The sequence below is a fragment of the Micromonospora sp. NPDC049891 genome (assembly GCF_040660295.1).
Lineage (GTDB): Bacteria > Actinomycetota > Actinomycetes > Mycobacteriales > Micromonosporaceae > Micromonospora.
The window spans coordinates 1-44,405 of record NZ_JBFAML010000038.1 but is presented as its reverse complement, the minus strand read 5'-3'; the positions used below and the strand labels follow the sequence as shown (position 1 = coordinate 44,405).

The window sequence follows — 44,405 nt, the reverse complement described above, 5'->3', positions numbered from 1 at the left end:
GCACGGTCGAGCAGATCACCGACCCTGAGTACTCGACCCTGGCGTTCCTCAAGGGCCTCAAGCAGGTCGACGGCTGGCAGGACATGCCCCTCACCCAGGCCGCGCAGACCGTGCAGGTCTCGGCCTACCCCGACCACTACGCCCAGTGGGAACAGCAGGCCGCCGACCTCGTCGCCCAGCACTGGAACAGCTGAGCACCCACAACCACAGACATTCCTCCACAGGGGGAAACAAGACCGCCGGCCGGCACCCGAACCAGGGCGCCGGCCGGCGGGCCTCGGTGGGTCCGTACGCCGCAACTGTGGCGGCGGTCACGACAGGGGTAGGAAGAAGTGGAGCGGGTAACCTGTTGACTCGGGTGTCGGTGTGATCCAGTGTCCCCGGGCCTCACCTAAATTGCCTTCGCGGAATACCGTTCGGCTGGAGCCGCGTCGCGCCACTCGCCGAGAGGCGACCTGCACACCGGCACCTTCGTCGCCCCCGGCCCGATCTCGGGCCGGGGGCGATGTCGTGGAGTGTTCCGGTAGGTGGGTCGCCGATCCCGGCGCGCTGTCCTAAGGTCGAGACCGGAGGTGTCGAGCGTGGGACTGCGGGACAGGTTGCTGGGTTGGCCGGTCTACCGGCAGCTCACCGGCACCGACCCCCTGGGCCGGGGTGCGGCGGCGTGCTCGACCCGCAGCGCCGCGTTGACCGCCTGCACGCAGGAGGCCGACCGGGTCGCGCGCTCCGTCTGCCCGTACTGTGCGGTCGGCTGCGGGCAGCGGGTCTTCGTCACCGACGACCAGGTCACGCAGATCGAGGGTGACCCGGACAGCCCCATCTCCCGGGGTCGGCTCTGCCCGAAGGGCGCCGCCAGCCGGAGCCTGGTCACCAGTCCGCTGCGCCAGACCACTGTGCGCTACCGGCGGCCGTACGGCACCGAGTGGGAGGACCTGGACCTCGACACCGCGCTCGACATGATCGCCGACCGGGTGCTCGCGGCCCGCGCCGAGACGTGGGAGGACGCCGACGCCGAGGGTCGGCCGCTGAACCGTACGTTGGGGATCGCCAGTCTGGGTGGGGCCACCCTGGACAACGAGGAGAACTACCTCATCAAGAAGCTGTTCACCGCGATGGGGGCGCTTCAGATCGAGAACCAGGCCCGTATTTGACACTCCGCCACCGTCCCCGGTCTGGGGGCCAGCTTCGGTCGCGGTGGCGCGACGGACTTTCAACAGGACGTGGCCAACGCCGACGTCATCGTCATCCAGGGCTCCAACATGGCCGAGGCCCATCCGGTCGGCTTCCAGTGGGTGATGGAGGCGAAACGACGCGGGGCCAAGGTCTTCCACGTCGACCCGCGGTTCACCCGTACCAGCGCGGTCGCTGACGCGTACCTGCCGATCCGGGCGGGTACCGACATCGCGCTGCTGGGCGCGGTGGTGAACCACATCCTCAGCAACGAGCTGGATTTCCGGGAGTACGTGCTGGCGTACACGAACGCCGCGACGATCGTCAGTGACGACTTCGTCGACGCCGAGGACGCCGACGGGATCTTCTCCGGCTTCGACCCGGCGACCGCCAGCTACGTACAGGACAGTTGGCAGTACGCGGGCCACGAGCGGGACTCCGGCAGTGGCCACACGGGCGAGGAGCGGGAGACCGCGGCGGGTCTGCGCCACGAGTCGCACGGTGCGCCGGTCGCCCGCCAGGTGCGGCGGGACGAGACCCTGCAACACCCGCGCTGCGTGTACCAGATCCTCAAGCGGCACTTCGCCCGCTACACCCCGGAGATGGTGGAACGGGTCTGCGGCGTACCCCGGGAGAAGTTCCTGGAGCTGGCCCGCGCCTGGACGGAGAACTCCGGGCGGGAGCGCACCGGCTGCCTGATCTACTCGGTCGGCTGGACCCAGCACACCGTCGGGGTGCAGTACATCCGCACCGGGGCGATCATTCAACTCCTGCTGGGCAACGTGGGTCGGCCCGGAGGTGGGGTGATGGCGCTGCGCGGGCACGCCAGCATCCAGGGCTCGACCGACATTCCGACCCTGTTCAACCTGCTGCCGGGCTATCTGCCGATGCCGCACCACGCCCGGCATCCCGATTTCGACGCCTGGGTGGACAGCATCCGGCACCCCAGCCAGAAGGGATTCTGGGGTGGTGCCCGCGCCTACGCCGCCAGCCTGCTGAAGGCGTACTGGGGGGACGCGGCGACCCCGGAGAACGATTTCTGCTACGGCCGTCTGCCCCGGCTGACCGGCGATCACGGCACCTACCAGCAGGTGCTGAACATGATCGACGGAAAGGTGAAGGGGTACTTCCTGCTCGGCCAGAACCCGGCGGTCGGTTCGGCGCACGGCCGGGCCCAGCGGCTGGGCATGGCCAACCTCGACTGGCTGGTCGTCCGCGACCTGTTCATGATCGAAAGCGCCACGTTCTGGCAGCGCGGTCCCGAGGTCGCCACCGGTGAGATCGTGCCGGAGCAGTGCGCCACCGAGGTGTTCTTCCTGCCGGCGGCCTCCCATGTGGAGAAGGAGGGCACCTTCACCCAGACCCAGCGACTGCTGCAGTGGCGGGAGAAGGCCGTGGACCCGCCCGGCGACGCCCGCTCCGAGCTGTGGTTCTTCTACCACCTGGGGCGCCGGATTCGGGAGAAGCTGGCCGGCTCGACCCTGCCGCGCGACCGCGCGTTGCTCGACCTGACCTGGAACTATCCCACGCACGGCCGGCACGCCGAGCCCGATGCCGAGGCGGTGCTGCGGGAGATCAACGGATACGACACGACAAGTGGCCGTCCGTTGTCGGCCTTCACCGAGGCCCGGGACGACGGGACGACCGCGATCGGCTGCTGGATCTACACCGGGGTGTACGCCGACGGGGTGAACCAGGCGGCCCGGCGCCGGCCGGGGCACGAGCAGGACTGGGTGGCCGCCGAGTGGGGCTGGGCATGGCCGGCGAACCGGCGGCTGCTCTACAACCGGGCCTCCGCCGATCCGCAGGGCCACCCGTGGAGCGAGCGGAAGCGGTACGTGTGGTGGGACGCCGACGCCGGGCGGTGGACCGGCCGCGACGTGCCGGACTTCGAGGTGACGAAACCGCCGTCGTACCGGCCGCCGGAGGGTGCCACGGGGCCGGCGGCACTGGCCGGGGACGACCCGTTCATCATGCAGTCCGACGGCAAGGGCTGGCTGTACGCGCCGAGCGGGGTGCTGGACGGGCCGCTGCCGACGCACTACGAGCCGGCCGAGTCGCCGGTGCGCAATCCGCTCTACGGCCAACAGGCCAACCCGACTCGCAAGATGTACTCCCATCCGGTGAACTCGACGAACCCGAGCCCGCCGCAGCAGCACGACCAGGTCTTCCCGTACGTGTTCACGGTCAGCCGGCTCACCGAGCATCACACCGCGGGCGGGATGAGCCGTACCGTCGCCCCGCTCGCGGAACTGCAACCGGAGATGTTCGTGGAGGTCTCCCCGGAGTTGGCGGCGCTGGCCGGGCTGACCCATCTTGGTTGGGCGCACCTGATCAGCGCCCGCGCGGCGATCGAGGCACGGGTGCTGGTCACCGATCGGCTGGTGCCGCTGTCGGTGGACGGCCGGGTGATCCACCAGCTGTGGCTGCCGTACCACTTCGGCTTCGAGGGGCTGGTCACCGGGGACTCGGCGAACGACCTGCTCGGCATCACCCTGGACCCGAACGTGCTGATCCAGGAGAGCAAGATCGGTACCTGTGACGTGCGGCCGGGACGCCGGCCCACCGGAACGGCGTTGCGGGAACTGGTGCAGGATTACCGCAGCAGGGCCGGCATCGTGCCCGGTGTCCTGCCGCCGGCGGTCACCCCCGGTGTGCCGGTCGATCCACCCCGGTCCACCGGCGACGGAGAGGGGAACCCCTGATGGCCGATCCGCGCAGCCGGCCCGCCGCGCCCGCGTCGTCGTCGGCACCGGCCGCCGGGGCGGCCGATCCGGCGACCGCGGCCGGCTGGGTCGACGCGCCGCCGAGGATGGGCTTCTTCACCGACACCAGCGTCTGCATCGGCTGCAAGGCGTGCGAGGTGGCCTGCAAGGAGTGGAACGGGGTACCCACCTCCGGGCTGGACCTGCTGGGCATGTCATACGACAACACCGGCGCGTTGACGGCGAACTCGTGGCGGCATGTCGCCTTCGTCGAACAGCCCCGGCCCGCCGGGCACGCCACCGGGTCGTTCGCCGGAAACCCGACTGGCGACCCGGCCGGTGCGGCCTCCGCCGCCCGGTCGGCCGGCACCACGAACCCGACCGGGACCGAGCCGGGTGTGCTGCCCGGCCAACCGCCGGTCGCCGCCCGGATGACCGAGTTCCTCGGCATGCCGGCGGCCGGGCCACCCGGACGCACCGGCAGCGCCGAGGAGCGCAGCGACTTCCGCTGGCTGATGATGTCGGACGTGTGCAAGCACTGCACCCGGGCCGGTTGCCTCGACGTCTGCCCGACCGGGGCGCTGTTCCGCACCGAGTTCGGCACGGTGGTGGTGCAGGAGGACACCTGCAACGGCTGCGGCTACTGCGTGTCGGCCTGCCCGTACGGGGTGATCGACAGGCGGGCGGACGACGGCCGGGTGTGGAAGTGCACCCTCTGCTACGACCGGATCGGCGCGGGGCTGACCCCGGCCTGCGCGCAGGCCTGCCCGACCGAGTCCATCCAGTACGGCCCCCTGGACGAGCTGCGGGAACGGGCCGCCGCGCGGGTCGCCACGTTGCGGGAGCGGGGGGAGCCGCAGGCGCAGCTCTACGGCCACGACCCGCACGACGGGGTCGGCGGCGACGGCGCGTTCTTCCTGCTGCTCGATGAGCCGGAGGTGTACGGCCTGCCCCCGGATCCGCAGGTGACCACCCGGGACCTGCCGGCGATGTGGCGCCGCGCGGGGCTGGCCGCGCTGGCCATGACGGCGGCGGCAGTCGGCGCGTTCCTCGGCGGCCGGCGGTGAACCCGGACCGACCGGCCGTCGGTGACCGGTTCCGTCGCTTCCGGGCGGGCCGTCGGGCCGGTGAGGAGCTGGCCGTGCCGCCGGCCGAGTTCACCTCGTACTACGGCCGGCCGATCCTGAAGCCGCCGGTGTGGACGTGGGAGATCGCCGCCTACCTGTTCACCGGCGGGCTGGCCGCCGGTTCGTCGCTGCTCGCGGCGGGTGGGCAGCTCAGCGGGCGCGCCGGGGTACGCCGTGCCGGCCGGGTCGCCGCGCTGGCCGCGGTCACCGCCAGCGCCGGTCTGCTGGTCAAGGACCTGGGCCGGCCGGAACGGTTCCACCACATGCTGCGGGTGGCCAAGCCGACCTCGCCGATGTCGGTGGGCACCTGGATCCTCACCGCGTACGGTCCGGCTGCCGGGTTGGCCGCGGTCGCCGAGGTGGCGCCGCTGCTGCCCAGGCGGGGCCCGCTCGGGCTGGCCCGTCGGGCGTTGCCGCCGGTGGGACGGGCCGCCGGGCTGACCGCCGCGCTGGTCGCACCGGCCCTGGGCACGTACACGGCGGTGCTGCTGGCCGACACGGCGGTGCCGTCCTGGCATGAGGCGTACGCCGACCTGCCGTTCGTCTTCGCGGGCAGCGCGTTGGCCAGCGGCGCGGGAGTGGGTCTGCTCGCCGTGCCGCCGGCCCAGGCGGGCCCGGCGCGGCGGATGGCGGTGGCCGGCGCCGGACTGGAGCTGTTCGGCGCGCACCGGGTGGAGGGTCGCCTCGGTCTGCTGGGTGAGCCCTACCGGACGGGTCGGGCCGGCCGGCTGCTGCGCGCCGGGCGGGCGCTCACCGTCGCCGGGGTGGCCGGGGCGGTGCTGGGCCGGCGGAGCCGGCTGGTGTCGGCGGTCTCCGGTGTCGCGTTGCTCGCCGCTTCGGTGGCGACCCGTTTCGGGGTCTTCCACGCCGGTGTCGCCTCGGCCCGCGATCCGAAGTACACGGTGTTGCCGCAGCGGGCCCGACTCGACCGGCGGGCGGCCGAACCCGGCGGGTAGCCGGCGGTGCCGACTCGGCCGGACGCCCGCCGCCGAGCTGTGATCCAATGGCCGGTGGAGGCGTTCAGGCGGCTGGTGCCCCTCCCGGTCTTCAAAACCGGTGTGGTCCGGGATCCGGGCCAGGCGGGTTCGATTCCCGTCCGTCTCCGCCAGCCTGCGAGGAGATGAACCGATGAGCGACGGCGGCGCGGACCCGCGGCGCCGGGTGCCGCGTACCGACGCGTTGCTGGCTGAGCCGTCGCTGGTCGCAGCCGCCGTCGCGGTTGGCCGCGACCGGGTGCGCAGCGCGGTGCGGCAGGCCCAGGAGCGGGCCCGCCGGGGTGAGATCGACCCGGCAGAGGTACGCGACGCCGCGCTGGCCGCGTTGCCGCCGCCCGTGCCGCGGGTGGTGCTCAACGCCACCGGGGTGGTGCTGCACACCAACCTCGGGCGGGCCGCCCTCTCCGAGGCCGCGCTGGCCGCGGTGACCGCCGCCGCCGGGTACACCGACGTCGAGCTGGACCTGGGCACCGGGCGGCGGGCCCGCCGTGGGCGGGACGCGCTTGACGCCCTCGCCGCCGCCGTGCCGGCCGCCGAGGCGGTGCACGTGGTCAACAACGGCGCTGCCGCGCTGGTACTGGCGGCCACGGCGCTCGCCGCCGACGCCGAGATCGTGGTCAGCCGGGGCGAACTGGTGGAGATCGGCGACGGTTTCCGGCTGCCCGACCTGCTCACCAGCACCGGTGCCCGGCTGCGCGAGGTGGGCACCACCAACCGGACCACCCTCGCCGACTACGCCGCCGCCGTCGGGCCGAATACCGGCTTCGTGTTGAAGGTGCACCCGTCCAACTTCCGGGTCACCGGCTTCACCTCGGCGGTACCGGTGCGGCGGCTGGCGGCGCTCGGCGTGCCGGTGGTCGTCGACATCGGTTCCGGGCTGCTGGTACCCGACCCGCTGCTGCCGGACGAGCCGGATGCCGCGAGCACCCTGCGTGCCGGGGCGGCGCTCGTCACCGCCAGCGGCGACAAGCTGCTCGGTGGCCCGCAGGCCGGATTGCTGCTCGGCACCGCCGAGCTGGTCGAGCGGCTGCGCCGGCACCCCCTCGCGCGGGCGTTGCGGGTGGACAAACTGACCCTGGCCGCGCTCGCGGGCACGCTCGGTGACCTGGCCACCCCGACCCGCCGGGCCCTGCACGCCGACGTGGCGGCGCTGCGCGAGCGGACCGAACGGCTGCGCGACGCGCTCGCCGCCGACGGCCGCAAGGTCGAGGTGGTGCCGTCCGTGGCGGTGGTCGGCGGCGGCGGGGCACCCGGCGTCGAACTGGACTCGTGGGCCCTCAGCCTGCCCGAGCGCTACGCCGGCCCGCTGCGTACCGGTGATCCGCCGGTGCTGGGCCGGGTGGTCCGTGGCCGGTTGCTGCTCGACCTGCGCTGCGTGCCCGAGCGGGCTGACGCGTTGCTGCGCGCCGCGGTGCTGGCCGTGCCGGGAGACGACTGACCATGCTGGTGGTGGCCACCGCCGGGCACGTCGACCACGGCAAGTCCACGCTGGTGCGGGCGCTGACCGGAATGGAACCGGACCGTTGGGCTGAGGAACGCCGCCGCGGCATGACCATCGACCTCGGGTTCGCCTGGACCGCGCTGCCGTCGGGTCGTACCGTCGCGTTCGTCGACGTGCCGGGGCATGAACGGTTCGTGCCGAACATGCTGGCCGGGGTGGGCCCGGTGCCGGCCGCCGTGATGGTGGTCGCCGCCGACGCGGGCTGGATGCCGCAGTCCGCCGAGCACCTGGCCGCCCTGGACGCGCTCGGAGTCGGGTACGGCCTGCTGGTGGTGACCCGCGCGGACCTGGCCGATCCGGCGGCGGCCCTGGCCGTGGCCCGGTCGGAGCTGGCGGCGACCTCGCTCGGTGAGGTGGAGGCGGTGCCGGTCAGCGCCGTCACCGGTGCCGGCCTGTCCGAGCTGCGGGCCGCGCTGGACCGGTTGGCCGACCGGGTGCCGGTCCCGGTGGCCGACGGCCCGGTCCGGCTCTGGGTCGACCGCTGTTTCACGGTGCGGGGCAGCGGCACGGTGGTCACCGGCACCCTGGGCGGCGGGCGGCTGCGCGTCGGCGACGAACTGGAGTTGGCCGGCAGCGGCGAACCGGTGCGGATCCGGGGCCTGCACCGGCTCGGTGCCGCCTGCGACGAGGCGGTGCCGGTGGCGCGGGTGGCGGTCAATCTGCGGGGTGTGGCCCGCGACCGGGTCGGCCGCGGCGACGCCCTGCTCACCCCGGGTCGGTTTCGGGGCACCGACCTGGTCGACGTGCGGCTGGCCGGGGTTCCGGTGGCCGAGCTGCCGGCGACGCTGACGTTGCATGTCGGGTCGGCCGGGGTTCCGGTGCGGGTCCGCCCGCTGGGCACGGACACCGCCCGGCTGCGGCTGGGCCGTCCGCTGCCGCTGCTGGTGGGGGACCGGGCGTTGCTGCGTGATCCGGGTCGCCGGTACGTCGCCGGTGGGGTCACCGTGCTCGACGTGTTGCCGCCGCCGCTGGGGCGTCGGGGTGCTGCGGCGGCCCGGGCGGCTGTGCTGGCCACCCTGGACGGCCGCCCCGACATCGTCGGCGAGCTGCGCCGCCGGCGGCTGGCCCGGGTCGCTGACCTGGTCAGGGCGGGTGTGCCGGTGACGGTCGCTCCCGTGGCGGGCGACTGGCTGGCGGATCCGGAGCACTGGCTGCGGTTGGGTGATCGGCTCGCCCTGGCCGTGGCCGAGCACGCCCGCACGCATCCGCTGGCGCCGGGTGCCCCGGTCGAGGAACTGCGCCGACACCTCGACCTGCCGGACCGGACCCTGGTCGAAGCCCTGGTCCGGCCGCCGCTGCGGCTGGTCGCCGGTCGGGTGGTGGCGCCCGGCGCGGCGTCGTTGCCCGAGCCGCTGGCCCGCGCGCTGGCCCTGGTGGGTGACGACTACGCGGCGCATCCGTTCCGTGCCCCCGACGCCGACCGGCTCGCCGCCGTCGGGCTCGGTACCCGGGAGATCGGCGCGGCGGTGCGGGCCGGGGCGCTGCTCCGGCTCACCGGTAACGTGCTGCTGCTGCCCAGCGCACCGCAGCAGGCGGTTCGGGTGCTGACCGGACTGCCGCAGCCGTTCACGCTCAGCGCCGCCCGGCAGGCGCTGGACACGACCCGCCGGGTGGCGGTGCCGCTGCTGGAGTTGCTGGACCGGCAGGGACTGACCCGTCGACTACCCGACGACGCCCGGGTGGTGGTGGATTGAGCACATCGTCGGTCGGGACCGCAGCCGGGCACCTACCGTGACGGCATGGATCCCTCCGCGGTGTGGCGGGACCGGCAGCACCGGTGGCGGATCGAGGCGTACCGTGCGCCGGATCTGCGGTTCGCCGTCTACGCGACGAACGGCACGACCGAGTCCGCGCCGCTGTGGCTGTTCGGCATGTCGGCGCTGGCCCGGTGGCTGATGAGTCACAAGATCTCCCTCGACGACCTGGAGGTCGACTGAGCGTTCCCCGTTCGGGGGACAAATTCGGATAATTGCGGACGGATCCGGGTCGGTTTTCGTACCGTGCCAGCTGTGAAGGACCGAGGCATCCGGAAGTTCGTCGCGGTGCTGGCCGGCCTCGCCGTGATCTACTTCGGCACCACCGGCCGGTCCCCGGAGGAGGGTCGCGGCCTCTCCGGTGGGCTGGTGGTGCTGGCACTGCTGGCTTCGCTGCTGGTGTGGTACCTGACCAGACCCGGCGGCGACGCGGCGAAGTGACGACGCTCAGCGGGCGGCCACACCCCGGCTGATCTGCCCGGCCGACTCCTCGCCGAGAGCGACCCGCACCAGCGCCGAGGCGAGCCGGCCGAAGTCGACGTCGTCGACCAACCGGGCCAACCGGTCCGTGGTGGCGGGCAGACCGAGTCGCCGCGCGCCGGCCACCGCCCGCCGGTCGGCGTACGGGCGCAACTCCGGCCAGACCGCCTGCACCTCGCGCAGGAAGATGTCCGCGCCGGTGGGTCCGATACCGGGGAACTCGGTGAGCAGCCGGCGCAACTGTGCCGGCTCACCGGCCGCCTCCCGGTGCAGCCGCCGCAGGTCGCCGTGCCAGCGATCCAGACAGAGCCGGGCACCGGAGCCGAGCATCGTCGCGGTCCGCTCGTCGTAGCGGCGGTAGTGGCCGCGCCCCAACGCGTCGACCCGTTCCTGCCAGCTCGCGGCCTCCATCGCCTGCGGGGTGCGGTAGCCGGCCGCGAAGAGCTCCCGGGCCGCCGCCACCCCCACCTGCGCCCGGATCCGGGTGCTGAGCAGGGTGACCAGCACCAGCAGCTGGTACAGCGGCGCCGGTCGGTCGGCCAGCGCGATGCCCGCCTCCTCGGCGTACGTGCGGCGGGTCAGCAGGGCCCGCGCCAGCGCCCGTTGGTCGCCCATCCTCGGGGTGTACCCACCGCCGACCCGGATAGCCCTCGCCATGGCCGCCCGGCCGGAATGCCGCCGGCAGCGGCGGGTAAGCCGCGGGTGACGCGGCGCCGCGCCGCGCACCGGCGAAGGGAGACGACCGTGACGAACCCGCAGCAGCAGGAACTCCGGCGCAACGCCCTCGGCGAGACCAGCCAGGACAACAAGGGCCCCGACCCGGCGGGCCATCCCCGCAACCGAGGTTCCTCGCGCGGGGACGCCGGCCGCCCGGTGCCGCACGGCCAGGTGTCACCGTACGGTCCCAGCGGCCAACCGGTCGCCGAGGACGACAGCGACCACCGCTAGGTCGCGCTTCCATGCGGCCGTGCCCGCTACGCCGAACCCAGCCGGCGTCCCGGGCGACCTGCCGTAGGGCCTACTCCGACGGCCGCAGCCGGTTCCAGGTGGCTGCGGCCGTCAACCCGAAGGTGAGGTGCGGGACGAGGTCGGCGATCCAGTCGACCCGCCGCCAGGTACGCGGATCGGTGATCCCGAGCAGGGTCAGCGATCCGTCCGACAGCGTCATCAAGCCCCCGCCGAGCAGGGCGGCCGCCCGCAGCACCGGCTGCCGGCGCCCCCGGGCCAGCAGCGCGAAGCCGACAGTCGCGGCCGCGCCCAGCCCGTAGCCCAGCAGGGCACCGAGGCCGCTGCGCCGGTTACCCGCCTGCTCCGGCGAGCCGAGGGGCACATGCGCGGCGCCGGCCAGTTTCCCGGCGCTCTGCTCCGGGGTCTGACTGGCCGGCCGGGCCCGGGCCGTCATGTCCAGATACGTGACGATGTTGAGCGCGGTGGTGCCGACGGCCCCGGCGATGAGGCCGTCGGTCAGGTCGGCGGCCCTCACTTCTTCGGATCTCCGGGCTCGCGGTTGCCCTTCGGCCCGTAGGTGCGTTCGCCCCGCACGATGCCGCGCCGGCCCTGATCCTCCCGCAGGATCCGGTTGGCCGCCTCGTCGGCCTTCTGGTCCGGGGTGCGCCGACCCGAGCCGTCGATGGCGTTGCGGAGGCGGGCGCGCTGCTTGTCGTAGGCATTGCTGCCGGGTCGAGGTCCTGGCATCGCTGTCTCCTCTGGTCGTCGCCGGTTGGCGTCGGTGACCCCTCTGGTCGTCGCCGGTGGCGTACGCGGCCCGTCTACCCGCCTGGACCGCCGCCAACCGTGCCGACCGGTCACCGGGGGCCGCGTACCACCGCGACCGGACAGTGGCTGTGGTGCAGTAGCGACTGACTCACCGAACCCAGCAGCAAACCGGTCACCTCACCACGTCCCTGCCCACCCACCACCAGCAGTTGCGCCTGGCGGGAGGCGTCGGTGAGCACCCGGGCGGCGCGACCCCGCACCGACTCCCGGGTGATCCGCACCTCCGGGTACCGCTCGGTCAGCCCGGCGATGGACTCGGCCACCGCGCGGTCCTCGTCCTCCCGCAACTCGGACTCGTCGTACACCAGGGGCTGCATGTCACCCGGGCCGGTGGACACCGGGTGCCGGTAGGCGTGCAGCGCGAGCACCGAGGCACCCCGCAGGGCGGCCTCGTGGACGGCGAACTCCACGGCCAGGCGGGACGACTCGGAGCCGTCCACTCCGACCACGACGGCCCCGTCGGTCTGCGGCGCGCCGCGCGCCACCAGCACCGGACAGTCGGCGTACGCGGCCAACTTCACCGCGACCGAGCCGAGCACCAGCGCGGCGAACCCACCTCCGCCCCGGTCACCGAGCACCACCATCGCCGCGGTGGGCGCCTCGGCGAGCAGCACGGCCGTGGCCTCACCGTCGACGATCTCGCCGGTGATCCGTAGCCCCGGCGCGGCCGCCTCGGCCTCCTCGACAGCGGCGGCGACCAGCTGCTCCGCCCGGGCTCGCAGACCTCCGTCGGGGGCGCCCTCCGTGGCCGGCCGGACGGGGGAGTGCAGCGTCGGCCAGATGAAGGCGTGCACCACCCGCAGCGGCCGGTCGCGGCGGGCCGCCGCCGCGGCGGCCAGTCGTACCGCGGCGAGGGCGGGCTCGGAGCCGTCCACACCGACCACCACCGCCGAGCCGCTCGCCGAGTTCACCGTCGCCTCCCGTGCCGGGCCGTCATCGGGACCGATTTGGGTCAGTATCGCCGTCCGCGGTGGCCTGCGGGGCGATACCGGCGAGCGACGTGCTGTCGGTACGCTGGCGACCAGTGCCTGGGAGGGAGCGTCGTCGATGGTGGAGCCCGACCGGCCGAGTACCGCACGGATGATTGACTTCTGGCTCGGTGGGGCGCACCACTATCCGGTGGATGTGGCCGCCGCCCGAGCCTTCGAGCAGGCGTACGGCCCGTGTGCTCCGGTCTTCCGGGCGCTGCGCGCCTTCCTCGGCCGTGCCGTACGCGCGATCGCCGCCACCGGTGTGGATGGCTTCCTGGTGTTCGGTGCCGGGGTGCCGACGATGGGCAACGTGCACGAGGTGGCACCCGAGGCGACGGTCCTCTACACCGACGTCGATCCGGTGACCATCCGTCTCGGGCAGCGCATCCTGGCCGGCAGCGACCGGGCGGGTTACGGCTTCGGCGACGCCACCGACATCGGCACCGTCGACCCGGCGCTGCTGCACCGGTTCGTGCCGGGCTGGGGCCGACGACCGGTGGGGGTGGTGTTCCTGGGCCTGGCGGCGTTCCTCGACGACGACACCCTCGCCCGCACCCTGGACGAGCTGTACACGGCGGTGGCACCCGGCAGCCAGCTGGCGATCGACTTCGACACCGAGGAACTCGCCGCGCATCCGGAGGCGCTGGCGATGATGGGCCCGGCGTTCCGGATGCGCCCGCCGGCGGCGTTCGCCCCGTTGCTCGGTCGGTGGACGCCCACCCGGGACGGGATCGTACCGGTGACCCACTGGCGGCCGGAGGGTCAGCCGGCGCAGCTGCCGGATGCCTTCCACGGTGCGGTTGCGGTGCGGTCGGCCGGGTGACCATGGGTGGATCCGCCTCCGTATGATGCTTGCCCCAGAGCAAGTATTTTCGGAGGATGGTCATGGCGGATGCGCCCACGGGGATCTCCCGCGCCTTGCGCGAGGCCCCGCCCGACCGCGTGGTCGAGGCCGCCGACCTGGCCATCCGGTCGGCGCTCGGCGCGTCGGGCACCGCCGTGTTCATCGCCGACTACCGGATCAGCGGGCTGTGGCCGGTGTTCGACTCGCGCCGGCCCGGCGTGGACACCCCGGCGGTCCAGGGTACGGTGCAGCGCTGCTTCAGCAGTCAGCAGCCGGTCCGTGAGTCCGGTGAGGACGGGCGGTGCCGGCTGCACCTTCCCCTGTCCGTGTGGGGCGAGCGGCTGGGGGTCCTCATTGTCGAGTTGGCCGCCGAGCCGTCGGAGACGGTGGTACGCGCGGCGGTCGACATCGCCGGGGACGTGGCCATGGCGCTGCGGGCGGCCGACCGGGAGACCGACCGCTACCGGCGGGCCCGGCGGCGGGAGCGGCTGAGCATGGCCGCCGAGTTGCAGTGGGAACTGCTGCCGGGGCGCAGTGTCAGCCACGACTCCTTCCAACTGGCCGGTCAGCTGGAACCGGCGTACACGGTGGGCGGTGACCATTTCGACTGGTCCCTGGATGACGGCCGGCTCACCGTCACCGTGCTCAACGGCGACGGCATCGGGCTGGCCGCCGCGCTGTTGACGGCGGTGACCGTCAACGCGATGCGCAACGCCCGCCGCTCCGGTGGCGGTCTGGTGGAACAGGCCGAGCTGGCCTCCGACACGGTCTACTACCAGCACCGGGGGCACCGGCACGTGGCGACGTTGCTGCTCGAACTGGACTGTGCGACCGGACGGGTGCGGGCGGTGGACGCCGGCTCACCGCATCTGGTGCGGCTGCGCGGCGGTACGGTCTCCCGGGTCGCCCTCGAACAACAGCTACCGCTGGGCATGTTCGGTGAGACCCGCTATGACCTTCAGGAGTTCGATCTCGACCCGGGGGACCGGTTGTTCGTCGTCTCCGACGGGGTGTGGGCGGCCGATCCGAGTGGCCGGGAGACGTACGGCGAGCGGGCGATGGCCCGGGCGATGCGGGCCACACGGTTGCAGCCGCCGACCGAGGCGGTTGGTACGGTGATGCGCGAGTTGCAGACCTTCCACGCGGACACCGACCTGCGCGACGACGCGGTCGTCGTCTGCCTGGACTGGCGTGGCGCGGTCGGCCGGGAACAGGGTTGACCGGCCCGTCCGGCGAGTCGGTGCAGTACCAGCGGGACAATCGCAGGGGACATCGGGTGGAGCGACCGGATCTCGCCGCGGCGATCGACGCGGCCGCGGAGGCGCTGGTGGGCGTGCTCGACTCCGCTGTTTCCCGGCACCGGCTCGCGGTGTCGCCGACCCAGCTGCGGGTGCTGTCGCTGCTGAGCACCCGCCCGGAGATCAACGTCAACCGGCTGGCGGAGCTGTTGGACGTGGTGCCCTCCTCGGCCAGCCGGCTCTGTGACCGGTTGGAGGCGATCGGGCTGGTCCGCCGGACGGCTGACCCACGGGACCGCCGGGAGGTGCGCCTGGTCCCGACCGCGGCCGCCGAGGTGCTGCTGGGGGAGGTGCGCTCGCGCCGGCACGAGGCGGTGCGGGCGGTGCTTGAACGGATGCCGGTCCGGGGGCAGCAGGACCTGTTGCGGGCGCTTGTGGCGTTCGGGCAGGCAGCGTCGGTGGTGGAGACCGCGAAGGCGTCAGCGTCCGCTCGCAGCGCCTGAACCTCTCCAACTAGTATCCTAGGACGGCCTACCGGTGGTGACACCCGTCACAGTGGTACCGACTGGCACCCGCCACGGGCACGCTGGGCAGCAGAAGCACGCGGCCGGCCCGTTATAGTGGCAGCGCATTCGACCGGCCCGTGATCATCGACGATGGACGGCGGGTCAGGGGACCGATCCCACAGGGGATCACAGGGGGCGCCGGCATCAGCCGGCTGGACAACGCGTACGACGCCGCACGGCGGACCAGAGCCGCGGTGCCCGAGCGCGTCGCGGAGGAGGTTCGGTGTCGGGTCGGGCGGCTCGGGCGGAGCAACCGCAGGCCCGCGACGGCGATGGCCGGCGACCCGACGATCGGGTGCTCACCTGGCCGAACCTGATCAGCTTCGTCCGCCTGTTGGGTGTGCCCCTGTTCCTCTACCTGTTCCTGGTGGCTCGCGCCGACACCGCCGCGATCGTGGTGTTGGCCATCGGTGGCACCAGCGACTGGGTGGACGGCTGGATCGCCCGGCGGCTGGGTCAGGTGAGCCGGCTGGGCGAGCTGCTCGACCCGCTCGCCGACCGGCTCTACATCCTCGCCACCCTTGTCGCGTTCACCGCCCGCGAGGTGGTGCCCTGGCAGTTCACCGCCGCGCTGCTGGCCCGGGAGGTGCTGCTGCTGGGCTCGCTCGGGGTGCTGCGACGGCACGGCTACGGGCCGCCGCCGGTGCACTACGTCGGTAAGACGGCCACCTTCCTGTTGCTGGCTGCTTTTCCGATCCTGTTGCTGGCCGCGGTGGTGCCGGCGGCTGCGGCGGCAGCCGGTGCGATCGGCTGGGCGCTGGCGTGGTGGGGTCTGGTGCTCTACTGGGTCGCCGGCGCGCTGTACGTGGTCCAGGCCCGGCAGTTGGTGCGGGCGGTACGCGGTCGGCAAGGAGCGGCGGCATGAGCGACGATCCCGGTCAGGGCCGGCGTGGGGCGAGAGCCTTCACCCCGGACTTTCTCACCGAGTTGTTCCGTAATCCACTGGATCCGGGCTACGCCGACGCGGCGGCCCAGCGGGCGAGGACGGGCCGGCCGGCGCGGTCGGGTTGGTCGGTGGGGCCGGTCGGGCTGGTGGTGATCGTGCTGCTCGGTTTCCTGTTCGCGGTGGCCTACCGGCAGACGATGGCCGAGGAGCCGGGGCGTGCGCAGGCCCGTTCCGGGCTGGTGGCGCAGATCAAGCAGCGGCAGGGTGAGACCGACGCGTTGTCGACGCGGGCGGAGGAGCTGCGCGAGGAGGTCAACCGGCAGCGGGAGGCGGCGCTGGGTGGCTCCCACGCGGCCCGGTTGCGGGAGCTGGAGGCGAGTACCGGCCTCGGGCGGGTGCGTGGTGACGGTGTGGTGGTGGAGTTGGCGGACGGGCCGAGTGGCCAGGATTCGCTCAGCGGTGGCGGTGCCGGTCCGGCGCAGGTGATCTACCTCGATCTGCAGAGCGTGGCGAACGACCTGTGGGGTGCCGGCGCGGAGGCGATCGCGATCAACGGTCAGCGGTTGACGTCGACGTCGACGATCCGGTCCGCGGGGCAGGCGATCCTGGTGGATTTCCGACCGGTGACCGGGCCGTACGAGGTGAGCGCGATCGGGCCGGGCGGGATGCGTAAGCGGTACGAGGCGAGTTACAGCGCGTTGACGATGCGCAAGGTGGCTCAGGTGAACGGGTTGTCGTTCGCTGTGCGGGACGCCGATGACCTCACCCTGCCTGCTGCTCCGGAGCCGCGGCTACGCTACGCGGAGCCGGCGGTGAGTCCGAGTGTGTCGTCGTCGGGCGGTGACGAGTCGTCCGGCTCGGGTACGTCCCCCAGTCCCTCCGGAGGTGGTCGATGATCGCGGTGCTGGCCCTGCTGGCCGGTGTGCTGCTCGGACTGTGGCTCGATCCCACGGTGCCGGCGGCACTGCAGCCGTATCTGCCGATCGCTGTGGTGGCCGCGTTGGACGCGGTGTTCGGTGGGGTTCGGGCAAAGCTGGACCGCATCTTCGACGACAAGCAGTTCGTGGTGTCGTTCATCTCGAACGTGCTGGTTGCGGCGCTGATCGTGTACCTGGGTGACCAGCTGGGGGTGGGCGGTCAGTTGTCCACCGGTGTGGTGGTCGTGCTGGGGGTTCGTATCTTCGGCAACGTGGCGGCGATCCGTCGGCACCTGTTCCGGGCGTAGGTTTGTGGCGTGAGTGACGAGCACACGCAGACGGGTACGGGCTGGCCGCAGCCGGCGGAGCCGGCGCGGCCGGATGGCCCGGCGGGGGAGCCGGATCCGCGTCCGGAGGCGCCGGATCCGGACGAGTTGAGTCCGTTGTCGCCGCAGGGGAGCCCGCCGGGGGAGGACGAGGATTCGTCGGCCACGCCGGACGCGGATGCCCCGGCGGAGCCCGCCGAGGGTGTCGCGGCGGCGGAGCAGCCGGCCACGGCGGTGTCGCCGTGGCGGCGGCTGAGTTCGGCCGCGGTGATGATCGGTGTGTTGCTGGGGCTGCTGGGTTTCACCCTGGCGGTGCAGTTGAAGACGACGTCGACGGATTCGTCGTTGACGACGGCGCGGCAGGAGGACCTGGTCCGGATCCTGTACGACCTGGAGGCGCGGGAGATTCGGCTGCGACAGGACGTTGCCGCGTTGGAGGAGAGCCAGCGGCAGTTGCGGTCGGGTGAGCAGGGGCGTCAGGCGGCGTTGGAGGAGGCTACCCGGCGGGCTGACGAGTTGGGGATCCTGGCGGGTACGTTGCAGGCGCGGGGCCCGGGTCTGGCGGTGCGGTTCCAGGCGGGGCCGGCGAAGCCGATCTCGGCGATGCGGGTGCTGGACGCGGTGCAGGAGTTGCGGGGTGCCGGCGCGGAGGCGATGCAGATCTCCGGTGGTGACCGGGCGACGGTGCGGATCGTGGCGTCGACGTACTTCGTGGACCACGAGAGCAGGGACGGGTCGTTGGTGGTGGACGGGCGCCGGTTGACGGGGCCGTTCACGATCACGGTGGTGGGTGATCCGGCGACGATGCGTACGGCGCTCAACATTCCTGGTGGGGTGGTCGCGTCGGTGGCTGGCGACGGCGGTAACGTGATCGTTGAGGATCGTGAGGTTGCCGAGGTCTCGGCGCTGCACGTGCCCCGCCCGCTGGAACATGCCCGTCCGGTCTCCTGAAGGTCGGCGGGCCGGCACCGGTTGGTCCGGTGTCGCGATGGATGAGGACGCTGCTGGTGATTCCTGAGGATCTGCGTTACACCGCCGAGCACGAGTGGGTGGCCGCGGCGGACGGTGGGGCCGTCCGGGTGGGCATCACTCATTTCGCGCAGGATGCTCTTGGCGACATCGTGTATGTGCAGTTGCCGGAGGCGGGTGCGACGGTGGCGGCCGGTGAGTCGTTGGGTGAGATCGAGTCGACGAAGAGTGTGTCGGAGCTCTACGCCCCGGTGGCCGGGACGGTGTCGGCGCGCAACGAGGCGCTTGTCGACACCCCTGAGGTGATCAACAGTGATCCGTACGGCGCGGGTTGGTTGGTGGAGATCAGCGTGTCGGATCCGGCGGCGGTGGACGGGCTGTTGAGCGCGGATGCGTATCGCGAGTTGACCGAGAGCTGAGCGTTTTGCTGTGCGGGCGGGGCGGTGTCTGCCGCGCGTCCGGTTGCCCTGTTTTTCGGCGCTGGCTAGGCTCGCCCAGTCGACCGAGAACCCATTAGTTGAGCGTCGCGGACAGCCTTTCGGGGCACGGAGAGCCAGCCGCCGGGTGGATGAGAGCCCGGCGGCCAGACCCGCCGTCTCCCGACGCCGACCGAAACAGATTCCGTGAGGTGGTCCCCATGACTCGCCCAGGCGACGAGTTCCCCCCGCTCGACGTCACGTCGACGCTCAATCTCGGTTCGCTCGAGGAAGCACTGGAGGGGCCGGACACTGATGTGGTGCCGAGCCGGATGTCCGGTTCGCTGCCGCCGGGGATGGCGCTGCTGGTGGTCCGGCGGGGGCCGAACGCGGGTGCCCGGTTCCTGTTGGATCACGACGTGACGACAAGTGGGCGGCATCCGGACAGTGACATCTTCCTCGACGATGTGACGGTGTCGCGTCGGCACGCGGAGTTCCACCGTGACGGTGGGACGTTCACGGTGCGGGACGTGGGCAGTTTGAACGGCACGTACGTGAACCGGGAGCGGGTCGAGGCGGCGACCTTGAGCAACGGTGACGAGGTGCAGATCGGCAAGTTCCGGGTGGTGTTCATCGCCGGTCCGCGCCCGGAGGGTGAGGCCGGCCGGGGGTGAACGAGCCTGCGGCCTCCAGGCCGTCCGGGGTGGGTGGCGCCCAGCCGCTGATGAGTATCGGCGAGGTGCTGGCTCAGTTGCGGGCGGATTTTCCGGACGTGACGATTTCGAAGTTGCGGTTTCTTGAGGCTGAGGGCCTGGTGGAGCCGCAGCGTACGGCGGCGGGTTACCGGAAGTACGGCTGGGACGATGTGGCCCGGTTGCGGTTCGTGCTGACCGCGCAGCGGGATCAGTTTCTGCCGTTGCGGGTGATCCGGGAGCAGTTGGCGCGGTGGGATGCCGACGGTGAGGTGCCGGAGTGGTCGCGTCCGGCGTTGGTGGCGGTGGGGCCCGATGGTGAGGTGCCGGGTCGTGACGCGGCGTCGTCGGGTGAGTCCGCGCAGGTCCGGTTGGATCGTGCCGAGTTGGTGGCGCGGAGTGGGCTGGACGAGTCGACGCTCGGTGAGTTGGAGCGGCTCGGGTTGGTGGTGTCGGATCCGCCGGGGTGGTATGACGGCGATGCGTTGATCATCGCGCGGGCGGTGGCGGGTCTGGCCGCGTACGGATTCCAGCCGCGACATCTGCGGGGCTATCGGACGGCGGCGGATCGCGAGGTCGGTTTGTTCGCGCAGTTGGTGGCGCCGTTGGCGCGGCAGAGTGATCCGGCGGCGCGGGCGCGGGCGGCGGAGACGGAGCGGGAGTTGGTGGCGCTGTCGCAGCAGTTGCATGCGGCGTTGGTGCGGGTGGGGTTGCGCTCGACGTTGGGCCGGTGAGGTGCGTGTGCGTGCTGATCGGCCGGTTGGTGAGTGGCGTAGGCTTGCGGGGGTAACCCCTCTTCTGGCGCGGGCGTGGGTGCGTGTAGCGCATGAGACGGCCGTGTCGCGGTCCGTGTACCGTGCAGAGAAGGGCGCGGTGCGGCGTAGGTGACAACGACACGGAGGCAGCGGTGCGCGAGCTGAGCGTGGTCGGGGTTCGGGTGGAGTTGCCTAGCAACCAGCCGATCGTCCTGCTCAGGGAGGTCGAGGGGGACCGCTATCTGCCGATCTGGATCGGCGCGGTCGAGGCGACGGCGATCGCTTATGAGCAGCAGGGTGTCAAGCCGGCGCGTCCGTTGACCCATGATCTTCTGCGGGATGTGTTGGCGGCGTTGAAGGCGCCGTTGCGGGCGGTGGAGATCACCGAGTTGAAGGAGAACGTCTTCTTCGCTGACCTGTTGATCGGTGATGGGGTGCGGGTTTCGGCTCGGCCGAGTGATTCGATCGCTCTGGCGTTGCGGGTGGGTGCGCCGATTCGTTGTGCGGAGCAGGTCCTCAGTGAGGCGGGGATCGTGATTCCCGACGAGCAGGAGGATGAGGTGGAGAAGTTCCGGGAGTTCCTGGAGCAGGTGCGCCCGGAGGATTTCGCCGGCTGAGAGTTCGGCCCTGCCGGTGTCGGTGGTGGGATGTTCTGCCGCGCGGGCGGTGACTGTCGGTGATGGTGATGGTTATCGCTGTCGATGCGCGGCGTGTCGTGACGGTTTCTCCGTGGTAACTCCTGGCGGTCGCTATAGGGTTGCCGTGTCGAGGGGTGCGCGTCCCGGATACGGCGTGGCACCGCACTGACGGGGAGGTTGTCCGGATGTACGAGCCGCGGGATTCCGATCGGGGTGCGGTGTCGGGTGAGCCGGGTGGGATGCCCGGGTCGGCAACTGACGGTGACGGTGCGGTGGGGTACCGGGGTGTGACGGCCTGCCACGCGGTGGGGATCAGCTACCGCCAGTTGGATTACTGGGCGCGTACGTCGTTGGTGGTGCCGAGTGTGCGGGACGCTTCGGGTTCCGGTACGCAGCGGTTGTACTCGTTTCGCGACCTGGTGGTGTTGAAGGTGGTGAAGCGGCTGCTGGACGCCGGGGTGTCGCTGCAGAACATCCGTAAGGCGATCGAGGCGTTGCGGTCGCGTGGGGTGGAGGACCTGGCCGGCATCACGTTGATCTCTGATGGGACGACGGTGTACGAGTGTCGTTCGCCGGAGGAGGTGGTCGACCTGTTGCAGGGCGGCCAGGGGGTGTTCGGCATCGCGATCGGTGGCGCGTTCAAGGAGATCCAGGGTTCGTTGTCGCATCTTCCGGCGGAGCCGGCGGCGGTGTCGGTGGAGCAGGAGTCGCCGGAGGTCGCCGAGGGTGGCGCGGTGGGCGACGAGTTGGCTGCGCGGCGGGCCCGGCGGCGGGCGGGTTGAGTAGGTCCACTGTGGTGTTCCGGTGAGGTCGCGCGTCCACTGATGTGTTCGGTGGTCGGCCTGTTCCGGTGCCGTGTCGGTGGTGGTCAGGGTGGTGTGGGCGTCGGCTTCGCCGGGCCCGCTGTGGTCACGTTCCGTGTGGTGATGATGACCTGGGGGTGATGACCCTGGGTGAGTTTTGTGACTCTTCGTGTCTGGTTGTTGCCGGGAATCCGATGGGCCGGCGGTGACGGGTCGGACGCGGCACGCTATCGTCCGACACGGTCTGCCGGCTGTTGCTGCCGTGGGGGTGGTGTCGGTCTCGGCGGGCCGTCGTTTCGCGCGTTGACACCGCGCGTCCCCTCACGACGGAAGGACACAACCGTGACGGTTACCGAAGAGACCGCTCCGGTCTCGCATTACGAGCGCATCGGCGGGGCGGGTTCGGTGAAGGCGGCCGTTGAGCTGTTCTACGACCGGGTGCTCGCTGACGCGGAGCTTGCCGGTTACTTCGCCGACGTGGACATGGTGGGGCAGCGGCGGCATCTGGCGCTGATGTTGACGGTGGTGCTCGGTGGTCCGAACGAGTACACCGGTCGGGACCTGGCGTCGGCGCATCAGCCGTTGAACATCCCGTTGGCGCACTACGTCAAGGTGGGTGAGCATCTGACGGCGACGTTGACGCAGCTGGGTGTGCCGGGTGACATCATCGCCGACGTGCAGGCGGTGCTGGCGCAGGTGCAGGACCAGGTGGTGGCCGGCGGGGACCAGGCGGGCTCCTGAGCGTGGACGTGCCCCGGCTCAAGCAGAGCTGGTCGCTGGTGGCCGCGCACGGCGACCAGGTGCCGCTCTACTTCTATTCGACGCTGTTCCTGGCGTATCCGGAAACGCGGCAGATGTTCCCGACCAACATGGCGGGTCAGCGGGACCGGTTGGTGACTGCGCTCGGTCACATCGTGTCCCAGGTCGACCAGGTCGACCGGTTGGTGGGTTTCCTGCAGGACCTCGGCGTCGACCACCGTAAGTTCGCGGTGCGGGCGGAGCATTACCCGGCGGTGGGGGAGGCGTTGCTGGCGACGCTGCGGCATTTTCTCGCCGACCAGTGGACCGACGAGTTGGCGCAGGACTGGGCGGCGGCGTACGGGCTGGTGGCGAAGGTCATGACCGAGGCGGCGCAGGCCGCCGAGGCGGTGAGTCCACCGTGGTGGGCGGCGGAGGTGGTGGGGCACGAGCGGCGGGCGTTCGACGTGGCGGTGCTGACGTTGCGTCCGCAGTATCTGTTGCCGTTCACCGCGGGCCAGTCGATCGGGGTGTCGCATCCGGCGGTGCGGTCGTGGCGGTACTACTCGCCGGCGAACGCGCCGCGCGCGGACGGCACTGTGGAGCTGCATGTGCGGGCGGCGCCGGGCGGTGCGGTGTCGTCGCGGCTGGTGTACGGGTGCGCGGTGGGTGACCAGTTGCATCTGGCCGCTCCGGTGGGTGACGGGTTGACGTTGCGTCCGGCCGGTTCGGCGGATCTGCTGATGTTGGCCGGTGGTACCGGTTGGGCGCCGTTGAAGGCATTGGTGGAGCAGGTGGCCGCGGAGGGTTCCCGGCGTCGGGTGGACGTGTACGTGGGGGCGCGTTCGCGCAGTGAGTTCTACGACGGTGACGCGTTGGAGAAGTTGGCCGCCTCGTACCCGTGGTTGTCGGTGACGCAGGTGGTGGGGTTGGACCTGAATCGGCCGGGTGAGTTCGTGTATCCGGTGGACCGGGCGTTGGCCGACGGTGACTGGCGGTCCCGGCATGTGTACGTGTGTGGTTCCGACGACATGGTGTCGCACACGGTGGCGACCCTGACCCGGTCCGGTTTCCATGCCGGGCAGGTGCATCACGAGGGTCTGGGTAGGCACTGGTACGGCCCCTCGTGGCGGACGGCGGCGGGCGATCCCGCCATCTCTGACGATTCCGGAGGTGCCCGGTGAGTGAGCCTCGTGGCCGCGAGTGGCGGGCCGGTACGGTGAGCACGGCCCCGGTCGGCAGGTACGACGGTGGGCAGGTCGCCGGTGGTGTGCAGGTGCGGATGACCGCCGACCGGGTGCGTCGGTGGGAGTTCGGGTCGTCGTCGTTCGGGCGGCGCGGGTACGACCAGACCGACGTGGACCGGTTCCGGATGCAGGTGGCCGATGAGTTGGATCTGCTGTCGACGCAGGTGGCGAATCTGCGGGCGGAGAACGAGCGACTCAACGATCATGTGGAGTTGCACCGGCACGGGGTGATTCCGAGTTCGGAGCCGGCGGCGAAGGTGCCGGCGGCCAAGGAGGTGAATCTGCTCTCGGCGGCGCAGCGGGAGGCGGAGCAGATCATCGCCCAGGCGCACGACTACGCGCGGCGGGTCGCCGAGTACGCCCGTACCCAGTACGAGAGCTATGTGCGGGCGGCGGTGGAGGAGGCCCGTCAGGAGGCGGAGCGGGCGGTGCAGGACTACCACGCGGCGGCGGGGCCGACGTTCGACGACGGGGTGGCCGCGCGGGAGGCGCTGCGGATCTACGGCGAGATGATGATCTCGCATATGCAGGCGGCGGCGCGGCATCTCGACGACGGTAGTGAGCAGTTGGCCCGGACCATGGAGCGGATCGGTGCGCAGCCGGCGGCGGCGGGGTCGGCGGCGGCCCGGTCGTTGCCTCGGCATCAGCAGCGCTGATCCGGGGGTGCCGGCGCCCGTCCCGGTCGACGTGGCTGCCGCGTGGACCGGCGGCAGGGTGGGTGCCACCGGTGGCGGCCTGGGGTCGCCACCGGTGGCGTTCGTCGCTGACCGCGCTGCTGGGGCACGATGGGTGGGTGCAGGAGCTGATCGAGCCGCTGGCGGGCCTGGTGGCCGCCGGTGAGGTGGTGGTGCTCAGCGGCGCCGGGTTGTCCACCGAGTCGGGCATTCCCGACTACCGGGGGCCCAGTGGTGTCGCTCGCCGGCACACTCCGATGACGTATCAGACGTTTCTGGCGGATCCGGTGGCGCGCCGGCGGTACTGGGCGCGCAGCCACCTGGGGTGGCGGTTGATCGCCCGGGCGGCGCCCAACGACGGGCACCGGGCGGTGGCCCGCCTGCAGCAGGGTGGGCTGGTCAGCGGGATCATCACGCAGAACGTCGATGGGTTGCATTCGGCGGCCGGCAGTCACGCGGTGACGGAGCTGCACGGCCGGCTCGACGGGGTGGTCTGCCTGGGGTGCCGGCGCCGGACGTCCCGGGCGGAGTTGGACGGGCGGCTGCGGGCGGTCAATCCCGGGTTCGGCGGGCGGGCCGTCGCGGTCAACCCCGACGGTGACGTGGATCTCGATGACGCGCAGGTGGCGGGGTTCCGTACGGTCGACTGTGTGACCTGCGGCGGGTTGCTCAAGCCCGATGTGGTGTTCTTCGGCGAGACGGTGCCGGCCGCGCGGGTGCAGTCGTGTTTCGCGATGGTGGAGCAGGCCCGGTTGCTGCTGGTGCTGGGGTCGTCGTTGACGGTGATGTCGGGGCGTCGGTTCGTGTTGCGGGCAGTGAAGCGGGGTGTGCCGGTGGTGATCGTCAACCAGGGGCCGACCCGGGGTGACGGGTACGCGTGTCTGCGGGTGGAGGCGCCGTTGGGGCGGCTGTTGCCGGCGCTGGCCGACCGGTTGCTCGGTGACGGGCCGCCGGTGGGTCCGGTGGCGCTGCCGGCGGTGCCGAGTCCCGTCGGGGGGTGACCGGGGGCAGGTCAGGGGCTTCGGTGCGGGCCGTCGGGCACGCTGGTAGCGTTGATCGCGCCGGTAGCACCGACGCGGGAGAGACCGCCTGGCGACAGTTGGGCGGCGCCGAAGGGGCAAATCCTCCCCGGAACCTCTCAGGCAGAAGGACCGCGTCGGGTCAGGCACTGTGGAGCGCCCGCGGGGTGTGACAGAGGGGGAGGGCCGACCTGTCGACCCCCCGCCCTCGCAGGAGCGCCCATGACCGCAGAGCAGTTCGCCGACCGTCACATCGGTCCCGGCCCGGACGACGAGCGCCGGATGTTGGACGCCGTCGGGTACGCCTCGATCGATGAGCTGATGGACGCGGCGATCCCCGAGGTGATCCGCTGGCACGGCCGGTTGGATCTGCCGCCGCCGGCGAGTGAGCACGAGGCTCTGGCGGAGCTGCGGGCCCTGGCGGCCCGTAACACGGTGGCCGTTTCCATGATCGGGTTGGGTTATCACGGCACTCACACTCCGGCGGTGATCCGCCGCAACGTGTTGGAGAACCCGGCGTGGTACACGGCGTACACGCCGTATCAGCCGGAGATCAGCCAGGGTCGGTTGGAGGCGTTGCTGAACTTCCAGACCATGGTGTCGGATCTGACCGGGTTGGGTACCGCGAACGCGTCGATGCTCGACGAGGGCACCGCGGCGGCGGAGGCGATGACCCTGGCGCGGCGGGCGTCGAAGAGCGGCAGCCGGGTGTACGTGGTCGACGCGGACGCCCTGCCGCAGACCATCGCGGTGATCGCCGGGCGGGCTGAGCCGCTCGGCATCGAGGTGCGGGTGCTGGACCTGGACGTGGAGCCGTTGCCGGCGGAGTTCTTCGGTCTGCACCTTCAGTATCCGGGGGCGTCCGGGGCGGTGCGTGAGCATGCCCCGCTGGTCGAGGCCGCGCACGCGGTCGGGGCGCTGGTGACGGTGGCGGCGGACCTGTTGGCGCTGACGTTGCTGCGGCCGCCGGGGGAGATCGGTGCGGACATCGCCGCCGGCACCACCCAGCGGTTCGGGGTGCCGATGGGGTTCGGTGGGCCGCACGCCGGTTACCTGGCGGTGCGGGCGGGTCTGGAGCGGATGTTGCCGGGCCGGCTGGTCGGGGTGTCCCGGGACGCGGACGGTGTCGCGGCGTACCGGTTGGCGTTGCAGACCCGGGAGCAGCACATCCGTCGGGAGAAGGCGACGAGCAACATCTGCACGGCGCAGGTGCTGCTGGCCGTGATGGCCGGCATGTACGCCGTCTACCACGGCCCGGACGGGCTGCGGGAGATCGCGTCGCGTACCCATCGGATGGCGGCCCGGCTGGCGGCCGGGTTGCGCGCCGGTGGGGTCGATCTCGCCGATGTCGCGTTCTTCGACACGGTGACGGCGCGGGTGCCGGGTCGGGCCGCGCAGGTGGTGGCCGAGGCGCAGCGGCGCGGGGTGAACCTGCGGCTGGTGGACGCCGACCGGGTCGGTGTGTCCTGCGACGAGACGACCACGGATGCGCACCTGGCCATGGTGTGGGCGGCGTTCGGTGTCGACGGCGTCGCCGGTGAGGTGCCCGAGGCGTTGCCGGCCGGGCTGGCCCGGACCAGTGACTTCCTCACCCATCCGGTGTTCCGCACGCACCGGTCGGAGACGGCGATGCTGCGGTACCTGCGTCGGCTGGCGGATTTCGACTACGCCCTGGACCGGGGCATGATCCCGTTGGGGTCGTGCACGATGAAGCTGAACGCCACCACGGAGATGGAGCCGGTGAGCTGGGCCGAGTTCGCGCACATCCACCCGTTGGCGCCGGTGGAGCAGACCGCCGGTTACCGGGAGCTGGTCGGCCAGTTGGAGGGGTGGCTGGCGGAGGTCACCGGCTACGACGCGGTGAGTGTGCAGCCCAACGCCGGTTCGCAGGGGGAGCTGGCGGGGCTGCTGGCGATCCGGGCGTGGCATCGCAGCCGGGGTGAGCAGCACCGTGACGTGTGTCTGATCCCGTCGTCGGCGCACGGCACCAACGCGGCCAGCGCGGTGATGGCGGGCATGCGGGTGGTGGTGGTCGGCTGCGACGACGACGGCAACGTCGACCTGGTGGACCTGGACGCGAAGATCGAGGCGCACCGCGACACGCTGGCGGCGATCATGGTGACGTACCCGTCGACGCACGGGGTGTACGAGACGGGTATCGCGTCGTTGTGCGCGAAGGTCCACGACGCGGGTGGGCAGGTGTACGTCGACGGGGCGAACCTGAACGCGCTCGTCGGGTTCGCCCGGCCGGGGCGGTTCGGGGCGGACGTGTCGCACCTGAACCTGCACAAGACGTTCTGCATTCCGCACGGTGGGGGTGGACCGGGGGTGGGTCCGGTGGCGGTGCGGGCGCATCTGGCGCCGTTCCTGCCGGGTGATCCGGCCGGTGCGCCTGTCGACGGGCGGCCGGCGATCGCGGCGGCCCGGTACGGGTCGGCGGGGATCCTGCCGATCCCGTGGGCGTACCTGCGGATGATGGGCGCCGACGGCCTGGCCCGGGCGACCGGGGTGGCGGTGCTGGCGGCGAACTACGTGGCGGCGCGGCTGCGGGAGCATTTCCCGGTGCTGTACGCGGGCAACAAGGGTCTCGTCGCCCACGAGTGCATCCTGGATCTGCGGCCGGTGACGAAGGCGACCGGGGTGAGCGTCGACGATGTGGCCAAGCGGCTGATCGACTACGGGTTCCACGCGCCGACGATGTCGTTCCCGGTGGCGGGGACGTTGATGGTGGAGCCGACCGAGAGTGAGGACCTGGCCGAGCTGGACCGGTTCTGCGACGCGATGATCGCCATCCGGGCGGAGATCGACAAGGTGGGGTCGGGTGAGTGGCCGGCCGGGGACAACCCCCTCGCCAACGCGCCGCACACGGCGGCGATGGTCGGCGGTGACGACTGGCCGCACCCGTACCCGAGGTCGGTGGGTGCGTGGCCGGCCGGGGTGGACCGGATGGGGAAGTACTGGCCGCCGGTGCGTCGGGTCGACGGCGGGTACGGCGACCGGAACCTGGTCTGCTCGTGCCCGTCACCGCAGGCGTACGAGAGCTGACCGGGTCCGGTACCGCGCCGACCTGGTCGTGGCGGTCCCTGACCGGGGGACTAGCCTGGGTCGGCGCGGGAAGACGTCGTGACGGATCGTGATGTCGCCTCAGGCGGCGAGTGCGTGTCGGGCGGGGCCACGGTGCGGTGCGATGCTGCTGCCGTCGGGCAGCAGTTCGCCGGTGTCCTCGAAAACGATGACTCCGTTGCAGAGCAGGCTCCAGCCCTGTTCACGGAAGCAGGCGATGACCCTGGCGGCTTCCCGGTCGGTGGCTTCGGCGGAGGGACAGGTGGGTTGGTGCTGGCACATCGGGTTCTCCGGACTGTGGGGGCACTGTGTCATGGTTCACATGACCAGTGACGCACAGTACCAAGCGAAAGCATGCCGCATCGACCGGATGTGCGCGTGGTGTGCGGGAAATCCGCTGAACGGATGAGCATGAACCGCCCGGACGTCGTGGAAACGCTCCCACGGATGGTTGTCGATCCGCCCGGGGTTCCCGCGTCGTGCCGCGGCCGGCTCGTCGAGCGTGCCCGCTGGCAGTGGCGACCAGCCGACGGCGGCGACCCGGCCGCGTACGCCGAGGAGTTCCTCGCCGAGCACGGCCTGCACCTGCGGGACCTGGGCCGCCCGGCGGGCCGTCACCACCGGCACGGCGTCTGTGGCGCCGCCCTCTACGTCTCTGCCGCCGCCGGGGCGCTGCTCACCGGCGGCGCACCCGGCGCAGCCAACCCCGCCGACCTGCCCGAGGTGGCCGTGGTCGTCTACGGCCACACCGCCGCCGGACCCGGCCACCCCGGCCCGCCGCCGCCCTGGTGGCGCGGCCCCTGGACAGAGAGTTGGAGCCCCCGCCAGCACGCCGAGGCGGTCACCGCGGTCCGGCAGGCGATCGGGCGTGGCGAGGTCTACCAGGTCAACCTCGTCGGACACGCCAGCGCCGCCTACACCGGCGACCCACTGCCGGCCCTGGCCCGCCTCGGCCGGCTGCCCGGAGCCCGCTACGGCGGGGTGCTCACCGGGCCCGGCTGGGCCATCGGCTGCGCCAGCCCGGAAACCCTGATCGAGGTCCGCGGCGGCACCCTCACTACCCGGCCGATCAAGGGCACCCGCCCGGCCACCGCCGCCGGCCACGCCGACCTGCTCAGCTCGGCCAAGGAACGCGCCGAACACATCATGATCGTCGACCTGGAACGCAACGACCTGGCCCGCGTCGCCCGCACCGGCAGCGTCCGCGTCGACGACCTGTTCGCCGTGCGCCGCTGGTGCGACCTGTGGCAGGCCGAGTCCACCGTCCGCGCCGACGTCGCCGACGGACTCGGCCTGGCCGACCTGCTGCGCGCCGTGTGCCCCGGCGGCTCGGTCACCGGTGCGCCGAAGCTTGCCGCCCTGGACCACATCGCCGCCCTGGAACCCGTCGGCCGGGGCGCCAGCATGGGCGCCCTGGGCTGGGTCGGCCCCGACCACCTCGACCTCGGGCTGACCATCCGCACCGCCGCCGTCGACGGCAGCGCCGTGCACGTGTGGGCCGGCGGCGGTATCACCTGGGACAGCGACCCCGCCGCCGAGGTCGCCGAAGCGGCAGCCAAGACCACCCCCGTGCGGGGCGCCCTCGCCTGACGGTCAACGACCGATAGCCTTGCCGACATGACGATGCGGGACATCCGAATCATCGGCGACCCGGTGCTACGCACCCCCAGCGAAGCCGTCACCAGCTTCGACGCCGAACTGCGCACGCTGGTCACCGACCTGATGGACACCCTGCTCGGCGCGCCCGGCCGCGCTGGCGTCGCCGCCCCCCAGATCGGCGTCAACGTCCAGGTCTTCGTCTACGACGCCGACGGGCACCGCGGCCACATGATCAACCCGACGTTGGAGCTGTCCACCGAACTCCAGGACGACGACGAGGGTTGCCTGTCCATCCCCGGCCTGTACTTCCCGACCCCCCGCGCCCTGCACGCCACTGCCCGCGGCTTCGATCAGCACGGCGAACCCCTCACCATCGCCGGCAGCGGCTTCCTCGCCCGCGCCCTGCAACACGAGACCGACCACCTCGCCGGCCGCCTCTACGTCGACACCCTGCGCGGCGAAACCCGCCGCCGCGCCCTACGCGAGATCCGCGCCGGCCGTTTCGACTCCTCTCGCCGGGGCTGAACCCGCCACCCGCGGGCGCCCGAGCGTTCAGCCTGCCCGCGCCGCAAGCGTGAACTCGCCGTAGTCGGCGACCCGGCTGAACCCCAACCGCTCGTACAGCCGCACCGCAGCGCTGTTGGTGGCCGCCACGTTCAACGTCACCTGGTCGACCTCGGTGGCCAGCAGGCCGCACAGCCGGGCCGTCACCGCCGCCGCCAACCCCCGGCCCCGCCAACCCGGCCGGGTCGTCACGTTGCCCACCGCCGCCACCCGGTGCACCCGGGAGACCACGTGCACCCCCGCCACCGCCACCAGCCGGTCACCCTCACGAACCCCCACGTACCGGCCGGTGTCCACCATCCGCGGGTCGAACCAGTTACCCGGGTAGGCCGTCGCGTACAACTCGTGCAACAGTGGCAGGTCCGCCCGGCCCAGCACCTCACCGGCCGGCGCCACCGCCGCCAACCGCGTCCGATCCGTCAACGCCATCTTCAGATGCGGCCCCGTCGCGGTGACCCGGAACGCGGCGTCCAACGCCGACTCCAGACCGGGGGACAGGTGCGCCTGCAACCGCGCCGGCAGCACCGGCGCCAGCTCACCCAGCAACGCCGCCATCGCACCGAGCTCCGCCGGTCCCGCGAACGCCAGCAGCGTCGGCGGCGTCGCACCGTGGTACAGCAACACCACCGAATCCCCACGCCGATACCACGACGTGTACGGCCAGAAGAAGTCGTCCAGATCGCCCAACTGGTAGGCGTGCAACACCGGATCCCGGCTCAGCAGCCCCGCCAGGACAGCCCGGTCGTGTTCCGCGCGCACCGACATCCGCCGATGATCACACGTACCGCGTCGGCACACTCACCCGGCCACCCACTGGTCGTAACCCAGCCTCGCCACCAACGCCAGCACCACCACCAGCAGCACCACCCGCACGAACCCGGAACCGCGCCGCAACGCCATCCGCGCCCCCACCGACGCCCCCGCGATGTTGCACACCGCCATCGCCGCACCCAGCAGCCACCACACATGCCCGGTCACCGCGAACACCGCGAGCGCACCCGCGTTCGTGCCCGCGTTGACCACCTTCGCCATCGCCGAACCGTGCACGAAATCCGCACCCACGAGCGTGGTGAACGCCAGCACCAGAAACGTGCCCGTACCCGGACCGATCAACCCGTCGTAGGCGGCGATGCCCACCCCGGCCACCAGCACCGCCACCACCACCCGCACCCGGGTCCGGCGCTGCGGCACCGCCAGCACCCCCAACGCGGGACGCAGCAGCACGAACAGCGCCACCGACATCAGCACCACCAGCAGCACCGGCCGGTACGCCGAGGGCGGTACCGCCCCGGCCAACGCCGCGCCCAGGCCCGCACACACCACCGCCAGCGCCGCCGCCGGCCCCGCCACCACCCAGTCGATCTTCGTACGGCGGGCGAACGTCAGCGCCGCCGTCGACGTACCGGCGATCGCCGCCAACTTGTTCGTGCCCAACGCCGTCGCCGGTGGGATACCCGGAGCCGCCACCAGCAACGCCGGCAACAGCAGCAACCCGCCACCACCCACCACCGCGTCCACCCAGCCCGCCAGGGCAGCGGCGGTCAGCAGGATCACCACGGTCGTCGGGTCCAACTCCACGACCAGGCATTCTTCCCACCACCGACCGGTCCACGCCGCCGGCTGTGGCCAGCCTCACCGCCCCCGACGACGCCGCACCCAGATCCCCGCCGCGGCAACCGCCACAAACACCAGAGCCGAACAGAACAACACCCGCACCATCGGGCAACTCTCCCACGGCGTCGCTAAGGTGACAGCGTGCGTCTGGCCACGTTCAACCTGCTGCACGGCCGGTCCCTCACCGACGGCCTGGTCGACCCGGCCCGACTGACCGCCGCCGTCGCCACCCTCGACGCCGACGTCCTGGCCCTGCAGGAAGTCGACCGGGACCAGTCCCGCAGCGGCAACCTCGACCTCACCGCCATCGCCGCGCAGGCCCTCGGCGCACCCGAGCACCGCTTTGCCGCCGCCGTCGTCGGTACCCCCGGCGAAGCGTTCCGCCCCCTCACCCACGACGACGACGGCCACGGCGAACCCTGCTACGGCGTCGGCCTGATCTCCCGCCACCCGGTCACCAGCTGGCGGGTCACCCGGCTGCACCCCGCCCCGGTGCGCTCCCCGGTCTACGTGCCCGGCCCCGGCGGCGGCCTCATCCTGCTCCGCGACGAACCCCGCGTCGTCCTCGCCGCGGTGCTGGACACCCCACACGGCCCGCTCACCGTCGCCGCCACCCACCTGTCCTTCGTCGCCGGCTGGAACGTCCGTCAACTCCGCCAGGTCATCCGCGCCCTGCGCGCCCTGCCCGCCCCACGCATCCTGCTCGGCGACCTGAACCTGCCCGCCTGGGCCACCCGCGCCGTCTCCGGCTGGCACCTGCTGGCCCGCCGCCCCACCTACCCGGCCGCCCAACCCCGCGTCCAGCTCGACCACATCCTCGCCGACCGGCACGGCTTCGACCAGCTACCCCCGGTCGCGGCCGTGCGCACCCCGCTGTCGACCATCTCCGACCACCGGCCCCTGGTCGTCGACCTCGGCTAAGCCCTGGGTCGAAGTCCGCAGGCCGGCCAGGGACTTCGACCCAGGCCTAGAACACCTGGAGGCCGCCGGTGCGCTGCACCCGTGCCTCGCCCAGACGCAGCAGCGCCGAGGCCCCGGCGAACAGGCCGACGGTCAGCAGCGCCAGCCACCCCAGCGGGGCCGCCAGGTCACCGAGGTCCGCGCGATCCAGCAGCGCTCCACGCAGCACGACCAGGCTGCTGGTCAGCGGGAAGGCCAAACCGACTGCCTTGATCCACACCGGCAGGGCGAACAGTGGCAGCCGCACCCCGGCGACGAACCACAGCGGATCGTCCAGCAGCGTGTACAGGAACGCCGAATCCCGAGAGAAGATCAACAAGCTGTTGAGGAACGCGCCCCAGGCCACCGCCGGCACCAACAGCGCCACCGCCGCCACCGCGTACATGCCGGGGTGCGCGACGTCCAGCACGTCGGCGGCGGTCGCCGCGGCCACCGCGAAGCAGCCGAACAACCAGGCGTTCTGCGTCAGCGCCGCAGCGCCGTTACCGATCACCAGCGCCATCCGGCTGGCGGGGGAGAGGAACAACGCCTCCAGGGTGCCGCTGACCCGCTCGAACGAGAAGTGCCAGGCCGACTGGACCAGCGAGAAGAAGAACGTGTACGCCAGCGCGCCGGCCGCGAGAAACGCCAGCAACCGGCGCGGATCGGCGGCCACCGGCCACCGCTGCGGCGCCGCCGCGGACTCCATCACCGGCAGCACCGTGTAATACGTCGCGGCCAGGGTCAGCAGCGGCCACAGCAGCATGGAGAACAGCACAAGCGGCTGCCCGAACAGCCGCCGGTGCTGCTTGAGCGCCTCGGCCGCCACGACCCGCAGGGCGTGACTCACCGCGCCACCACCGCCGGGTCGGCCAGGGTGAGGATCGCGTCCTCCAGGGTCGGTGGGGTGACGGTCAGCCCGGCGATCGTCCCGCCCTGCTGAACCACCGCCGTCACCACCGCCCCCACCAGGTCCTCCGGGTGGCGCAGCGCAAACCGTGGTCGACCCTCGTCGTCCACGTCGACGGTCAGCTCCGCGTCATGCCGCGCGGCCAGCGTACGCAGCGCAACCGTGACCGCCGGATCAGCCACGGTGAGCACCAGCCGCACGGTGTGCCGGCGAACCGTCTGACCCGCCAACTGCGCCGGACTGCCCTGGGCCACAAGTGACCCCCGGGCGATCAGATACACGTGCCGGCACAGCTGTTCCACCTCGGCCAGGTAGTGAGAGGTCAGCAGCACCCCGACCCCGTCGGCGGCCAACTGTGCGATCAACGCCCGCAGCTGGTGGGCGATCGGCGCGTCCAGACCCAGCGTCGGTTCATCCAGCAGCAGGTACGCCGGATCGTTGATCAGACCCCGGGCGATGACCAGACGCTGGCGCATGCCCCGTGAGTACCGCTCCACCGGCACCTGCGCCGCATCGGTCAGCCCCACCAGGTCCAACAGCTCACCGATGCGGACCCGCAACCGGGCGCGCGGCACGTCGTACAGCTGGCCGAAATACCACAGGTTCTCCCGGGCGGTCAGCCGGTCGTACACCATCCGCTCCCCACCGGAGATCACGTTGATCCGTCGACGTACCTCACGGGCGTGCTCGACCACGTCCAACCCGTCCACCCGCACCGTGCCACCGGTGGGCCGCAGCAGGGTGGACAGGATCCGGATGGTGGTGGTCTTCCCGGCACCGTTGAGCCCCAGCAGCCCGGTGACCTGACCGGGCGGGATCCGCAACGACAGCCCGTCGACAGCCGCCACCGGCGCGGCGACCGGCCGGCGGCGCCAGCCCTGCCAGCGCCGCACCGGGAAGGTCTTGCGCAGGTCGGTGGTGACGATGCCAGTGCTCATGCGCGCGCACTCCGATGCAACGCCCGCCGCTCGGCGGGCTTGAGGATGGACAGTCCCAACAGCAGGTACACCCCGCCCAGCACGAGACAGACGGCGAAAGCGGGCCAGGGGTCGACGTCGGCGCCGGGCAGGGTGGCCGCCCGCAGCACCCGCAGCGCCCAGGTGACCGGCAGCGCCTCCCCGAGCCAGCGCGCCGCCTGCGGCAGATAGCTTGTGGGGAACGTGAAGCCGCACAGCAGCGCCATCGCGGTGAACAGGGTGTTCTGGGTGATGTGGGCTTCACCGGCGGCCAGCATGAGCGCGCTCAACGGCACCGACATGCCGACCACCGCCACGGTCGCCGCCACCGTCGCGGCCAGCAACGTCAGCGGATCGGGCACGCTCAGCCGCACCCCCAGCGCGCTGGCCACGGCGACCAGCACGGTTATCTCCACAGCTGTGGTGCTCAACGCCTGCGCGGTCACCCCCAACAGGTACGGCAGGCGCCGCGCCGGGGTGAGCAGTTGGCTCTCCAGGGTGCCCTCGCGGTACTCGGTGATCTGCGCCTTGGCCACCCAGAGCACCATCCGGGTGGCGAAGGTCAGCGCGGCGGCGCCGATGGTGACGTAGCCGAGGTAGTCGGCGCTGCCGGTGGCTGCGGTGAAGCTCGCCCCGACGCGACCGCCCCCGATGGCCCGGTACGCCAACATCGACACCCCGATGGTCAGCACACCGGTGGCCAGAGTGCCGACGAAGTACGTCCACGGGTAGGCGCGCAACGTGATCCGCCAGTTGCGCACGAAGGTGGCCCCCATGACCGACACCGCCACACCTCCCGGTGAGTTCCCAAAGGGAACTTACTATGGAGGTGTGGCCCCGTACACCCCCGCCCACCACTGAGGCAGGATCCGACCATGACCAACCGCCGCCGCGCCGACGACACCTGCGGCATCGCCCAGGCAGCCGCCGTACTCGGCGACTGGTGGAACCTGCTCGTCCTGCGCGAGATCGCCCGTGGCCACCACCGCTTCGACACCCTCGTCACCGAACTCGGCGTCTCCCGCAAGGTGCTCACCCAACGCCTGCACGATCTGGTCGACCACGACGTCCTCACCCGCCGCCCCTACCAGCAGCACCCACCCCGCCACGAATACGTACTCACCGACCGTGGTCGCGCGCTGCTACCCACCCTCGTCGCCATGCAGGACTGGGCCGACCGATGGGTGCTCGGCGACGGCAACCTCACCGCCACCACCGATCCCGACGGGGCCGAGGCCACCCGCGTCCAAACCCTCGTCGGCACCCGGGTACCAGCCGACGTCACCCTCACCGCCACCGACCGCACTCCCACCCACCCGGTCGCGGCCACCCCCACCACAGTCCTCTTCACCTATCCCGGCACCGGCACCCCGACCCCAACACCACCAGACTGGACAGACATCCCCGGCGCCGCCGGCTGCACCCTGGAGAACCGCCTCTTCCGCCAACACTGGGACCACTTCACCGCCGCCGGCGCCACCGTCCACGGCATCAGCACCCAACGCCCCGACGAGCAGGCCGCCTTCGCCGCCGCCGAAGCCATCCCGTTCGGCCTGCTCTCCGACACCGACCTGCGGCTGACCGCCGCGCTGCGCCTGCCCACCTTCCGCGCCGGCCAGCAGACCCGCCTCAAACGCCTCGTCCTCGTCGCCGACCACACCCGGACGATCACCGCCGCGATCTACCCGGTCACCGACATCCCCACCGCCGTCACCGGCGCCCTACGACTGGTCCGCCAGACCAGCCGCTGACCGGGCCGCCCGCAACGCGTTGCGGAACAACATCGCCACCGTCACCGGACCCACCCCACCGACCCTCGGCGTGATCGCCCCCGCCACCCGCGCACACGACTCATCCACATCCGGCAGCAACCGACGCCCCGCGTACCGCACCCCGCCACCGACCACCACCGCACCCGGGCGCACATGCTCCGGCCGCACGATGCCCGGCACCCCGGCAGCCGCCACCAGAATCTCCGCCCGACGGGTGTACCGCGGCCAGTCCGCCACCCCGGTGTGCACCACCGTCACCGCCGCGTTCGCCGTCGGCCGCCGCTGCGCCAGCAGCATCGCCAACGGCCGCCCCAACGTCGCCCCACGCCCCAGGATCACCACCTCCCGGCCGGCCACCGGCACCCCGTGGTGGGCCAACAACGCCTCGATCCCCGCCGGCGTGCACGGCAGCGGCCCCGGCAACCCCAACGCCAGCCGCCCCATGTTCACCGGATGCATCCCGTCCACATCCGAATCCGGGTCGAGCATCTGCAACGCCCGGTTGTAATCCAGACCGCCGGGGACGGGGTACTGCAACAACACCCCGTGCACTCCCGGATCGGAGTTGAAATCGGCCAGCACCGCGTGCACGTCGGCCTGCGACGCCGTCGCCGCCAACCGCACATGCGGCGACGCGAAACCCAGCTCCGCCGCCTGCCGCTGCTTGATCCGGATGTAACCGGCACTGGCCTCGTCGTCACCCACCAGCACCGTGGCCAACGTCGGAGTCACCCCCGCCGCCCGCAGCTGCGCCACACCCTCGGCCACCTGGGCCAGAATCGCCTCCGCCACCGGCACACCCGGCAGCAACCGCGCGGTCATCGTCGTCGACATGGCTCACCTCGCCCGTGGCAGGCCCAGGCGGACGACCCCCACGACGAGCTTCCCGATGGTCGATCCCATCCCCGATGCCGCCAGTCGCGTCATCGCCACCCTGCCACACCACCACCGACCGTGCCATCACCCGGCGCGACCACCCGACACCGGGTTCCCCGCCGGCCGGTGCCACCGCCGTCCCGACCCGGCAAGCGACGGTGGTACGTCACCGCCCGCATCTCGCCGGTCAGTCAGGAGCGGGCAGCAGCCCCGCCAACGCCCGGTTCGTCCGGTTGGCCCGTACCGCCTCCCGCTGCTGGCCTGACGTGACCTCGATGTACGTCTGCGACGACGCCAACGACGCGTGCCCCAACAACCGCATGATCTCCGCAGCCCCGGCACCGTCCTCGGCCAACCGGGTGGCGAACGTGTGCCGCAGCGCGTGCAACCGCGCCCCACGCGGCACCCGGTCACCGATCCCGGCCCGCCGGTAACAGGACTCCACCAGATACTGCAGACCGCCCCGGCGCAGCGGCTCACCCCGACGATCCACAAGCAGCGGCGACACCTGTCGGACCGTACGCGCGCCGAAGCGGCGGGCACGGCTGTCCAGATAGCTCGCCAGCACCGCGTCCAGATCCGGCTCGACCGGCAGTACCCGGGGACGCCCACCCTTGCCGGCCACCTCCAGCCGGCGCTCACCGGGCCGCCCACCGAGCGAACCGACCCGCAACGCCAGCAGCTCCGACAGTCGCAGCCCCGCACACAGGGCCAGCGCCAGCACCGCCACGTCCCGTTCCGGCCACGGGTCCCGCTGCCGGCCTTCGGCCCGTGCGGCCGAGGTGAGCAGGTGTTCCGGTGTGTCCTCACCGCGCAGCGGCTTGGGCGTCGGCAGCGGTGTCCGGGGCCGCCCCACGGCCGGCATCGGGTTGCCGGGCACCACCTGCTCGGCGACCAGGAAGGAGAAGAAGCCGTTCCAGGTGGACCAGGCCCGACCGACGGAGCTGGCCGCCCGCCCGGCGGCGAACCGGGCGAACGCGGCCCGCATCAGCCTGGGGGAGAGCGCGTCGACCGGCAGGTCGGCCAGGGGGAGGGGAGGGGTGGACAGCTCTGCGGCGAGTGCGGTGACAGCTGTCAGATCCCGCCGGTAGGCCGCCTGCGTGTGGGGGGAGGGCTTGCGGGTCGCCCGGGCGGTCAGGAACTCCTCGATCAATGCGATTACCGATTCGTCCTGTTTGTCATGCATAAAGGATATTATGCATTATTCTCGCGTTCCGCGCCCGAGGGGAGGGGAGGGTTTTCTGTCGGAGGCCGGGGCTACGGTGCGGTCACCGATTTCGCAGTCACCGGAGGCGCACCATGACGACCCTGCCCGAGCGACCCAACACGGCCCTGCTCGTCATCGACGTGCAGAACGGGGTGGTGGCAGGCACTCACAACCGTGGGGGCGTGATCGCCAACATCAACACGCTGCTGGGCAAGGCCCGCGCCGAGGGCGCGCCGGTGGTGTGGGTGCAGCACTCCGACGAGGGTCTCCCGCAGGGCAGCGAGGCCTGGCAGTACGTACCCGAGCTGGTCCGCGAGGACGGGGAGCCGCTGGTGCACAAGCGCTACGGCGACTCGTTCGAGGACACCGACCTGGAGACGGTGCTCGCCGAGCGCGGCGTGGGCCGGCTGGTCGTCGCGGGCGCGCAGACCGACATGTGCATCAGGTCGACCCTGCACGGCGCACTCGTCCGGGGATACGACGCGACGCTCGTCGGTGATGCGCACACCACGGAGGACCTGACCGCCTACGGCGCGCCGCCGCCGGAGCAGGTCGTCGCGCACACCAACCTTTACTGGAGCTTCCAGAGCGCGCCCGGCCGCCGGGCCGGGACGGTCGAGACCAGCGAGGTCAGCTTCGGTCCGACCGACTGACCGTCGACCTCGCGGGTGGGCCCCGACGCGGCCTGGGGGCAGGGGCCTGCTCCGATCAACTTTACATAATGTACATTATCGAACTTACTCGTCGTGGGTTGGATCGCCTGTCTACAGTCGACGCCAGTGCCGACGGGAGGATGTGTCGTGGACCAGAGCAACGGGCTGGTGTTCCGCACCTCCGCCCGCCTCATGTTCCTGTTCCTGCTGCTGGTCGGCTTGTTGGCCTGGGCCCTCGTCCGAGCCGTGCTGACACTCTTCCTCGGCAAGCCCACCGACCTGGCGGTCAGCGTCGGCTCGGGCGTCCTCTACGCCGTTCTCTTCAGCGGTTTCTCGCTCCTGCTGAACCGAGGTAACTGGTCAGCGGTCGAGGTCACCGACTCGGCGCTGCGGCTCACCGAGCGGCAACGGACGGCCCTGCTCCCCTGGCAGATGATCGAGTCGGCGACGGTCCACCGGCCAGGCCCGTTCGCGGTCCTTCAGGTCACTCTGCTGCCTGCGGTGGTCGCACCCACCACCACACTTCGTGCCCGGCTCCGCGCCGGCAAGCCTGTCTACACCGTCAACGTTGGCATGCTCCGGCCCGCGACGGACGTCCTGCGTGCCGAACTTGCCCGCCGCCTGCCCCCAGGTGGCTCGTCGGCCCACGATCCCGCCAGGTGACGCACCGAGTCATCACGACCGCGCCGACTGCGCACCGTGTTCGTTCACCGCCGTGACCAGTTCACCGAACATGACCCCGTACGTCTCGCCCAGGTGCTCCACCAGTTCGTGCGGCAGGATGTCGGTTGTCCACACCAGAGTCGCCGCGCCGTCGCCGTCGGCCAGCACCCGCATCTCAGCCTGGTGGTGCTCCGCGCCGGGAAACCCGGGTATCGCGTACACGGCGCGCATCCGTACGGGATCGACTGTCACGTTGCGTTCCCGGATCTCGGTGCCGTCGGCCAGCGTGACCACGCGATAGTCGTCCTCCTGACGCTCACTCGTGCAGGCTGAGAAGACGTGCACCTCCGAGCGCGTGTAGCGGTCCAGGAAGTCCCACGCCACGTCCGCCGTCACCGTCAGCTTCGCCTCGTGGTAAATGGTTGCCATTCGTCCCACCTGCCTACTCGGTCCGGCTATCGGGCTCGCCGCCAACCCTCGCACCTGTGGCGCTGCCCGGGCAACGGCGGCGCGGGACGCAGCATAGGCTTCTGGTCGTGCCCAGTCCCGCTGATGAGGACGCTTCGGTGGTGGTCGAGCGGGTGGCCGCCGCGTTGACCGCGTACGCCTGCGGTGACGCGTTGGGTCTGCCGTACGAAGGGAAACCAGCGACAGGCGACGGTGACGAGGAGATCGAGCGGCCACGGGCCGGTGCCCGTTGGGCGGCCGGTGAGACGTCGGACGACACGGCGCTGACTCTGCTGGCGGCACGGTCTCTGGTGGATGCCGGCGGCGACGCCGACGCGGTGATGTTCCTGTCCCGGTTGGCGGCGCTCGACCCGGTGAAGGGCGCGGGTCCGTCGACCAGGGCGGCGGTGGCGCATTTCCGGCGGTTCGGTGAGGTGCCCGACGACCGGGCGGGTGCCACGAACGGCGCGCCGATGCGGGCGTTGCCGGTGGGCTGGTCGACGCCGCCGACCCGGCCGGAGCTGCTGGCGGCCCGCACGGTGGAGCTGACCCGGGCCACGCACCGGTCACCGGAGGCGCTGGTGGCGGCGTGCGTGATGGCGGGCTGCGCGTCGTGGTCGGTGACGGACGCGTGGGCGGCAGGTGGGTCGGCGGCGACGCTGCTCGACGTGGCGGTGGAGACGCTGGAGGTGGCGCAGCGGGTGTGTGGTGCGGCACCCCGGCTGGCGGCGCTGCTCGGTGAGGTGGTCGATGGTGGCTGGCGACCTCCGGCGGCGGGGGTTTCGCTGGATCCCGGTGAGACGGTGGCCGCGGTGCTGCACTGCGTACGTCGGGCGGACTCGCTGCGCGGTGGTCTGCTCGCGGCGGTGCGGCTCGGTGGTGACGTCGACACGGTGGCCGCGTTGGTCGGTGGCCTGCTGGGGGCCCGGTCGTCGGTGCGGCAGGTGCGGGTGCAGCTGCCGTGGAGCGCGCGGATGCTGCTGCCCGACGAGGTGGAGATCCGGCGGCTGGCGGCGGCTCTGGTGTCCGTACGGGCTGCGGCGGGCCGGTAGTCGCCGTGACGCTGGCCGGCGGTCACGCCCGGTTCGGCGGTGATGCGGGGTCGAGCTGGGCGGTAGGTGGCGCGGGGCCTCAGGCCGGGTGGTGCTCGACGGGCGGGTCGGTGCGTAGTCGGGCGTGGCGGTGGGTGTCGTGCCAACCGTCGGCGTGGCGGCCCTCGCGGCGGGCGATTCCCTCGGCCGGGTAGCCGGCGCGGCGGGCGACGGCGCAGGAGGCGGGGTTGGCCGTCGAGTGGTTGAGTTCGAGGCGGTGCAGGCCGATGTCGAACGACCAGGTGGTGAGGGCGGTCAGGGCGCGGCCTGCGACGTGCTGGCCGCGGGCGTGCGGCAGGACCCAGTACGACACCTCGGCGATGCCGCTGGCGAGGTCGAGCCGGCGGAGGCTGATCTGACCGAGTACGCCGCCGGGGTTGGTGATGGCCCAGCCGGCGCCGCTTTCGGCCTGCCAGCGGTGTGGCCAGGAGACGAGCCAGGTGTGGGCTTCGTCGGGGGTCATGGTGCGGCAGTGCCAGCGTTGGATGGCGGGGTCGGCGTAGCCGGCGAGGACGGGGTCTCGGTCGCCGGGTTGCCAGGGCCGCAGGCGCAGTTTGTCGGCGTCGATTGTGGGCTGTGGGTGCCGGTTCAGGCTGCCGGGTGGCAGCGCCGGGGACACGAGCAGGGGCATGGCGGTCAGAGGCCGCCGCCGACGCGGAGGATGGCGCCGGTGGTGTAGGAGGCGTCGGGGCTGAGCAGCCAGGCGATGGCGGCGGCGACCTCGTCGGGTTCGCCGGGGCGGCCGAGTGGGATGCGGCTGGCGGCGCGGTCGGGTCGGTCTGGTTGGCCGGAGAGGGCGTGGATGTCGGTGCGGATGATGCCGGGGGCGACGGCGTTGACGCGGATGCCCTGGGGGGCGAGTTCCTTGGCCAGACCGATGGTGAGGGCGTCGGTGGCGGCTTTGACGGCGGCGTAGTGGACGTACTCCCCTGGGCTGCCGAGGGTGGCGGCGACTGAGGAGAGGTTGACGATGGCGGCGCCGTCGGTCATTCGGCGGGCGGCCTGTTGGGCGCAGAGGACGTAGCCGATGAGGTTGACGTCGATGACGCGGCGCAGGTCGTCGGGGTCGAGGTCGGTGAAGGGGCCGATCGGGCTGGTGATGCCGGCGTTGTTGACCAGGCCGGTGAGGGTGCCGAGTTCGGCTGCGGCGTCGAACAGGGCGGTGACCTGGTCGGGGTCGCGGGTGTCGGCGGGTACGGCGATGGCGCGTACGCCGGTGGCGCGCAGGTCGGCCACGACGGTGTCGGCGGCGGCGTGGTCGCGGCGGTAGCCGAGTGCGATGTGCTGGCCGGTGTGGGCGAGGCGGCGGGCGGTGGCGGCGCCGATGCCACGGCTGCCGCCGGTGATGACGGTGACGTTAGCCAATTGGACCTCTCCCCTGCCCCGGACCGGTGTCGGGGACGTTACCGGGGCGGTCGCGGTGGCGGACAGCGGAGTGTGGTCGAGCGCACGTCGGGTGGTGGTCGATGGCATACGCTCGCCGGCGACGGTGTCGGTGGGGAGGGCTTGTGGCGGGTGTGGGTGTCGGGGATCTGGTCGAGGATTTCGAGTTGCCGGACGAGACGGGTCGTCCGCGGCGGTTGACGGAGTTGCTGGCGTCGGGGCCGGTGGTGTTGTTCTTCTATCCGGCGGCGATGACGCGGGGGTGCACGGCGGAGAGTTGCCATTTTCGGGATCTGGCGGCGGAGTTCGCGGCGGTGGGTGCGCAGCGGGTGGGTATCAGCCGGGATTCGGTGCAGCGTCAGGCGGAGTTCTCGCGGTTGCACGGGTTCGACTATCCGTTGCTGTCGGATCCGGACGGTGTGGTGGCGGACCGGTTCGGGGTGCGGCGGCGGTTGCCGTTGGGGCCGTTGAGTACGCGGCGGATGACCTTCGTGATCGGTGTCGATCGGCGGGTGATCGAGGTGGTGCACAGTGAGTTGGGTATGAACGAGCACGCCGATCGGGCGTTGCGGGCGTTGGGGGGCTGATCTTCGGGTTGTCGCTGGCGGCTGGTATCAAGGCAGGCGGCTGAACACGTGTACGAGGAATGAGGGTGGGCGATGGGTGCCGCTGGTCAGGGATTGTCCGAGGACGAGGTGCGCGGCATCCGGGAGGCGTTGGCCGCGGGGCGTAAGCCGAAGGTGGTGTTCACGGCGGCCGCCGGTCAGATCGCCGGTCAGTTGGGTCAGGTGGTGGAGTTGACCGATCCGGCGAAGTCCGACGAGTTCGTGGTGGTGCGGTTCGGGCGCGACGAGTTGCCCTTCTCCCCCGCTGATGTGGCGGTGGCGCCCAGGGGCGCGGGCCGGCGGCCGGCGGAGCCGAAGGTGGAGCCGGTGCCGGCCGAGCCGGCGGTGGTGGAGCCTGAGTTCGTGTTGGACCGGGTGCCGCAGCCTCGTGGGCAGGAGCAGCCGCGTCGGGAGGAGCCGAAGGTGGAGACGGTGGAGTCGAAGGTGGAGGTGAAGCCGGCTCGGCGGGCGGTGAAGGCGGCGAAGCCTAAGGGGCCGGCGGGGTTGACTGTCACGTTGGCCTATGCCGACGGTGAGTGGACGGTGGCCGCGCAGCAGGGTGGGAAGGTGTTGGCCAGGCCGTACGTGCTCAAGCCGGCGGAGGCGCTGCGGATGGTGGCGTTGGTGGATGTGCCGGGCGTGCACGAGGCGGTGGAGCAGATCCTGGCGGCGGAGCGGTCCGAGGCGGAGCGGCAGGCGGAGAAGCTGCGGGCGGAGTTGGCGGAGATCGAGGCTCGGCTGGCGGAGTTGCGCGAGGCGGGTTGAGTGAGGCCGTAGTTCGGATTGCTGGACCGGTGGCTCCTGGCGGGGTCAACCGGGAAGGTCGCCGGTGAGATAGCGCTGCACGGTCGGGCCG

General features: G+C 72.0%; 49 protein-coding genes, 1 tRNA gene, 1 pseudogene and 2 riboswitches. Of the genes and pseudogenes, 36 read left to right on the top strand and 15 right to left on the bottom strand.

Annotation, left to right across the window (positions count from 1 at the left end; all coding sequences use genetic code 11):
• From AB0I71_RS29835 to AB0I71_RS29795, 9 genes and pseudogenes are all read left to right on the top strand, one after another.
• Positions 1 to 194, top strand: a pseudogene (locus AB0I71_RS29835) (hypothetical protein); the annotation flags it as partial.
• Positions 195 to 581: 387 nt separating this feature from the next.
• Complete coding sequence (gene fdh, locus AB0I71_RS29830) at positions 582 to 3,875, top strand: formate dehydrogenase (protein ID WP_357590256.1); 3,294 nt, start codon at positions 582 to 584, stop codon at positions 3,873 to 3,875.
• Positions 3,876 to 3,982: 107 nt separating this feature from the next.
• Positions 3,983 to 4,942, top strand: a complete 960-nt coding sequence (locus AB0I71_RS29825) for a 4Fe-4S dicluster domain-containing protein (protein ID WP_357590268.1) — start codon at positions 3,983 to 3,985, stop codon at positions 4,940 to 4,942.
• The gene (nrfD, locus tag AB0I71_RS29820) at positions 4,939 to 5,958 is read left to right on the top strand and encodes an NrfD/PsrC family molybdoenzyme membrane anchor subunit (RefSeq protein ID WP_357590254.1); all 1,020 of its coding nucleotides are present in this window, start codon (positions 4,939 to 4,941) and stop codon (positions 5,956 to 5,958) included. The genes AB0I71_RS29825 and nrfD overlap by 4 nt, the downstream gene beginning before the upstream one ends.
• A gap of 56 nt (positions 5,959 to 6,014) precedes the next feature.
• A tRNA-Sec gene (locus AB0I71_RS29815) sits at positions 6,015 to 6,110 on the top strand.
• A gap of 20 nt (positions 6,111 to 6,130) precedes the next feature.
• A complete protein-coding gene (gene selA, locus AB0I71_RS29810) occupies positions 6,131 to 7,435 on the top strand; it encodes an L-seryl-tRNA(Sec) selenium transferase (RefSeq protein WP_357590252.1) in 1,305 nt (434 codons plus the stop codon).
• A 2-nt stretch (positions 7,436 to 7,437) separates the two neighbouring features.
• Positions 7,438 to 9,192 carry a selenocysteine-specific translation elongation factor gene (selB, locus tag AB0I71_RS29805; protein ID WP_357590250.1) on the top strand — a complete coding sequence of 585 codons (1,755 nt, stop codon included), beginning with the start codon at positions 7,438 to 7,440 and terminating at the stop codon, positions 9,190 to 9,192.
• Positions 9,193 to 9,237: 45 nt separating this feature from the next.
• Positions 9,238 to 9,435 carry a hypothetical protein gene (locus tag AB0I71_RS29800; protein WP_093402430.1) on the top strand — a complete coding sequence of 66 codons (198 nt, stop codon included), beginning with the start codon at positions 9,238 to 9,240 and terminating at the stop codon, positions 9,433 to 9,435.
• Between the two features lie 72 nt (positions 9,436 to 9,507).
• Positions 9,508 to 9,693 carry a hypothetical protein gene (locus tag AB0I71_RS29795; RefSeq protein ID WP_357590270.1) on the top strand — a complete coding sequence of 62 codons (186 nt, stop codon included), beginning with the start codon at positions 9,508 to 9,510 and terminating at the stop codon, positions 9,691 to 9,693.
• Positions 9,694 to 9,699: 6 nt separating this feature from the next.
• Here AB0I71_RS29795 and AB0I71_RS29790 read toward each other — a convergent pair whose 3' ends face one another.
• Complete coding sequence (locus AB0I71_RS29790) at positions 9,700 to 10,347, bottom strand: hypothetical protein (RefSeq protein WP_357590248.1); 648 nt, start codon at positions 10,345 to 10,347, stop codon at positions 9,700 to 9,702.
• Positions 10,348 to 10,476: 129 nt separating this feature from the next.
• Between AB0I71_RS29790 and AB0I71_RS29785 the strand changes: the two genes are divergently transcribed.
• Positions 10,477 to 10,680 (top strand): hypothetical protein, encoded by a 204-nt coding sequence (locus tag AB0I71_RS29785; protein WP_357590246.1) that lies wholly within the window; start codon positions 10,477 to 10,479, stop codon positions 10,678 to 10,680.
• A gap of 70 nt (positions 10,681 to 10,750) precedes the next feature.
• On the opposite strand, the gene AB0I71_RS29780 is transcribed toward AB0I71_RS29785, so the two are convergent.
• The 3 genes from AB0I71_RS29780 to AB0I71_RS29770 form a co-directional block, all read right to left on the bottom strand.
• Complete coding sequence (locus tag AB0I71_RS29780) at positions 10,751 to 11,215, bottom strand: hypothetical protein (protein WP_357590244.1); 465 nt, start codon at positions 11,213 to 11,215, stop codon at positions 10,751 to 10,753.
• Positions 11,212 to 11,427, bottom strand: coding sequence for a phosphatidylethanolamine-binding protein (locus AB0I71_RS29775; protein ID WP_203995879.1), 216 nt, complete (start codon positions 11,425 to 11,427; stop codon positions 11,212 to 11,214). The genes AB0I71_RS29780 and AB0I71_RS29775 overlap by 4 nt, the downstream gene beginning before the upstream one ends.
• A 110-nt stretch (positions 11,428 to 11,537) precedes the next feature.
• Positions 11,538 to 12,419 carry a universal stress protein gene (locus tag AB0I71_RS29770; protein ID WP_357590242.1) on the bottom strand — a complete coding sequence of 294 codons (882 nt, stop codon included), beginning with the start codon at positions 12,417 to 12,419 and terminating at the stop codon, positions 11,538 to 11,540.
• A 136-nt stretch (positions 12,420 to 12,555) separates the two neighbouring features.
• Between AB0I71_RS29770 and AB0I71_RS29765 the strand changes: the two genes are divergently transcribed.
• The 17 genes from AB0I71_RS29765 to gcvP all read left to right on the top strand — a co-directional run bounded on the left by AB0I71_RS29765 (position 12,556) and on the right by gcvP (position 28,252).
• On the top strand, positions 12,556 to 13,302 hold the full coding sequence (locus AB0I71_RS29765; protein ID WP_357590240.1) for an SAM-dependent methyltransferase: 747 nt from the start codon (positions 12,556 to 12,558) through the stop codon (positions 13,300 to 13,302).
• 62 nt (positions 13,303 to 13,364) lie between these two features.
• On the top strand, positions 13,365 to 14,543 hold the full coding sequence (locus AB0I71_RS29760; RefSeq protein ID WP_357590238.1) for a PP2C family protein-serine/threonine phosphatase: 1,179 nt from the start codon (positions 13,365 to 13,367) through the stop codon (positions 14,541 to 14,543).
• 56 nt (positions 14,544 to 14,599) lie between these two features.
• Entirely contained in the window at positions 14,600 to 15,064 is a 465-nt protein-coding gene (locus tag AB0I71_RS29755) for a MarR family transcriptional regulator (protein WP_357590236.1), read from the top strand.
• Between the two features lie 358 nt (positions 15,065 to 15,422).
• Positions 15,423 to 15,992, top strand: coding sequence for a CDP-alcohol phosphatidyltransferase family protein (locus AB0I71_RS29750; protein WP_357590266.1), 570 nt, complete (start codon positions 15,423 to 15,425; stop codon positions 15,990 to 15,992).
• Positions 15,989 to 16,909, top strand: a complete 921-nt coding sequence (locus tag AB0I71_RS29745) for a DUF881 domain-containing protein (protein ID WP_357590234.1) — start codon at positions 15,989 to 15,991, stop codon at positions 16,907 to 16,909. The genes AB0I71_RS29750 and AB0I71_RS29745 overlap by 4 nt, the downstream gene beginning before the upstream one ends.
• A complete protein-coding gene (locus AB0I71_RS29740; RefSeq protein ID WP_093402419.1) occupies positions 16,906 to 17,238 on the top strand; it encodes a small basic family protein in 333 nt (110 codons plus the stop codon). Before AB0I71_RS29745 ends, AB0I71_RS29740 begins: the two co-directional genes overlap by 4 nt.
• Before the next feature lie 9 nt (positions 17,239 to 17,247).
• Positions 17,248 to 18,207, top strand: a complete 960-nt coding sequence (locus tag AB0I71_RS29735; protein WP_357590231.1) for a DUF881 domain-containing protein — start codon at positions 17,248 to 17,250, stop codon at positions 18,205 to 18,207.
• 56 nt (positions 18,208 to 18,263) lie between these two features.
• Positions 18,264 to 18,644, top strand: coding sequence for a glycine cleavage system protein GcvH (gene gcvH / locus AB0I71_RS29730; protein WP_357590229.1), 381 nt, complete (start codon positions 18,264 to 18,266; stop codon positions 18,642 to 18,644).
• Between the two features lie 218 nt (positions 18,645 to 18,862).
• Positions 18,863 to 19,315, top strand: a complete 453-nt coding sequence (locus tag AB0I71_RS29725; protein WP_093402417.1) for an FHA domain-containing protein — start codon at positions 18,863 to 18,865, stop codon at positions 19,313 to 19,315.
• Between the two features lie 50 nt (positions 19,316 to 19,365).
• On the top strand, positions 19,366 to 20,067 hold the full coding sequence (locus AB0I71_RS29720; protein ID WP_357590264.1) for a MerR family transcriptional regulator: 702 nt from the start codon (positions 19,366 to 19,368) through the stop codon (positions 20,065 to 20,067).
• 173 nt (positions 20,068 to 20,240) lie between these two features.
• On the top strand, positions 20,241 to 20,705 hold the full coding sequence (locus tag AB0I71_RS29715; protein ID WP_013733914.1) for a bifunctional nuclease family protein: 465 nt from the start codon (positions 20,241 to 20,243) through the stop codon (positions 20,703 to 20,705).
• Between the two features lie 206 nt (positions 20,706 to 20,911).
• Positions 20,912 to 21,508 carry a MerR family transcriptional regulator gene (locus AB0I71_RS29710; protein WP_357590227.1) on the top strand — a complete coding sequence of 199 codons (597 nt, stop codon included), beginning with the start codon at positions 20,912 to 20,914 and terminating at the stop codon, positions 21,506 to 21,508.
• A 363-nt stretch (positions 21,509 to 21,871) separates the two neighbouring features.
• Complete coding sequence (locus tag AB0I71_RS29705) at positions 21,872 to 22,270, top strand: group 1 truncated hemoglobin (RefSeq protein ID WP_357590225.1); 399 nt, start codon at positions 21,872 to 21,874, stop codon at positions 22,268 to 22,270.
• A gap of 2 nt (positions 22,271 to 22,272) precedes the next feature.
• A complete protein-coding gene (locus tag AB0I71_RS29700) occupies positions 22,273 to 23,451 on the top strand; it encodes a globin domain-containing protein (protein WP_357590223.1) in 1,179 nt (392 codons plus the stop codon).
• Complete coding sequence (locus tag AB0I71_RS29695) at positions 23,448 to 24,170, top strand: DivIVA domain-containing protein (protein ID WP_357590221.1); 723 nt, start codon at positions 23,448 to 23,450, stop codon at positions 24,168 to 24,170. Before AB0I71_RS29700 ends, AB0I71_RS29695 begins: the two co-directional genes overlap by 4 nt.
• A gap of 137 nt (positions 24,171 to 24,307) precedes the next feature.
• Entirely contained in the window at positions 24,308 to 25,189 is an 882-nt protein-coding gene (locus AB0I71_RS29690; RefSeq protein ID WP_357590219.1) for an NAD-dependent protein deacetylase, read from the top strand.
• Positions 25,190 to 25,254: 65 nt separating this feature from the next.
• Positions 25,255 to 25,352: riboswitch (glycine riboswitch) on the top strand.
• A 77-nt stretch (positions 25,353 to 25,429) separates the two neighbouring features.
• On the top strand, positions 25,430 to 28,252 hold the full coding sequence (gene gcvP, locus AB0I71_RS29685; RefSeq protein WP_357590217.1) for an aminomethyl-transferring glycine dehydrogenase: 2,823 nt from the start codon (positions 25,430 to 25,432) through the stop codon (positions 28,250 to 28,252).
• 99 nt (positions 28,253 to 28,351) lie between these two features.
• Here the strand turns inward: gcvP and AB0I71_RS29680 are convergent, their stop codons facing one another.
• Positions 28,352 to 28,552: a DUF5999 family protein gene (locus AB0I71_RS29680; protein ID WP_093402410.1), complete on the bottom strand. Its 201-nt coding sequence runs from the start codon at positions 28,550 to 28,552 to the stop codon at positions 28,352 to 28,354.
• Between the two features lie 96 nt (positions 28,553 to 28,648).
• On the opposite strand from AB0I71_RS29680, the gene AB0I71_RS29675 reads away from it, so the two are divergent.
• Positions 28,649 to 29,860: a chorismate-binding protein gene (locus AB0I71_RS29675; RefSeq protein ID WP_357590262.1), complete on the top strand. Its 1,212-nt coding sequence runs from the start codon at positions 28,649 to 28,651 to the stop codon at positions 29,858 to 29,860.
• Positions 29,861 to 29,887: 27 nt separating this feature from the next.
• Entirely contained in the window at positions 29,888 to 30,394 is a 507-nt protein-coding gene (def, locus tag AB0I71_RS29670) for a peptide deformylase (RefSeq protein WP_357590215.1), read from the top strand.
• 27 nt (positions 30,395 to 30,421) lie between these two features.
• Here def and AB0I71_RS29665 read toward each other — a convergent pair whose 3' ends face one another.
• Positions 30,422 to 31,198: a GNAT family N-acetyltransferase gene (locus AB0I71_RS29665; RefSeq protein WP_357590213.1), complete on the bottom strand. Its 777-nt coding sequence runs from the start codon at positions 31,196 to 31,198 to the stop codon at positions 30,422 to 30,424.
• 33 nt (positions 31,199 to 31,231) lie between these two features.
• Positions 31,232 to 32,005, bottom strand: coding sequence for a TSUP family transporter (locus tag AB0I71_RS29660; RefSeq protein WP_357590260.1), 774 nt, complete (start codon positions 32,003 to 32,005; stop codon positions 31,232 to 31,234).
• A gap of 183 nt (positions 32,006 to 32,188) precedes the next feature.
• Here AB0I71_RS29660 and AB0I71_RS29655 point away from each other — a divergent pair, with 183 nt between their 5' ends.
• A complete protein-coding gene (locus tag AB0I71_RS29655; protein ID WP_357590211.1) occupies positions 32,189 to 32,968 on the top strand; it encodes an endonuclease/exonuclease/phosphatase family protein in 780 nt (259 codons plus the stop codon).
• A 46-nt stretch (positions 32,969 to 33,014) separates the two neighbouring features.
• Here AB0I71_RS29655 and AB0I71_RS29650 read toward each other — a convergent pair whose 3' ends face one another.
• Genes AB0I71_RS29650 through AB0I71_RS29640 form a run of 3 tightly spaced genes read right to left on the bottom strand, consistent with a single transcriptional unit; the run spans position 33,015 to position 35,628 of the window.
• Positions 33,015 to 33,836 carry an ABC transporter permease gene (locus AB0I71_RS29650; RefSeq protein ID WP_357590209.1) on the bottom strand — a complete coding sequence of 274 codons (822 nt, stop codon included), beginning with the start codon at positions 33,834 to 33,836 and terminating at the stop codon, positions 33,015 to 33,017.
• Positions 33,833 to 34,834, bottom strand: a complete 1,002-nt coding sequence (locus tag AB0I71_RS29645) for an ABC transporter ATP-binding protein (RefSeq protein WP_357590207.1) — start codon at positions 34,832 to 34,834, stop codon at positions 33,833 to 33,835. The genes AB0I71_RS29650 and AB0I71_RS29645 overlap by 4 nt, the downstream gene beginning before the upstream one ends.
• The gene (locus AB0I71_RS29640; protein WP_357590258.1) at positions 34,831 to 35,628 is read right to left on the bottom strand and encodes an ABC transporter permease; all 798 of its coding nucleotides are present in this window, start codon (positions 35,626 to 35,628) and stop codon (positions 34,831 to 34,833) included. Before AB0I71_RS29640 ends, AB0I71_RS29645 begins: the two co-directional genes overlap by 4 nt.
• 99 nt (positions 35,629 to 35,727) lie before the next feature.
• Here AB0I71_RS29640 and AB0I71_RS29635 point away from each other — a divergent pair, with 99 nt between their 5' ends.
• Complete coding sequence (locus AB0I71_RS29635) at positions 35,728 to 36,603, top strand: winged helix-turn-helix transcriptional regulator (RefSeq protein WP_357590205.1); 876 nt, start codon at positions 35,728 to 35,730, stop codon at positions 36,601 to 36,603.
• Here the strand turns inward: AB0I71_RS29635 and AB0I71_RS29630 are convergent.
• Both AB0I71_RS29630 and AB0I71_RS29625 read right to left on the bottom strand, forming a co-directional pair.
• A complete protein-coding gene (locus AB0I71_RS29630) occupies positions 36,574 to 37,458 on the bottom strand; it encodes a tetrahydrofolate dehydrogenase/cyclohydrolase catalytic domain-containing protein (RefSeq protein WP_357590203.1) in 885 nt (294 codons plus the stop codon). The genes AB0I71_RS29635 and AB0I71_RS29630 overlap by 30 nt on opposite strands.
• Positions 37,459 to 37,472: 14 nt before the next feature.
• A riboswitch (ZMP/ZTP riboswitch) is annotated at positions 37,473 to 37,556 on the bottom strand.
• 131 nt (positions 37,557 to 37,687) lie between these two features.
• Positions 37,688 to 38,686 carry a tyrosine-type recombinase/integrase gene (locus AB0I71_RS29625; protein ID WP_357590200.1) on the bottom strand — a complete coding sequence of 333 codons (999 nt, stop codon included), beginning with the start codon at positions 38,684 to 38,686 and terminating at the stop codon, positions 37,688 to 37,690.
• Positions 38,687 to 38,799: 113 nt separating this feature from the next.
• Between AB0I71_RS29625 and AB0I71_RS29620 the strand changes: the two genes are divergently transcribed.
• Positions 38,800 to 39,360 carry a cysteine hydrolase family protein gene (locus AB0I71_RS29620; protein WP_357590198.1) on the top strand — a complete coding sequence of 187 codons (561 nt, stop codon included), beginning with the start codon at positions 38,800 to 38,802 and terminating at the stop codon, positions 39,358 to 39,360.
• A gap of 147 nt (positions 39,361 to 39,507) precedes the next feature.
• Complete coding sequence (locus tag AB0I71_RS29615; RefSeq protein ID WP_357590196.1) at positions 39,508 to 40,023, top strand: hypothetical protein; 516 nt, start codon at positions 39,508 to 39,510, stop codon at positions 40,021 to 40,023.
• Between the two features lie 12 nt (positions 40,024 to 40,035).
• Here AB0I71_RS29615 and AB0I71_RS29610 read toward each other — a convergent pair whose 3' ends face one another.
• Positions 40,036 to 40,452: an SRPBCC family protein gene (locus AB0I71_RS29610; RefSeq protein WP_357590194.1), complete on the bottom strand. Its 417-nt coding sequence runs from the start codon at positions 40,450 to 40,452 to the stop codon at positions 40,036 to 40,038.
• 107 nt (positions 40,453 to 40,559) lie between these two features.
• On the opposite strand from AB0I71_RS29610, the gene AB0I71_RS29605 reads away from it, so the two are divergent.
• A complete protein-coding gene (locus AB0I71_RS29605) occupies positions 40,560 to 41,522 on the top strand; it encodes an ADP-ribosylglycohydrolase family protein (RefSeq protein WP_357590192.1) in 963 nt (320 codons plus the stop codon).
• Positions 41,523 to 41,601: 79 nt separating this feature from the next.
• On the opposite strand, the gene AB0I71_RS29600 is transcribed toward AB0I71_RS29605, so the two are convergent.
• Positions 41,602 to 42,192, bottom strand: coding sequence for a GNAT family N-acetyltransferase (locus tag AB0I71_RS29600; RefSeq protein WP_357590190.1), 591 nt, complete (start codon positions 42,190 to 42,192; stop codon positions 41,602 to 41,604).
• Positions 42,193 to 42,197: 5 nt separating this feature from the next.
• Positions 42,198 to 42,926, bottom strand: a complete 729-nt coding sequence (locus AB0I71_RS29595; RefSeq protein WP_357590188.1) for an SDR family oxidoreductase — start codon at positions 42,924 to 42,926, stop codon at positions 42,198 to 42,200.
• Positions 42,927 to 43,027: 101 nt separating this feature from the next.
• On the opposite strand from AB0I71_RS29595, the gene AB0I71_RS29590 reads away from it, so the two are divergent.
• Both AB0I71_RS29590 and AB0I71_RS29585 read left to right on the top strand, forming a co-directional pair.
• Positions 43,028 to 43,531, top strand: a complete 504-nt coding sequence (locus tag AB0I71_RS29590) for a peroxiredoxin (RefSeq protein ID WP_357590186.1) — start codon at positions 43,028 to 43,030, stop codon at positions 43,529 to 43,531.
• A 72-nt stretch (positions 43,532 to 43,603) separates the two neighbouring features.
• Positions 43,604 to 44,314: a hypothetical protein gene (locus tag AB0I71_RS29585; protein WP_357590184.1), complete on the top strand. Its 711-nt coding sequence runs from the start codon at positions 43,604 to 43,606 to the stop codon at positions 44,312 to 44,314.
• Positions 44,315 to 44,405 lie beyond the last annotated feature (91 nt).

What these genes read in the sequence shown, in the direction of transcription:
- gcvP (WP_357590217.1), top strand. Translation starts at nt 25,430, where the DNA reads ATGACCGCAGAGCAGTTCGCCGACCGTCACATCGGTCCCGGCCCGGAC.
- AB0I71_RS29765 (WP_357590240.1), top strand. Translation starts at nt 12,556, where the DNA reads ATGGTGGAGCCCGACCGGCCGAGTACCGCACGGATGATTGACTTCTGG.
- AB0I71_RS29740 (WP_093402419.1), top strand. Translation starts at nt 16,906, where the DNA reads ATGATCGCGGTGCTGGCCCTGCTGGCCGGTGTGCTGCTCGGACTGTGG.
- AB0I71_RS29640 (WP_357590258.1), bottom strand. Translation starts at nt 35,628, where the DNA reads ATGGGGGCCACCTTCGTGCGCAACTGGCGGATCACGTTGCGCGCCTAC.
- AB0I71_RS29630 (WP_357590203.1), bottom strand. Translation starts at nt 37,458, where the DNA reads ATGTCGACGACGATGACCGCGCGGTTGCTGCCGGGTGTGCCGGTGGCG.
- AB0I71_RS29800 (WP_093402430.1), top strand. Translation starts at nt 9,238, where the DNA reads ATGGATCCCTCCGCGGTGTGGCGGGACCGGCAGCACCGGTGGCGGATC.
- AB0I71_RS29710 (WP_357590227.1), top strand. Translation starts at nt 20,912, where the DNA reads ATGTACGAGCCGCGGGATTCCGATCGGGGTGCGGTGTCGGGTGAGCCG.
- AB0I71_RS29645 (WP_357590207.1), bottom strand. Translation starts at nt 34,834, where the DNA reads ATGAGCACTGGCATCGTCACCACCGACCTGCGCAAGACCTTCCCGGTG.
- AB0I71_RS29725 (WP_093402417.1), top strand. Translation starts at nt 18,863, where the DNA reads ATGACTCGCCCAGGCGACGAGTTCCCCCCGCTCGACGTCACGTCGACG.
- AB0I71_RS29635 (WP_357590205.1), top strand. Translation starts at nt 35,728, where the DNA reads ATGACCAACCGCCGCCGCGCCGACGACACCTGCGGCATCGCCCAGGCA.
- AB0I71_RS29745 (WP_357590234.1), top strand. Translation starts at nt 15,989, where the DNA reads ATGAGCGACGATCCCGGTCAGGGCCGGCGTGGGGCGAGAGCCTTCACC.
- AB0I71_RS29760 (WP_357590238.1), top strand. Translation starts at nt 13,365, where the DNA reads ATGGCGGATGCGCCCACGGGGATCTCCCGCGCCTTGCGCGAGGCCCCG.
- AB0I71_RS29625 (WP_357590200.1), bottom strand. Translation starts at nt 38,686, where the DNA reads ATGCATGACAAACAGGACGAATCGGTAATCGCATTGATCGAGGAGTTC.
- AB0I71_RS29610 (WP_357590194.1), bottom strand. Translation starts at nt 40,452, where the DNA reads ATGGCAACCATTTACCACGAGGCGAAGCTGACGGTGACGGCGGACGTG.
- AB0I71_RS29620 (WP_357590198.1), top strand. Translation starts at nt 38,800, where the DNA reads ATGACGACCCTGCCCGAGCGACCCAACACGGCCCTGCTCGTCATCGAC.
- selA (WP_357590252.1), top strand. Translation starts at nt 6,131, where the DNA reads ATGAGCGACGGCGGCGCGGACCCGCGGCGCCGGGTGCCGCGTACCGAC.
- AB0I71_RS29775 (WP_203995879.1), bottom strand. Translation starts at nt 11,427, where the DNA reads ATGCCAGGACCTCGACCCGGCAGCAATGCCTACGACAAGCAGCGCGCC.
- AB0I71_RS29665 (WP_357590213.1), bottom strand. Translation starts at nt 31,198, where the DNA reads ATGTCGGTGCGCGCGGAACACGACCGGGCTGTCCTGGCGGGGCTGCTG.
- AB0I71_RS29720 (WP_357590264.1), top strand. Translation starts at nt 19,366, where the DNA reads ATGAGTATCGGCGAGGTGCTGGCTCAGTTGCGGGCGGATTTTCCGGAC.
- AB0I71_RS29825 (WP_357590268.1), top strand. Translation starts at nt 3,983, where the DNA reads ATGGGCTTCTTCACCGACACCAGCGTCTGCATCGGCTGCAAGGCGTGC.
- AB0I71_RS29680 (WP_093402410.1), bottom strand. Translation starts at nt 28,552, where the DNA reads ATGTGCCAGCACCAACCCACCTGTCCCTCCGCCGAAGCCACCGACCGG.
- AB0I71_RS29590 (WP_357590186.1), top strand. Translation starts at nt 43,028, where the DNA reads ATGGCATACGCTCGCCGGCGACGGTGTCGGTGGGGAGGGCTTGTGGCG.
- selB (WP_357590250.1), top strand. Translation starts at nt 7,438, where the DNA reads ATGCTGGTGGTGGCCACCGCCGGGCACGTCGACCACGGCAAGTCCACG.
- def (WP_357590215.1), top strand. Translation starts at nt 29,888, where the DNA reads ATGACGATGCGGGACATCCGAATCATCGGCGACCCGGTGCTACGCACC.
- AB0I71_RS29790 (WP_357590248.1), bottom strand. Translation starts at nt 10,347, where the DNA reads ATGGGCGACCAACGGGCGCTGGCGCGGGCCCTGCTGACCCGCCGCACG.
- AB0I71_RS29585 (WP_357590184.1), top strand. Translation starts at nt 43,604, where the DNA reads ATGGGTGCCGCTGGTCAGGGATTGTCCGAGGACGAGGTGCGCGGCATC.
- AB0I71_RS29600 (WP_357590190.1), bottom strand. Translation starts at nt 42,192, where the DNA reads ATGCCCCTGCTCGTGTCCCCGGCGCTGCCACCCGGCAGCCTGAACCGG.